The sequence below is a fragment of the Yersinia aleksiciae genome, from assembly GCF_001047675.1.
Lineage (GTDB): Bacteria > Pseudomonadota > Gammaproteobacteria > Enterobacterales > Enterobacteriaceae > Yersinia > Yersinia aleksiciae.
Genome location: NZ_CP011975.1, coordinates 1,322,481 through 1,380,151, shown reverse-complemented (window position 1 = coordinate 1,380,151; position 57,671 = coordinate 1,322,481). Strand labels below are relative to the sequence as shown.

Below are 57,671 nucleotides of genomic sequence, written 5' to 3'. Positions count from 1 at the left end.
CTTTCTAAACCAATCTTAAATTCAGTGCTATTTTTGCTTTTACTCTCAACACGTTGCCCTGAAATAATCGCACCGGTGTTTTGATTTTGGTGAAGCCAGTTAACGGCAATAAAAGGCGTGAATTGGCTATCCTGGCTATTCATGGTTTGCAAGTAAGTTTTTGCACCAATACGGGTGACCATGTGGCCTTTATTGCCATCACTGATTAACTCGCCGTAGGCTGTTTTATGTGATTGAGTCTGGATCCCCTGTAAGGTAACTTGTGCATTAGGCTGAATGAAATAACCCAATTGGTCTGTAGTCGCCATTTTAAAGGTATAGCCACTTTCGATTGAGGTGGTGAAACCGGATGATTTATATTTATCCTCCGCTCGTTCCTGACCATTAACGGTATTGTTGAACCAGCTATATTGCGCCAAGGTATCAATATAGAAACCGGTATTATCTTTCTGTTCAGGTAACCAGCTTGCATATACGCCGAGGTTATAGCCATTAACGGAGCCGTTGGAGTAATAACCGGTGACTTTAGACTTGCTGTGGCTGGTGGCTTTACCTAATCCAGCCAACACACCAATACGTCCGCTTCCCTCTTGAATAACATCCATCCCGAGTTGAACCGAGTAGTATTTCCCGTTGATATCTAATTGATCGACAGCATGACCAAAATTATTTTTACCGCCTTGGGTACGCATCCACATGCTGGAGGTGCGCCATTGGCCACTCACCGCATCTTTATATTGATAGCTTCCGGAGCGATCCTCGAAGCGGGTATTGAACAAGCTTCTTGCCATGACAATATTGGCAATATAGCTACCATTTTCAGGGGCATAAACCTGTGGCTGGCTTGGTGATGATGCCTTGGCAGTCGTAGCGGCCTTGGTTTTACTGGCGCTATCATTTGTTACGGTTTTTGCTGCTGGTGCTGCTGGTGCTGCTGGTGGCGCATCTTCAGCATCATGTTTTTCATCAATATTAACGGGTTTGTTCTTATCAGCATTCTCATCGGGATAATGAGGACCTACAGTGAAATCATCCACATTCGTGGTATGAGCCGTTGGTTTTGTCTCATTTAATTTGCTGCTAACTCGTTTGTTCTCACTAATATCTTCGTCGGGATAATCAGGCAGTATACCGAGTGTATCAGTGTCTTCCTTCGGGGCGAGGGCGGTTGGCTGAGTCGCGCCTTGAGCTAAAGTCGGTTCAGCATCCGTTGGTTTGTTATTATCCACGGTGTAATCAGCTAAGCTACTGTGCAGATACCAATTTTTGTAAAGATCACTTTCTCCTCGGCCTAATTTGTATTCAAAAGCACCGGCTTTAGCACGGCCTAATTGAATAAATTCACCATTAGATTCACCTAGCACTTGGATTAACAGGATGCCGAAATCTGTTTTATCTCCTGTGCCTCCAATATTATTGACTTTAACATTGGTTTCGCCAGAGGTATCCCCTCGAACAATCATGCGGTCAGTTGGGGAGTCATCATTTCCCAATTGAGTATTAAATTCTAAGAGACTTTGGCTATTAGCAGAATAGTTTTCACCAATGGTTAATATATTTCCAAGTCTGCCATTATAACCAAGATTAATACTTCCAAGGGATGATATATTCAAATTGTAAATAGTGGAATTTTCGGTCATATCCCAATGACTATTATTAAGAATAGAAACATGGGTGTTCTGCACGGTTGTTCGCAGATAAGATTTGTTGTCAGAACCCGTTTCACCAATCCAGAGTTCTGTTTTTTCTGCGCCTATACCTGTAATTGGACTGTTATGAAAAGTGGCCTGTTTTATTTGAAGAGTACCATCTATCAAAGATGTTTCCCCTGAGTAATCATAATCAGCATCATCAGGATCGTTGAGATTCCGACCAATTAAGGTTAACTTTAGTTTTTCGGGTCTATCGAAGGCGTCCTTCTGTATTATTATTTGTCCATTACCTTTTATTCCAGACTTTATTTCCATATTGTTTGAGATAATAAGGTTTCCATTATTTGTAAGATAAATTTCTTTATCCCGAGCATCAGCACCAATTTCTAATTTTGAACCAGTGAGGAAGTGAGTCTCCCCTTCCAATTGAACCCCCTCCATAATCCACTCTTGACCCCCACTTAATTGTAATATGCCTCCTATTGTAGTGTCGCGCAGCACTATAGGATCTGATGTGCTTCGCGTTATAGACATTGTTCCTCCGAGATTAACGATAGTAGCATGAGCACTGGCTCCACCAAGAAGTGAAAATAAGCCACCACTTTCGATTTTCGTATTGAAAGCTTTTGGCTTGTAACCATCTAAATGTAGATCGCCTTCGTCGAGAACTGTTGTTCTATAAGCTTCAGCTTCGCCAGACATGTGAAGGAAACCTTCATGAACTAGCATATCATTTACACTTTGAGTGTCGGTGATATATAATTTTTTATGTTTCCCACCTGTACCAATTGTTTCATTCGTATAGGTGTATGTATCTTCAGGCGCAGCCATTGCATGATCACTACCAAAAACAAACAGCGCAGTAGCAATAAAAATAGCAATGGGGCTCTTTTTCCTTAATAGCGAGTTTTCTCGGATATTATTTATATTCATCTGGGTTATTATTTGTGACTTAACTTTGTTTTTCATGATTAATATAACTGTCCATGTAGTTGATTTTAATTAATGATAAGCAATATTTTTATAAAGGTTGCTTTCATTTGAGTTGGATGTAATTGAATGATTGTGGGCTATAAATATGTTGATTTTGAAGTAAGAGTGGTTAAAGGAATTAATTTATTCTATTTTGTCTGAATGGTTCAATTATTTTATCTTATAAATATTTATTTTGCTTATTTTGCTTATTTTGCTTATTTTGCTTATTTTGCTTATTTTGTGGATGATGTTCTGCTATTTATTTATTTATTTAATTACTCATATATTTAGGTGTTAATTAATATTATCGAATGCTATTTTTATCGTGCATTCAACAATGCATATCTATTATTTTGGCGCACAGTGAAAATGAGCTTATTTCACATAGAAGGCTGTATTTTTGGGGGGCTGAATCTGATGTACTGCGGGAGATTACAGGGTGTGTTTTTTGCTACACCCTGTTCCGATTAGCTAACTTAAATTGCTAGCGCTAAGCGAGTCCCTTGATCAATTGCCCGGCGGGCATCTAGCTCGGCAGCGACGTCAGCACCGCCAATCAAATGCACGGTTTTGCCCATATCCAGCAAGGGTTGATACAATTCACGTCGTGGTTCCTGACCCGCGCAGATAATGATGGTATCGACGGGCAAGCAACTGCTCTGTTCAGCGCGGGTAATATGCAAACCTTCATCATCAATGCGTTCGTAACTGACGCTGTTGAGCATCTTCACGCCGCGCATAGCCAAACTGGTGCGGTGTATCCAGCCAGTCGTTCTCCCCAAACCTTCGCCCACTTTGCTGGTTTTTCGCTGTAACAGGAAAATCTGCCGTGGTGAGGGTTCCACTTTGGCCCCTACTGGCGATAAACCGCCGCGATGGGCTAGCTCTTGGTCGATCCCCCATTCACTGCTGAAGGCCGCGCTATCCAAACTACTGGTGTCACCGGATTGGCTGAGATATTCCGCGGTATCAAAACCAATCCCGCCAGCACCGATAATGGCGATCCGCTCCCCAACCGGCTTTTTATCACGCAGTACGTCCAGATAGGTCAGCACTTTGGGATGGTCGATACCCGTGATGGCTGGCAAGCGCGGCTGAATGCCACAGGCGAGGATCACTTCATCAAAATCAGCCAATTGTTGTGGCTGTACCGGGGTATTCAACTGCTGAATTACCCCATGAAGTACCAATTGACGCCGGAAATAGCGCAGGGTTTCGTAGAACTCTTCTTTGCCGGGGATCTGTTTGGCGATATTGAACTGGCCACCGATATCGGCTGCGGCATCAAAGAGTGTCACCTGATGGCCACGGCTGGCGGCGGTGACCGCAAAGGCTAATCCGGCCGGACCAGAGCCCACCACGGCTAACCGCTTTGGTGCCTCCGTTGGCAAAATTAGCATTTCCGTTTCACGGCAGGCTCGCGGGTTGACCAAACATGATGTCAGTTTGCCGTCGAAAATCTGATCTAAACAGGCCTGATTGCAGCCGATACAGGTGTTAATTTCATCCGCCCGATCTTGTGCGGCCTTTTGGACAAAAGCGGCATCAGCTAAGAACGGGCGTGCCATCGAGACCATATCCGCACAGCCATCGACCAGCACTTGTTCAGCCACTGCCGGATCGTTAATGCGATTAGTGGTGATCAATGGAATGCGCACTTTGCCCATCAATTTTCGGGTCACCCAGCTGAATCCGGCCCGTGGCACCATGGTGGCGATGGTGGGGATGCGCGCTTCATGCCAGCCAATACCGGTATTAATCAGGGTAGCTCCAGCTTGTTCGACTGCCAGCGCCAACTGTTCTATCTCGTTCCAACTGGAACCTTCCTCCACCAGATCGAGCATCGACAGGCGGTAAATCAGGATAAAATCAGGTCCCGTGGCTTGGCGAACTGCTCGTACAATTTCGACCGCAAAACGCATCCGGCGAGTGAAGTCGCCACCCCATTCATCATCGCGGTGATTGGTTCTGGCAGCGAGGAATTGATTGATGAGGTAACCCTCGGATCCCATCACCTCGACACCATCGTAACCGGCCTGTTTGGCCAACTGGGCACAGCGGGTGAAGTCAGCGATGGTTTGTAGCACCTCATCATGGCTCAAGGCTTGCGGTGCATAGGGATTAATGGGCGCTTGCAAGGGAGAGGGGGCCACCGGCTGTTTCTGATAGCTGTAACGGCCTGCGTGGAGAATTTGTAGCGCGATTTTGCCGCCCGCCTGATGCACGGCATCAGTCACGATTTGATGGTGGGGGAGTTGTACGGGGTCATTTAGCACTGATGCGCCTTGGTAGACCACCCCTTTTTTGTTGGGCGCGATGCCGCCAGTGACAATCAGGCCAACGCCGCCAGCAGCCCGTTCAGCATAAAATGCCGCCAGACGTTGTGGGCCATCGGGCAGCTCTTCTAGTCCGGTATGCATTGATCCCATTAATACGCGATTTTTCAGGGTGGTAAAGCCCAGATCCAGGGGCGCGAGCAGGTGAGGGTAAGCTAACATTGCAGTCTCCATCGGGTGTACTTCTGGCTCTATCAATCAGCTCAATATAGCCAAACCGTTATTGTTATTTCTCGCCGCCCTGGCCGGATTGGACAAGTGGTCGGATGAGATTTTTTATTCAAATTTAGACGGTGCCGTGCAGCTTGGGAAATTACGATGTGCTGATTGTGATAGCGGTCATGAATATGACGTCGAAGGGGGAGCGGTATCCCAGCTCAGGATACCGCTCAGAAGAGGAGATTTATGAATTTTGTTTATAGAGGCTCGCCACCATAAAGCAGCTAAATGAACTGAATAACATCTCAATCCCAACCAAGGTGGTGACCATGGTAATCGACATCAGCGGCCCGGCGCTGACCAACAGATAGGTGATCACCAGATCCAATACCCCTAACAAGATCTGCAACCATGCGCCCGGCATTTTCCATGTTTTAAAACCAGAGATCAGCCGCATCACCCCACCAAAGGCAAATAGCACGGCCAGTACCACCGCCAGACTTATCATGCCAATCGCTGGATTTGTGATGAATACATAACCCATAACAATGTATGCCACGCCGAGTAAGATCCCAGTCACCATCGGCCAGAGGTCATGGGCGCGGCGGTTGGTCACCATGCCGACAATCAAGGCGATACCACTGAGTAGCAGCAGAATACCAATGATCTTGCTCAGCACGACACTGGAGGCCAATGGATTGATCAAGCAGAATATCCCGCCCAATAGCAGTAGAACGGCAATGATCTGCATGATCAATCGCTGTTTTTTTAATGTGCTTTCATCAAGATTCATGAGGTATTTCCGATCAATATTAAGCATGACTCTAACTCCTGTATGATCTGAATTATGTTATTGATGACTGCAATAAGTATAAGCCTATCATTTGATGCATAAATAAAATTAATGATATCAATGAAGTTCTTATGTGGAATGTTTCCTTTACATACTTAGCCATCCTGCTACCAATAAAAGCGCTGGCGATTCCGCCAATTAATTTATTGAAAAATAGACTTTTTTCCATCATTCGCTCATTCATTGATTTTTATGACCGCCAAAATGTGTCAACACCCTCAATTTATGGGGATTTTTGACGATAAGATTCTGTATATGCTGAATAAAGGCTAAAAATCCCTGATCTGGAGAATCCTTCAGACGTAGGGTGGTTTAATGATGAGCGTGGAACGCAGGCCCTGCTTACCACAAAGCAATGCAAACGGCTCTTGATGAGGCGGGCCTTTCGGGACGACTAGGCAGTGAAGGGGTACTGAATGGGCCTGAATCGCCCTTCGTGGTCAAAAGCCAAAGAAAATAGCCAGCAGTAGTGACTTGCCGCAGCTACCACCAGAAACCAAAAAGCCACTCGTGATAGAGTGGCGAGGTTATTGACAAAGTGCCAGCGGCGGAGAGAACAGGCAGATCGTAAAGACGCTTTTTTGCTTGGTCATCATGCACTCTTCCCTCGTTTACGCTACAGGCTGCTCTGTCTTCGTGTGGTCAGTGCCATCACCGCACTGGCCAGAGTAAACAGGGCGATGATCCAGGCCATGGTCCAGGGCGTGCCATCACTCATGAGTGCGAGCAACAAAGAAGAGATAATGCCGCTACCATACTGTAACGCCCCCATCAGCGCAGACGCAGAACCGGCAACATTGGGTACCGCGTCCAGCGCGGCAGCAGTGGATGTGGCCGCAATGATGCCGTTCATTGAAAAGAAGACAAAAATCGGGGCCACAATCAGGGCTATCCCACCGATTTCCAGTTTTGCCGCTAGAGCAAGAACGAACGCGGCGATGGCTGCGACAGCGACTGCAATTTTCAGCAGCGCTTCAAGCGAATAGCGATATACCAGACGACGATTCACCATACTCATCCCCATGACTCCCACAATATTCAGCGCAAAAAGCCAGCCGTAGTGCTGCGGATCAATGCCAAAGAAAGTGATATAGACAAAGGGTGACCCCGCGACAAACGCGTATACGGCGACATAATAAAATGTCAGGCATAACGTAAAACGCATAAATGTTGTATTCATCAGCAGCACATAATAGTTACGAAAGGCGCTAGGTAAGGAGGCTTTCACCCGTTTCTCTGCGGGTAACGTTTCAGGCAACCATCGTAAAGAGATCAGCATTAATGCACCGATAACGGCTAACAGCCAGAAAATGGCATGCCATGATGTGACTTTTATCATTTGTCCACCGAGCAGCGGCCCGGCAATTGGCGCGATGGCCATAATGATCATCAGTGTAGAGAGCATCTGAGCAGCACGAGTCCGGCTAAACAGGTCACGGATCATGGCTCGCGCTAGCATTGGACCGGTACATGCCCCCAGAGCCTGAAAGACCCGCCAGAAAACGATGTGTGAAATATTAGTAGAAAGAGCACAGCCTATGGAGCCGACAATGAATAATGCCATACCAATAAACAGTGGCATTCGGCGACCAAAGTTGTCACTTAGTGGCCCCCAAATCAGTTGCGCAATGCAAAAGCCGATTAAAAAACCAGTGATGGTCAGTTCCACATTGCCCTGCAAATCCTTCGCCATTTCAGGCATTGCGGGCAAATAGATATCAGTAGATAAGGATGTGAAGGCCATTAATGCACTGAGAATAATAATAAAAGTGAGGCCAGTCGATTTTCCGTTTGCTGTCTGCACGCACGCCTGAGAGTCAATCATAGTCATCTGTTTGGATACAATGGGATAGCTTATATTAGTGATATTTCATCAAATGATAATAGCTTGCAATAGGATAGGCTTTATGAATAACACTCATGAATAATGAGGATAAATACTTAATGGGATTGCAATAGCTTGAGGTATCGGTCGCTATCGCTTGATTGCGGAATTTTCCAAACTGACCCAAAACCCATCTAAATAAAAAGGAGTCAGACGATTTCTCATCTAACTCCTTGTTTTATTTGGTGGCCCCTACTGGACTTGAACCAGTGACCAAGCGATTATGAGTCGCGTGCTCTAACCAACTGAGCTAAGGGGCCAAGCTTGGGCGCTGATTATACGGTAGTTTTTATCCTGCGGTCTAGAGCTGAGAAATCAGGTGGGTGTTTTATGTGCAAAAATAAGGTGTTTTAAGGTGAATGCAGGTAACACAGCGTTGATATTGGCTGTAGAAGATGGTGTTTAAGGCTAAGAAAAGAAAACCCCCGGCATGCCGAGGGTTTTTGTTTGCGGGTTACAGCAACGGACGATTAATCGTCTAGGAAGCTGCGCAGCACTTCAGAACGGCTTGGATGGCGCAATTTACGCAATGCCTTCGCTTCGATCTGACGAATACGCTCACGGGTTACGTCGAACTGCTTACCCACTTCTTCCAAAGTGTGGTCAGTATTCATATCGATACCGAAACGCATACGCAGAACTTTTGCTTCACGTGCGGTCAGGCCAGCTAACACGTCGTGAGTGGCAGAGCGCAGGCTCTCAGAGGTTGCAGAGTCCAGCGGCAGCTCCAGAGTGGTATCTTCAATGAAATCGCCCAGATGTGAATCTTCATCATCACCGATTGGGGTTTCCATTGAGATTGGCTCTTTCGCAATCTTCAGCACTTTGCGGATCTTGTCTTCCGGCATCAGCATGCGTTCAGCCAACTCTTCTGGCGTTGGCTCGCGGCCCATCTCTTGCAGCATCTGGCGTGAGATACGATTGAGTTTGTTAATCGTTTCAATCATATGCACCGGAATACGGATGGTGCGTGCCTGATCTGCGATAGAGCGGGTGATTGCCTGACGAATCCACCAAGTGGCATAAGTTGAGAACTTATAACCGCGACGGTATTCGAACTTATCTACTGCTTTCATCAAGCCGATGTTACCTTCCTGAATCAAATCCAGGAATTGCAGACCACGGTTGGTGTATTTTTTCGCAATAGAGATAACCAGACGCAGGTTAGCCTCAACCATCTCTTTCTTAGCACGACGCGCTTTCGCTTCACCGATAGACATACGGCGGTTGATGTCTTTCACTTGCTCAATCGTCAGACCCGTTTCTTCTTCGATCTGGCGTAATTTCTGCAAGCTACGTTGAACATCGTCCGAGACATCTTTCAGCTTTTCAGACCATGGTTTACCCATAGCCACTGCCGCAGCAAACCAGGTATCGCTGGTTTCATTGCTGGCAAACAGGGTAACGAAGTTTTTCTTCGGCATTTTGCACTGTTCAACACAGAGTTTCATGATGATACGTTCTTGAGTACGAACGCGATCCATCATGGCACGCATGTTATTGACCAGATAGTCGAACTGCTTCGGTACCAGGCGGAACTGTTTGAACACTTCAGAAAGATTCAGAATCTCGGCAGCAGCAATGGCGTGGCTACGGCCATTTTTCTTGATTGCCATGCGTGTGGTTTCATACTGCTCACGCAATTCGTTGAATTTCTGACGTGCCAGCTCTGGGTCGATGCTGTTGTCGTCTTCTTCCTCTTCTTCGTCTTCTTCTTCTTTGTCGTCGTCATCCATCTCTTCAGTGGATAATTCAGAGCCTACGTGAGTTGCCGTCGGTGCAATATCTTCTTCGGCATTTGGATCGACAAAGCCGTTGATCAGGTCGGATAAACGGGCTTCACCCGCTTCGACACGATCATATTGTTCCAACAGGTAAGTAATAGCTTCAGGGTATTCAGCTACAGAGCACTGAACCTGATTAATACCCTCTTCGATACGTTTGGCGATATCAATCTCGCCTTCACGCGTCAATAGCTCAACGGTACCCATTTCGCGCATGTACATACGCACCGGGTCGGTTGTACGCCCGATTTCAGATTCAACACTGGACAACACCTGTGCAGCAGCTTCCGCCGCGTCATCGTCGGTATCAGTGGTGTTCTCGGCCAGCATTAAATCATCGGCATCAGGGGCTTCTTCAAGTACCTGTATGCCCATGTCATTAATCATCTGGATGATGTCTTCGATCTGATCGGAATCGACGATATCTTCCGGCAGATGGTCATTGACCTCAGCATAGGTCAGATAGCCTTGCTCCTTACCACGGGTGACAAGTAGCTTCAGCTGTGACTGCGGGTTTTGCTCCATAAGACGGTATCCACACTTCAGAGTATTTGGGTTGGTGTCGGTCGGCGAAACCGCCAACAATAGCATTTGGGGCCTTTTTTTGTCGCCGCTGCCCGCTATGGCGGCATATTGTGGGGAGTCGCCCCCACATTTATCGGCAATTAAGCCGTTGGGTGATTCATTTTTTTCTGGCTAAAGCCAGATTCAAAGACCAAAGCTCTTTACGTTCTTCGGTGTTTAATCCATGTGTTCGGTCACGTGCTATCAGTGTTTCCTGACGTTGCTCCAAGATGGAGTCATACAGGCTTGCTAGCGTATCGACAAAAGTCGGTTCAACCATATCCTCAACAATCATGTGGTTCCATGTTGCGAGAGTTTCAAGTTGTTGGCTGAATTTATTATCACGGTACAGTTCCAATAACTGCCCGGTTGTCAGTCCCGGCTGGGCCAGACAAGTCTCAACCAACTCAATAAATAGCGGTAAACCGGCTAACTTGGCTTGTTCAACTCCCTGTAGTGAGGGAATGAGTGTCGCCAACTGTGGATTCTGTACCAGTAGCCCTATAAGTATACGCATGGTTGTGCGTTTTAGCTGGGGCGGCTGGTAGGTATTCGTATTTTCAGCCTGTTTTGGCATCAGCTTATCAAGCTGGCTGTCATCGAGCAGACCTAACTTATTGCCTAACTGCTGACGCAGATAAAGACGTAAGGTTTCGCCAGGCACTTGGCTAATTAACGGTAGTGCCAATGTACTTAACTTGGCGCGCCCGTCGGGGCTGCTTAAATCTACCTGTGGCATCAACGTTTCGAACAAGAAGGTTGAGAGTGGCTGCGCCTCCTCCATCCGATGTTCGAATGCGTCTTTCCCTTCCTTACGTACTAATGTGTCTGGGTCTTCGCCATCGGGCAAAAACATAAAGCGTAGCTGACGTCCGTCATTTAGATAGGGCAGTGCCGTTTCTAATGCTCGCCAGGCGGCATCTCTCCCCGCCCGATCGCCGTCATAACAACAAATTACGTTATCGGTCGCGCGGAATAATAGTTGAATATGCTCCGCGGTCGTCGCTGTTCCCAGCGAAGCAACAGCATAATCAATGCCAAATTGCGCTAATGCCACCACATCCATATAGCCTTCCACCACGAGTAATCGTGTTGGATTGGGGTGATTCACTTGCGCTTCATACAAGCCATATAACTGGCGGCCCTTATGAAAAATTTCTGTTTCTGGTGAGTTGAGGTATTTCGGCACTCCGTCACCCAGAATTCGCCCACCAAAAGCGATAACCCGCCCGCGTTTATCACGGATAGGGAACATGACGCGCTCACGAAAACGATCATAAGTTCGCCCTGTATCATTAGTCACCAGCATCCCAGCATCGTTCAGCGCAGTGCGGCTCTCACCATCGCGGCCAAAACGTTTTAAGGCATTGTCCCAACCAGGGGGGGCAAAACCGATAGCAAAGTGTTGGATGATTTCTTCACTCAAACCGCGATGTTTAAGATATTCGCGTGCCTGATTGGCGTTCTGGCCTTTGAGTGACTGTTGATAGAATGCGCTCAGGCTTTCCATCAGTTGATAAAGACTTTGTCGTTGATGACGTTCGATCTGGGTAGTGCCAGTTCCTGCCTCATAAGGCACTTCCAGCCCATGCATGGTGGCCAATTCCTCGATACTTTCGACAAATTCAAGTCGATCGTAATTCATCAAGAAATCTACGGCATTACCATGTGCGCCGCAGCCGAAACAGTGATAAAACTGTTTTTCGCCGTTAACGGTGAATGAGGGTGTTTTCTCATGATGGAACGGACAGCACGCATGGTAATTTTTGCCTTGCTTCTTCAGCTTAACCCGAGCATCGATAAGATCGACGATGTCGGTGCGAGCCAGCAAGTCATTGATAAATACGCGTGGAATTCGTCCAGCCATAAGCCCCTAGTCGTCAGTCCATAAACGAGAACAAGCCGCGCATTCCTTTCGGAAAGCACGGCCTTCGTATGCAACTACTCGATCTGCGCGTTCTTAGAACATAAAAAACTACGCGGTGGGGTTACCCCCGAAGAATTAATACAGACGAGTGCGGCGTGCGTTTTCGCGAGCTAATTTCTTCGCGTGACGTTTCACAGCTGAAGCTTTAGCGCGTTTACGTTCGGTAGTCGGTTTTTCATAGAACTCACGACGACGAACTTCAGCTAAAACACCTGCTTTCTCGCAAGAGCGTTTGAAACGACGAAGAGCTACGTCGAACGGCTCGTTTTCACGTACTTTAATTACCGGCATGTGCCTCTCACCTCAATAGAAATCGGTTTGCTGCTGGCCAATCGCCAGCCTTCTCAAAATGGTGCGGAATTTTACTTCAATGGATGCTGCTTTGTAAAGCACCACAGCAAATTGAAACAGGCACGCCCCTGTGATGTCGCCCCGTTCTTTACAAGAAAGTTGGTGCCTAAGGGTGCGACGGCCGCTGATTATATACTAAACAGGGACATTGATCGAATTTATCAACATTCTTTTCAAATGCGAAAACTATCAACAACATTCCTGTCGCTGGAGACCCAAAAGGGGACTTTTACCACGCAATTTGGGATCAGAAATCATGACGGACGTCACTGTTATGCTAAACTGTCGGCCGCACGTGAATGATGGGAAATGTAATGCGAGTTTTGGGTATAGAGACGTCCTGCGATGAAACCGGAATTGCAGTGTATGACGATGAAACCGGTCTGTTAGCTAACCAACTGTACAGCCAAGTTAAATTGCATGCTGATTATGGCGGCGTAGTCCCTGAACTGGCTTCCCGTGATCATGTGCGCAAAACTGTGCCGCTGATTCAGGCTGCATTGAAAGAAGCCAATCTGAGTGCCAAGGATATTGATGGCGTGGCCTATACCGCCGGTCCGGGCTTGGTTGGCGCATTATTGGTCGGGGCCACCGTTGGCCGTGCATTGGCATTTGCATGGGGTGTCCCTGCGGTACCGGTCCATCATATGGAAGGCCACTTATTGGCACCGATGCTGGAAGAGAATGCCCCCGAATTTCCTTTTGTCGCGTTACTGGTTTCCGGCGGTCACACTCAATTGATTAGCGTCACCGGTATCGGCGAATATTTGTTGCTGGGCGAATCTGTTGACGATGCGGCAGGTGAAGCTTTTGATAAAACAGCCAAATTACTAGGATTGGATTACCCCGGCGGGCCGATGCTGTCACGTATGGCGCAACAAGGCTCTGCGGGGCGATTTACTTTCCCGCGCCCGATGACTGACCGTCCTGGGCTGGATTTCAGTTTTTCCGGTCTGAAAACCTTTGCGGCAAACACGATCCGCGCCAATGGCACTGATGATCAAACTCGCGCCGATATCGCCCGAGCATTTGAAGACGCGGTGGTGGATACCTTGGCGATTAAATCCAAACGTGCGTTGGATCAGACTGGCTTTAAGCGCTTGGTCATCGCTGGTGGTGTCAGTGCTAACCGCACTTTACGCTCAAAACTGGCTGAAATGATGAAAAAGCGCGGCGGTGAGGTGTTCTATGCCCGGCCAGAATTTTGTACCGATAATGGTGCGATGATCGCCTATGCGGGTTTGATTCGGCTGAAAAGTGGTGCGAGCAGTGAGTTGAGTGTGTCGGTCAGGCCGCGTTGGCCTTTGGCTGAATTGCCGAAAGTCTGATTAGAAAATCTGTGCGGGGCTGCGGCCGGGTTGCCGCGTCATTCTGAGTGCTATATATCGAATGCCTGTGCGGGGCTGCGGCGGTGTTGCCGCAGTCATTCAAAATACTCATGGACGAGAGTCCACTCCGTTTTTTCATTCCTTTGCGCCTTGCCTCGCTCCCGCTCAGTCATTCTGGATTTGGTGGGATGGCGAGGTCATTCGGCAAAACTAATCTTCTTTCTCTTCCAACTCTGCGGCTTCTTCGGCGGGGGTTTTCTGTTTTTTCTTTCTGAGCTTGTCCCAGATTTTACTCTCTTTGCCGCGCCATAAACGTTGAATATTATCGTGGTGGCGCATCAGGATCAGGCAGGAGAGCATGGCGACAGGGAAGGTGAATTGCGGTTTGAACCACCATACGTAGAAGGGGGCTATCAGGGCACTGATAATAGCCCCTAATGACGAATAGCCGCTCAGCAATACCGTCAGCAGCCAAGTACCGGTCATCAGGCCAGTCAGATCCCAGCCGATGGGTGCGATAGCACCGAATGCAGTGGCGACACCCTTGCCACCTTTGAAGTGGAAAAATACCGGATAAATGTGACCGAGACAGGCGGCAATGGCGGTCAGGCCAAGATACAGCGGCGAAACATGCAGTAGATAAGCTATCCAAACGGGCAACATACCTTTCAGCACATCAAAAATCAGGACGGTCGCGGCAGCCGTGCGGCCACCAATGCGCAGTACGTTGGTGGCGCCAGGATTTCCAGAACCATGCACACGCGGATCTGGCAGCTTGGCAACCCGGCAGACCAAGATCGCACTGGAAATAGAGCCACACAAATACGCGAAGATAATCATGCCAAGCGCGATAGCACTCATAACACCGCCCTGTTGAATAATGATCGTTTTAATCCCCACATCAGTGGATAATACGCATATTCGGCTGGAAGTGGTATCCGGCGAGCACAAAAACAGAGAATGACGTGATGGACATCGTATTTATTGAAGAACTCAGCGTTATAACCACTATCGGTGTTTATGACTGGGAGCAGACCATTCAGCAAAAGCTGGTGTTCGATATCGAAATGGGCTGGGATAACCGCAAAGCCGCCGCCAGTGATAATGTGAATGATTGCCTGAGTTACGCGGATATCAGTGATAGCGTCATAAAACATGTAGAATCGCAGCGTTTTGCCTTGGTCGAACGGGTGGCAGAAGAGATAGCCGAGCTGCTGCTACAGCGTTTTAATTCGCCTTGGGTGCGGATTAAGGTCAGTAAACCGGGCGCAGTTGCCCAAGCCAGAAATGTCGGCGTGGTGATTGAACGGGGTCAACGTCCTGTCTGAGTGATGGACTATTTTTTGCTGGGATGACATAAAAGTGCAACCCTGCATCAATAATGTGGTCTGATTGCATCGGATGGCGTGATAAGTTTATGAGTATCGAATTTGAACGGCATTGTTTTGTTAACTATCTCGATAGTTTTCAGCATTGCCGTTTTTTTGGTTTTTATCATATGGCATTGGGTATCGTTGATGACGGATATGTATTCGCTGTTTGTGGCTTTTGTTCTGGGTGTCGTAGAAGGACTGACCGAGTTTCTGCCGGTTTCATCTACTGGGCATATGATTATTGTCGGCGAGTTACTGGGTTTTACTGGCGACAAAGCAAAAACTTTTGAAGTCATTATTCAGCTAGGGTCGATTCTGGCGGTGGTGGTGGTGTTCTGGCGGCGCTTGTTTGGCCTGATTGGTATCCATTTTGGTGCGACACCCCATGAGGGTAAAACCAGCGGCCATCTGACATTAGGCCATATTTTACTGGCGATGCTGCCAGCGGTGGGGTTGGGGTTGGTCTTCCACAATGCCATCAAATCGCTCTTTAACCCGCACAGTGTCATGTATGCCTTGGTTGCTGGCGGTTTGCTGTTACTGGCAGCAGAATGGTTCAAACCTAAAAATCCGAAAGCCGTCGGGTTGGATGACATTACCTATCGCCAAGCTTTTGCCATCGGGTGCTTCCAGTGCCTTGCATTGTGGCCGGGATTCTCCCGTGCTGGTGCCACCATTTCTGGCGGGATGCTGGTCGGCGTTAATCGCTATGCTGCCTCTGAATTCTCCTTTATTTTGGCGGTGCCGATGATGATGGGGGCCAGCGCGCTGGATCTGTATAAGAGTCTGCACTTCCTGACATTGGGCGATTTGCCGATGTTTGCTGTTGGATTCATCACTGCATTTATCGTCGCACTGATTGCCATCAAAACCTTCCTGTCACTGATTAAACGTATCTCTTTTGTGCCTTTTGCCATCTATCGTTTCGTGGTTGCCGCCGCGGTGTACTGGGTCTTTATGTAACAGCATGGTGAGGCCGAAGCATAAAAAAAGCCCTGATTAATCAGGACTTTCTGTTTGATGGCATCAAGGGTTTATTCTGGAGCAACTTCCTGAGCTTGCTTCCATTGCGCCAACGCCTGTTGACGGCGACGTTTCAGTTCGTCACGAATAGCCAGCCCTTGCAGCCCGCTGGCGACCACTTCCTGCACCGATACCCCATTCGCAATCTGGAATGCGGCCCGCAGATAATCCCCTTGTGGATATGGATTCTCTTCAAATCCGGTACGGCCACGGGCATCCGCCTCGCTGGTTATAATCATCTGCTCAAGGCGCTCTGGCTTGCGCCAGACATCAATGGCATCAAATAATTTGAGCAGAGTTTCAGGGCGAAGCTTATTCACCGTATGGATGAGATCATGGTACTCCGCCACCAATTTAGCCAAATCACGCACCGGATTAGGCACCCGTAAACGCTGACACAACTGCTCAACCAATTTGATGCCCGCGGGGCCATGGCCATGATGATGAGGCCAAAACTCTTTGGGTGTCAGCCCCTTGCCTAAATCGTGGCAAAGGGCAGCGAAGCGAATATCCACCTCAGGACTGAGTTGAGCAGCGATCGCCAGCGTCATCAGGGTATGAATACCAGTATCAATTTCTGGGTGCCACTTTTCCGGCGCAGGAACACCAAATAAGCGGTCAATTTCAGGGAACAGCACCGCTAATGCACCGCAATCACGCAGCACCTGAAAATAGGTCTGCGGGCTTTGCGTTTTCAGGGCTTTCTCGGTCTCTTTCCAAACGCGCTCTGGTGTCAGCGCGGACAGCTCGCCACTTTGTGCCATTGCTGCCATCAATGATTGAGTTTCGGGCGCGACAGTAAAGCCTAAGTGAGCAAAGCGGGCGGCGAAACGAGCCACTCGCAGGACACGCAGTGGGTCTTCGCCAAATGCATCGGAGACGTGGCGTAACAGCCGGTTTTCTAAATCTTGTCTACCGTGATAGGGGTCGATTAACTCACCGTCATCACTGCGGGCGATAGCATTAATGGTGAGGTCACGGCGCAGTAGATCTTCTTCCAGCGTGACATCAGGGGCGGCGTAGCAGGTAAAGCCAGTGTAACCTTGGCCTGATTTACGTTCGGTACGTGCCAGCGCATACTCTTCATGGCTGACTGGATGAAGGAATACCGGAAAATCTTTGCCGACCTGTTGGTAGCCCTGTGTCAGCAGCTGTTCCGGCGTCGCGCCCACGACCACCCAATCCCGCTCGGTCACGGGTAGGTTCAATAAGTTGTCGCGGACAGCACCGCCGACCAAGTAAACCTTCATTTTAGCCCTTCGTTCTTGACGTTACAGCGGATATCAATTCATCCAACGGTTATTCTTTTTACGGCTAGGGATCAGATGTGGCAGTACCAGACCGAGCAATAAGCCAATCCCCGCAACTCCGCCACCGTACATAAACCACTGTAGGATGATGGTGCGCTGCTTATCATCCAATTGTAGGTTGACCGCGCTGACCTTCTTCTGAGCAACCACTAACTGGTTTTTCAGTGATTCATTCTCTTTTTGCAGCTCGGAGATGACGCTATCGCTGGCCGCGACTTTCTGCTGCATTTCTGCAGTGCGTTGATTCCAGCTATTATCAATATTAGCCAGTTTATCAGTCAGTGTTTTGACCTGCTGTTCAAGGTCTGGCACCCGAATACGCAGGCTGGGGGTTTCACTCAACTGATTCAGCGGGATCCAAGTGGTTTTACCCTTGCTGTCGCGGATTTGGCCATAATTTGTGCCTTCATCAACGCTTATCAGGGTGACTTCATCCCCACCTTTTAGCGTGCCGACAATACGGTATTGATTACCGGGGCCGCTATGAACGTAGGTATCCAGCTCATCAGAGATGTAGCGTTTTTCTTCAGCGTGCGCGCCCCAAGAGAGACTGAGACTTAGCACCGCGAGGCAAATTAGGCGTATTTTCTGCATTAGAGAGTCATTTATGAGTGAATTTATGGAACGATAGTAGTGTGTTCAGTTTGCCGACGCAACGCATAAACCGGAATGAGAACTATCTTACTCTCATAGCCAGCGCGGCTTGGGCCACATTATTGGCTATTTTTACCGCAGTGAAAATTTGTCTTATGAAGCCTTAGGGCAGACCCGTTAAAACAGGTTAAAATAGGCTTTTGACTTGGGGCGTCCGCGCGGTTTTTTTTGTGTAAAACAGGCAAATCACCGTGAAAAAGGCATAATGCCCGTAATCTCGCAACATACCGGTGTGAATGAAATTATGACCGTTGAAATAGAATTGAAATTTATTGCTACACCTGCGGCCATCGCCGCGTTGCCGGAGCGGCTCACGTCCTGGCAAAGCCAGCATTCAGCGCCGCAAACACTGACAAACATCTACTTTGAAACTGCGGATAACCGCCTGCGCCAGCATGATATTGGCCTGCGTATTCGTGGTTATGATGGCCGTTATGAAATGACGGTGAAGACTGGCGGTAAAGTGGTTGGCGGTTTACATCAACGACCTGAATACAATGTCGATATTGATAGCGACAAACTCGATCTGGCACGTTTTCCGGCTGATATCTGGCCAGAAGGCGAGTCGGTTGAGGCGTTGCAAGCTGAGTTACAACCGCTGTTTCGCACTGATTTCACCCGTGAAAAGTGGGTAATCACTTACGGTGAGAGCGAGATAGAGCTTGCTCTTGATCAAGGTTCGATTAGTGCTGGTGAGCTGTCGGAGCCATTGAGCGAAATTGAACTGGAGCTGAAGCAAGGTCATCAGGCTGATTTACTGGCACTGGCGGTTGAATTGGCGCAAATCGGCGGTTTACGTCAGAGCAATCTGAGCAAAGCGGCACGCGGCTATCATTTGGCACAAGGCAATCTTCCGCGCGAATTGCGGCCATTGCTGGTCTTACAGCCAGCACCAAAATCTACCGTCGAGCAAGGGATGGTGGCGGGGTTGGAGATGGCGCTGGATCACTGGCAATACCATGAAGAGCTATGGTTGCGCGGCGAACCCGCAGCTAAGGCAATGATTATTGAGGCAGTGGCGATGGTGCGCCAGACCTTGGCGATTTTCGGCGGATTAGTGCCACGCAAAGCCAGCACCGAACTGCGGGCGTTGTTGATTGCGCTAGAGCCACAGTTAGAACCGAAAAACGTGAAGGCAGACCAGCTCTGTTATAGTGCCGATTACCTGAAATGTAAGTTAGCGCTCACATCGTGGCTAGTAACAGCAGGCTGGCGGCCATTTATGGATGCCAAGGCACAAGCCAAGTTCGATGGCTCATTTAAGCGGTTCTGCGACATCATGCTGAGCCGCAGTGCCGCCGACCTAAAAGAAGCCTTTGGTCACCATATGGATGACGATGGCTATCTGGCGCAACTCCCCCGTCTGAATCGGCAGATCATGACCTTCCAACTGCTCTCTGGCTTCTATCCACAGAGTGAATGGCACCCGTACATTGATGGCTGGTTTGGTTTGCAACTGGCCATTATGGAGCGTCAGGGCCATTGGCGCGATACCGCCCGTAAAGAAGCATTGGCGCAGGCAGCCTTTTGGCTGAACGGTGCTGTCCGTTAGTCGAACATATACCCTAACTTATTGAAGTTGCAGGTGGGCGCTAAGTTAGTCCTCTGCGACTTCAATTTCGACGGGTATACAAGGAATTCGATATGTTGCCACTCCCCTCGGAATTACAGATTCAGGCGCAGAATGTACAGCAGCGCTTTCATGAGTTACCGACGCCGCTGAGCTTAGGTGATGAAGATATCGCCGTATTGGTGTTGAGTGATTTTGTCAGTGACATGCTACAGATTCACCCTGAATGGCTGGCGGAGCTGCATCAGCAGCCCCCGCAACCGCAGGAGTGGCAATTTTATCCGCAGTGGCTCAGTCAGGCGCTGGCTGAGGTGCAAGACGAAGCCGCACTGTTAGCGGCTTTGCGGCTGTTTCGCCGCCGAATTATGGTGCGAATCGCCTGGTCACAGGCGCAGCAAACCAGTGCCACGACTGACACCCTACAGCAACTCAGCTGGCTGGCTGAAACCCTGATTATTGCGGCGCGCGACTGGCTCTATCAGGCCTGTTGTCGTGAGTTCGGCACGCCCTGTAATGGTGACGGGGTACCGCAGCCGCTACTGATTCTCGGCATGGGAAAATTAGGCGGTGGTGAGCTGAATTTCTCCTCTGATATCGATCTGATTTTTGCTTATCCAGAGAATGGCCAAACGCAGGGAGGACGGCGGCAGTTGGACAATGCCCAGTTCTTTACCCGCTTAGGTCAACGGCTGATCAAGGCGCTCGATCAGCAAACCATTGACGGCTTTGTCTATCGGGTGGATATGCGCCTGCGTCCGTTTGGCGATAGCGGCCCCTTGGTATTGAGCTTTGCCGCGCTGGAAGATTACTACCAAGAGCAGGGCCGTGACTGGGAGCGCTATGCGATGGTTAAGGCGCGCCTGATGGGCGGTGCTGAGGATAACTACAGCAAGGAGCTGCGCCAGACTCTGCGGCCTTTCGTCTTCCGTCGCTATATTGATTTCAGCGTGATTCAATCACTGCGCAACATGAAGGGCATGATTGCCCGTGAAGTGCGCCGACGCGGCCTGAAAGACAATATTAAGCTGGGTGCGGGTGGCATTCGTGAAATCGAATTTATCACGCAGGTATTTCAGCTGATTCGTGGTGGCCGCGAGCCGCGCCTGCAAGAGCGGGCTTTACTGCCCACGTTGCAGGCGGTCGCGGAGTTGGGCTTATTGCCAGAGCCGCAAGTGGCAGATCTCAGTGGCAGCTATCTGTTTTTGCGCCGTTTAGAGAATCTGCTGCAAGCCATTGCTGATGAGCAAACCCAGACCTTACCCAGCGATACCCTCAATCAGGCCCGATTGGCTTGGGGCATGGGGTATGCGGACTGGTCCGCCATGAGCGCGGCGCTGGAACAGCATATGCAAGCGGTGCGTGGGGTGTTTGATGACCTGATTGGCGACGATACCCCCGATATTGGCGAAGATCCCAGTCATGGTTTGTACAAAAGTTTGTGGCAGGATGCGTTGGAAGAGTGTGATTTAGCCCCACTGACGCCGCATTTGGACGAAGCCGCTCGCCGCCAATTGCTGAGCACCATCAATGACTTCCGCCATGACATGGATAAACGCACCATTGGCCCCCGTGGCCGTGAGGTGCTGGACCAACTAATGCCGCGCCTGTTTGCGGAAGTTTGCCCACGTCCCGACGCCAATGTGGCGCTGAGCCGCCTGATTCAACTGTTGCTGAGCATCGTGACCCGCACCACTTATTTGGAATTGCTGGTGGAGTATCATGCGGCGCTAAAACACGTTATCCGCCTCTGCTCGGCCTCGCCAATGGTAGCCAGCCAGTTAGCTCGCTACCCCTTGTTATTGGATGAGTTGCTCGATCCACAATCCTTCTATCAGCCGTTAGAACCCGGTGCTTACCGTGATGAGCTACGCCAATATTTGCTGCGGGTACCGGAAGATGACGAAGAGCAGCAGTTGGAGGCGTTGCGCCAGTTTAAGCAGGCGCAACAATTACGTATTGCCGCTGGTGATATCACCGAGGCGCTGCCAGTAATGAAAGTGAGCGATCACTTAACCTATCTGGCAGAGGCCATCATTGAGGCGGTTATCCAGCAAGCCTGGAACCAGATGGTGGTTCGCTATGGTCAGCCGAGCCATTTACAGCAGCGCGAAGGCCGTGGTTTCGCGGTGATTGGCTATGGCAAACTGGGGGGATGGGAGTTGGGTTACAGCTCGGATCTGGATCTGGTGTTCTTGCTCGACTGCCCATTAGAGGTCATGACTGACGGCGAGCGCAGCATTGATGGCCGCCAGTTCTATCTGCGTTTGGCCCAGCGGATAATGCACCTATTCAGCACCCGCACTTCGTCAGGTATTTTGTACGAGGTCGATGTCCGGCTGCGGCCATCCGGTGAAGCTGGCATGTTGGTCAGCACGGTCGAGGCTTTCGCTGATTATCAGCAAAATGAGGCTTGGACTTGGGAGCATCAGGCACTGGTCCGTGCTCGTATTGTGCATGGCGATCCGGCGCTACATCAGCAGTTTGACGTCATTCGCCAGCAAATTTTGTGCCGCCATCGTGACAGTTCGCAATTGCAGCAGGAAGTGCGCGAAATGCGCGAGAAAATGCGTAATCATTTGGGCAGCAAACAGCGCGATATCTTTGATATCAAAGCGGACGAAGGTGGGATCACTGACATTGAGTTTATCGCGCAATATCTGGTGCTGTGCTATGCCGCCAGTGAACCGCGCTTGACCCGTTGGTCAGATAATGTGCGCATTTTTGAGCTGATGGCTAATGACGATATTATGCCGCCGGATGAAGCTGCTGCGCTGACCCATGCTTATGTCACCATGCGCGATGAGATCCATCATCTGGCGTTGCAGGAGCAATCCAGCAAGGTTGAAGCCGACAGTTTTATCGCCGAGAGAGCACAGGTAGCCGCCAGTTGGCATAAATGGCTGGTATCAACACCTGCTAACGTATAGGTTGCGGTTATGAATGGTAAACAAGGTGTCTGTGATATTATCTGGCACCCTATAACGAACAGAATATTGGAGCGAAGGATGCGTGTTTTCGGGGTTAATAACAGCTCACAGTGGGGGGCAAACGTATGAAAGTCACGCTGCCTGATTTTCGTCGCGCTGGGGTATTAGTCGTTGGTGATGTCATGTTAGACCGCTACTGGTATGGGCCGACCAGCCGGATCTCACCGGAAGCACCGGTTCCTGTCGTCAAAGTTGATACTATCGAAGAACGCCCTGGTGGTGCTGCGAACGTCGCGATGAACATCGCCTCCCTTGGCGCAATCTCCCGCTTGGTGGGCTTGACCGGTATCGACGATGCCGCGCGCGCCCTGACCAGCAAGTTGAATGAAGTTCAGGTGCGCTGTGATTTTGTCTCGGTCCCCACTCACCCGACCATCACCAAATTACGGGTACTCTCCCGCAACCAGCAACTGATCCGTCTGGACTTTGAAGAGGGTTTTGACGGCATTGATCCGCAGCCTATCTTTGAGCGCATTCAACAGGCGTTGCCACAGATTGGCGCGCTGGTGCTGTCCGATTACGCCAAAGGCGCATTGAACAGCGTTCAGCCGATGATCCAATTGGCCCGCAAAGCGAAAGTTCCGGTGCTTATCGATCCTAAAGGCAGCGATTTTGAACGTTATCGCGGCGCAACACTGCTGACACCTAATTTATCTGAATTTGAAGCGGTGGTGGGTCACTGCAAAAACGAAGAAGAGTTGGTCAGCCGCGGCATGAAACTGGTGGCCGACTTTGAACTTTCCGCTCTGCTGGTGACGCGCTCTGAGCAAGGAATGACCTTGCTGCAACTGGGTAAACCGCCATTACATCTGCCGACACAAGCGCAGGAAGTGTTCGATGTGACCGGTGCCGGTGATACGGTGATTGGCGTGTTGGCGGCGGCACTGGCGGCTGGAAACACCCTCGAAGAGTCATGCTTCCTCGCGAATGCTGCTGCTGGCGTGGTGGTTGGCAAATTGGGGACCTCAACGGTTTCTCCCATTGAGCTGGAAAATGCTATTCGTGGCCGTGCTGAAACCGGTTTTGGTGTGATGGATGAGCAGCAACTGAAAAAAGCCGTGGCGCAGGCTCGCCAGCGTGGCGAAAAAGTGGTGATGACCAACGGCATTTTCGACATCCTCCATGCGGGTCATGTTTCGTATCTGGCCAATGCCCGTAAGCTGGGTGATCGCCTGATTGTTGCGGTGAACAGCGATGCCTCGACCAAACGATTGAAAGGTGAAAAACGCCCGGTTAACCCACTGGATCAGCGCATGATTGTATTAGGCGCGTTGGAAGCGGTGGACTGGGTGGTGCCGTTTGAAGAGGACACGCCGCAGCGCTTAATCGCTGATATTTTGCCGGATCTACTGGTGAAGGGCGGGGATTATAAGCCGGACGAAATTGCGGGCAGTGCCGAAGTCTGGGCCGCCGGTGGTGAAGTTAAAGTGCTGAATTTTGAGGATGGTGTTTCTACCACCAATATTATCCAATCCATCAAAAACGGTCGTGGTTAGGTTAGCGCTGATAATATTAGCTGCATAGGATATGGGTCGTGAGTGGACTAAAACAGGAGCTAAGTCTCGCACAGGGAGTCGGGTTGTTGTCCACTTCACTGCTGGGTACCGGTGTCTTTGCCGTGCCAGCACTGGCGGCCATGCTGGCGGGTGATAACAGCTTGTGGGCCTGGCCGATTTTGATTGTGCTGGTTTTCCCGATCGCCATCGCCTTTGCTGCTTTAGGCCGCCACTTCCCCAGCGCTGGCGGTGCTGCTCACTTCGTCACTATGGCTTTCGGGCCGAAGTTGGGTAAAGTCACTGGCTGGCTATTTCTGTCCGTCATTCCCGTAGGGCTTCCCGCCGCCTTACAAATTGCTGCCGGCTTCTGGCAGGCGGCCTTTGGTTGGCGTGATAGCGAACTGCTGATGGTGCAGTTGGTGACTTTACTGGTCATTTGGCTGCTTGGAACGCGCAGTGCGGGTTCCAGCGCCAATGTGCAAACCTTGATTGCGCTGCTGGTCATCGCGCTGGTGGTGGCTATTTGGTGGCAGGGGGATATTCGCCTATCACAGATACCTTGGCCATCGCCGCAAGATATTTCTCCACCTAATATGTTCAGTGCGCTTGCCGTGATGTTCTGGTGCTTTGTCGGGCTGGAGGCCTTCGCGCATCTGGCGACAGAATTTCGCCATCCCGAACGTGATTTCCCCCGAGCATTGATGGTTGGGCTATTGGTCGCAGGGGCGGTTTACTGGGGATGTACGGTCGCGGTGCTGCACTTCCATGCCTATGGCGAACAGCAGGCCGCGGCGGCCTCGCTACCTCAAATCGTGGTGCAACTGTTTGGCGAACATGCGCTGTGGATCGCGTGCATTATTGGCTATCTGGCCTGCTTTGCCAGCGTCAATATCTACACCCAGAGCTTTGCCCGCATGGTGTGGTCACAAGCTCAAGTGCGGCCACAAAGTCAGTTGGCGCAGCTTTCAGCTGGGCAAACCCCGGTTTATGCGCTGACAGCGGTGGTGGGCAGTTGCCTGGCATTTGCTCTGTTGATCTACTGGCTGTCACTACCATTGGATTTACTGATTGTTTATGCCAACGGTATTTTCGTGCTGATCTATTTGCTGTGCATGTTGGCGGGAATTCGCTTATTGAGCGGTCGCTCGCGGGTGATGTCGGTGATTGGCAGTATGCTCTGTTGCATATTGCTGGTGATGATTGGCTGGAAGAGTTTATACGCGCTACTGATGTTTGCTCTGCTATGGATATGGATGTCCCGAATGCCGAGAGCGGTCATCCCATCATAAAATTAGGGTGCTACATGAGCACCCTAATTATCAACGATAATGCTTAGCCTCTAATGATGTCATCCATCATTACTCGCCAGTCTGGTCATCGCTTTTTTTATCTTCAATTGCAGCGGGTGCGCTGTTGAATTTAGCTTCCAATTCACCCATGCGTTGTTCCAGTAGCGCCAGCTTCTCTCTGGTACGCAGTAGCACTTGAGTCTGCACGTCGAACTCTTCACGATTAACCAAATCCAGTCGGGTTAACTGCGATTGCAGCACCAGCCGAATTTTCTTTTCGACGTCGTCCCCGAATTCGCGAATACCTTTCGGCATAGACTCATGCACCTGGCGGGCGATTTGTTCAATTTTTTTCGGGTCAATCATGATATTTCCCTAATGAGATGTGTAGTGACTTACTCTAGTGTAATGCCAGATGACGATTGTATAAACCTCCGCATATCTACATTTTGGTAATTGCTCAGGCGAATCAATAGCGCTATAGTCATAAACTTATTCTCAGGGCGGGGTGTAAGTCCCCACCGGCGGTAAATTGTGTCGCGGCGTATCAACGTCGTGGAGCAAAAGCCCGCGAGCGCTCACCTTGTTTCTCTTCTCAAAGAAAACAGGGTAGAGGTCAGCAGATCCGGTGTAATTCCGGGGCCGACGGTTATAGTCCGGATGGGAGAGATTAACGGTATCTGCTGAGTTTATGCACGTTGTAGATTTCAAGATGTAGCCAACACACATGCAACTTGAAAGCTGTCGGGTATGACTCGCCTGCGTTATTTCGGCTATTTCTATATATGTAAAAATTTATAGATAAAAGAATGGCCAGTTACTCCTCAAGACCGCCCTGATTCTGGTAATCCATAATTTAATGAGGTTTTTTTTACCATGAATCAGACTCTTCTATCAGATTTTGGCACGCCTGTTGAGCGTGTAGAACGTGCTATTGACGCTCTGCGTCATGGCCGTGGCGTTATGGTGTTGGATGACGAAAACCGTGAAAACGAAGGCGATATTGTTTTTGCTGCTGAAGCAATGACAGTTGAGCAAATGGCACTGACCATTCGTCACGGTAGCGGCATTGTGTGTCTGTGTATCACAGACGATCACCGCCAGCAGCTTGAGTTACCGATGATGGTAACCAACAACACCAGCCAGTTCCAGACTGGGTTTACCGTAACTATCGAAGCAGCTGAAGGCGTCACCACTGGCGTATCTGCGGCAGATCGCTTGACCACTATCCGCGCGGCCATTGCGGATAACGCAAAACCTAGCGACCTTAATCGCCCTGGGCATGTATTCCCACTGCGCGGCCAGTCAGGCGGCGTCTTATCCCGCCGTGGTCACACCGAAGCCTCTATCGATTTGGCAATATTGGCAGGTTACAAACCCGCGGCGGTATTGTGTGAACTGACCAATGACGATGGCAGCATGGCACATGCGCCAGAAGTGATTGAGTTCGCCAAGTTGCACAATATGCCGGTTGTAACGATTGAAGATCTGGTTGCCTATCGTCTGTCTCACTAACAGAGAGCCAATATTGTTAAATATTGGCTGATAGTTCTGAGTGTTAAACGCCGGGTAGCCTCTAGTTTCCTGAATAGATCGCGGCCCGGTTTTTCCCCGTCACCCTAGCGTGTCATAGCGGCTCCTCCCCTCTGATTTTTCCGTTCAAAATTATTGAATATCTTCATCACTGTTATCCGGCTGTGTAATGAAAAAAAAGCGCGTAATCTGTTGTTTATGGTTTAAGCGCAGATGATTTTCAGCGCCACTCTTCTTCTTAACAGTAAGGATTTTCTATGAATACGCCTCGTATGCCTGCACTGTTTCTCGGCCACGGTAGCCCGATGAACGTGCTGGAAGAAAACAGTCACACTCAAGCATGGCGTACGTTAGGTGAGACATTGCCGCGTCCTAAGGCGATTCTGGCGATTTCCGCCCACTGGTATACCCGTGGGACTGCGGTAACGGCAATGGCGAAACCTCGCACTATCCATGATTTTGGCGGCTTCCCGCAGGCGCTGTTTGATACCGAATATCCAGCACCGGGCTCTCCAGAACTGGCCGCACAAATTCAAGCATTGCTGGCACCTATCGCCGTGCGGGCAGATACCAGTGAATGGGGGTTGGACCACGGCAGCTGGGGGGTGTTGATTAAAATGTATTCTGAGGCTGATATCCCGGTGGTGCAACTGAGTATTGATGGCACCCAACCAGCAGAGTATCACTATGAATTAGGCCGCAAATTATCGGTGCTGCGTGAGCAGGGCGTGATGATTGTCGCCAGCGGTAACGTGGTACACAACTTGCGTATGGTGAGATGGCAAGGGGATAGCAGTCCGTATCCATGGGCTGAATCCTTCAATCAGTTCGTGCGGGATAATCTGAGTTATCAGGGCGATAACCACCCATTGGTTAACTTTATGCAGCATGAAGGGGCGGCGTTGTCTAACCCATCACCTGAGCACTATCTACCACTGTTGTATGTGTTGGGGGGCTGGGATGGTAAAGCACCAATTTCGATTCCAACTGATGGGATTGAAATGGGGTCGTTGAGTATGCTGTCGGTAGTCATTGAATAGTTTGGTGTGATAAAAAAGAGAGGCTTGGACTCTGAGAGCCAGCGAGCCAAGGGTTGACCACTCCTACGGGCGCTCAGACGGCTTACGCCGTTATGACCCCAACAGAGTGTTTCCCCTTGGTTCAGCTTTATCAATAATTTTAAGGTGTTAGCCTTTCGACTTATTCTGCCGCAGCCTTAGCCCAAAATAATATGTGGGTAGAAACGCGACAGATCTTGGGTGATCAGTTCGCGATCTTCACGCAAACCAATACCACATGGTTGATCATTCACCAGCCAACTACCAATCAGCGTGTAGCTATCACCGAATTTAGGCAACGGATGGAATTGCTGAACAATCATGCCTTCTTCACCATATGGCCCATCAACCCGCGCCACTTCTTTACCATTTTCCACGATCTGAATATTGGCACCTTCCCGCGAGAATAGCGGCTTGGTGACATAGTGATCCATCGCAGGATGGTCATCTTCAGCAAAGTAAGCAGGCAACAGATTTGGGTGATCCGGGAACATCTCCCACAGCAATGGCAGCAAGGCTTTATTGGAGATAATGCTCTTCCAGGCGGGTTCCAGCCAGCGCACGCCAGCATCTTCCAGTTTGGTGGAGAACATTTCGCGGAACATAAATTCCCACGGATAGAGCTTGAACAAATTACTGATCACTTGGTTATCGAGGTCAGTAAATTGCCCTTTTTCCCCTAAGCCGATCTCTTCCATAAACATGAATTCAGTCGGTAGACCCGCTTCTAGTGCGCAATCTTGCAGATATTGCACCGTGCCACGATCTTCCTCACTGTCCTGACAGCAGGCCAGATGCAGCAAGCTAAAGCCATGGTTATCACGCAGATCGACAAAGCGCTCGATCAGCTTCTCTTGCATGCTGTTGTATTGGTCAGAATCCTGACTCAAATTGCCTGCATTGATCTGATCTTCCAACCATAACCATTGGAAAAAGGCGGCTTCATACAGTGAGGTTGGGGTATCCGCATTGTTTTCCAGCAGTTTTGCTGGATTGACGCCGTCATAGGCCAGATCAAGACGAGAGTAGAGTGAAGGCTGATGGGTTCGCCAAGAACTGCGGACAAAATCCCAGCAATGTTTTGGAATGCGGAATTTCGCCATCAGTTGATCGCTATTGACCACTTTCTCGACCACTTGCAGGCACATTTGATGTAACTCTGCAGTGGTCTCTTCCAGCTCTTCAATTTGCGCTAACGTGAATTCGTAATAAGCATCTTCACACCAGTACGGCTCGCCATACATGGTGTGGAAACGGAAACCGAATTCGGTGGCTTTTTCGCGCCAGTCGGGGCGTTCGCTAATCGCTAAACGTTTCATTAATCAGACCTTAGCCACCCATGCTGCGCGTGCTGGTTTTGGATGATGTCGCGGCGCTACGTTGCATAGTGGACTGCTTAGCTACAGACTCGCCAAAACCGCCACGGGTGATGGTATTGGTTACGGCTGGCTTCGGTGCCATTGCGGTGCGCGGTACTGTCATGGTGCGGCCAGTGGTGGCAGAACCAAAGTTTTTACCGGTGGCATCAACAAATTTGCCGTTAGCGGGGCTATTGGGTGCTTTAGAGGTGAATAGTGGCTGGCTTGCGCCGCCGCCCATCATCCGGCCCATCATATAACCGGCCATCAATGGCATCCACATACCGCCGCTCTGTTGCGGTGCGGCAGCGGCCGTCTGCTCAGTCGAGGATGAGGACGTTGGCACCATACCCGCTTGCGCAGGGGCTTGAGTACACTGAGTCTCACCAAATTCTGCTATGCAGTCTTCGCGGGTCGCATACTTCGGTGCTGTTTTAGCCGCTTCCTGCAAGGCAGTGTTGTAAGCGGTGGTACATTCAGCGCTCTTGGACGGATTCGCCTGAGAGCAATCATCAGCATTTTGGTACAAAGAGACGGTTTCGTCGGTTTTTTCGCAGCCGGCCAGCATAAATACAGCACTGACAGCTAAAGCTACGGGCGCAAGGCGATAACTGCGCCAGGATTTACGGAAAGTCTCTTGATTGATGTTTTGAGTCCGTTTCATCATTATTTGTCTCATTTCCGGGCGTTCAATGCCCTTTCCCAGTAAGAGCCCTAAGGATAGGGGAAACGTGTATAAAATTAAAGCGTGAGGGTCGGTCAGCGGCAGACTTTACAAAGCTATACGAACTGTTGCGAGTTGCTTCGCTTTTTTCATTAACGAAAAATGCTTGGTCCCTAAAAGGGAGAGGCTGGAAATAAGCCGGGCGCAGCCTGATGCTGCGCCCGGAGAGTCCGAACTTGGTAACGATTAATTACGGAATGGATTACCGTTACGTGCTGGTGTTGCGGTAGTCGGCTGACTTACTGGCGTAACACGCGGTGCTGCTTGGGTGTTAGTGCCATCAGCATAAGCATTCTGGTTAGTATTATCCGGCGCCAAAGCGGTCGCTGAGGTTGGGACTGGCTTATCCAGAACCCCGTTCAACTCCATCAGGTCATTCATGTTCAATGTACCCAGTGCTGACTGGATATTTAACTGATTGATCAGATAGTTATAACGTGCATCAGCAAGCTGTTGTTTGGACTGATACAAGTTAGTTGTTGCAGTCAACACGTCCAGAATCGTACGTGTACCGACCTGGTAGCCCGCTTCCATTGCATCCAATGAGCTTTGGTTAGAAATAACCACTTGCTCATAAGCCTTAATACTGCTGATGGAGGCGGAAATATTGTTGAATGAGGAGCGTACAGTTTGTACCACACTACGGTGGGCGCTCTCTAACTGCTCACTGGCTCCCACGAAATTGTACTGCGCTTGTTTCACCGCAGAATTGGTGGCCCCACCGCTATACAGTGGCAAGCTCAGTTGCACGCCAATTTGGTTCTGGCCTGCATCGTTATTTTTTTGCTGAGTAGTTGGCGTGCCGCCGCTGTAACGGGTATTGGTTACAGACGATGAGGCTGTTAAATCGATGGTTGGCATATAGCCGGTTTCCGCCGATTTAATTTGTTCACGGGCCAAATCCTGGCTCAAACGGGCAGAAAGCAGAGAAAGGTTACGTTTCTCAGCATCTTTCAACAGGTTAGCAACGGCCTCTGGACGTTTTGTCTTCAAGCGATCAACATTCAGTGAGGCCAATTCAGGGTAATAAACCCCAGTAATCTGACGCAGGTTTTCCAGCGCATTATCCAGATTATTACGTGCCGTCACTTCATCCGCTAATACGGTATCATAGCTGGCACGGGCGTTCTGGACATCGGTGATTGCCACTAAACCCACATTAAAACGTTGGGTGGTTTGATCTAATTGACGATAGACCGATTGTTTCTGCGCTTCGGTATAAGACAGGCTATCAATGGCTCTAAGCACGTTGAAATAAGCTGTTGCTGTGTTCAGGATCAATGCTTGTTCGTTAGTCTGGAACGTTACATCCTGAATACCCGCCGCTTTTTCCTGCAAGGTCAGCGCACGCCATTTAGACATATCAAAAATGGTTTGAGTGAGTTGCAGAGAACCTGAAGTGGCGTTGCTATCCGGGTTATCCGATGCATCGCGAAAACCATTGGTATGGCTGTAACCCGCACCCAAACCGAGTTGTGGTAACAGTGGGCTGCGAGCTTCATTAATTTTTTCATATGCAGCATCACGGTCAGCAGCCGATTTGCGTAAATCCGGGTTACTATCCCTGGCTTGCTTATAAACTTGCAGCAAGTTCTCTGCCTGGCTCATGGTACTGAAACCAGCCAGACTCAGCCCGATAAGAAGGGGGAGCAGTTTCTTCATTTGCAGTCCTTGTTGTGCAGCAGTTATGCAGCAATATTACTATGGTAGCTGTCGATAGACGAATTGTTGCCGATTCTATCAGAGTCTGCCAATGGAATAAGGTGGCTGATTGTGCCATCTCGCCTTAATTTACTTAAATCTATCACAAAGCTAAATGTGTGTTCAGACAACTAATCTGTATCGAGCCATCTTTGTCAAATAATCTTTATCAAACTGTCTTTTTAAACCGCTAATCTCAGTAAGGAAATAAGTCTATGTCATCAGCACAACCCTCACCGGTGACCTTCGACAAGAGCGATGTGGAAATTATTGCACGTGAAACCCTGTACAGTGGTTTTTTTTCATTGAATTTATACCGTTTTCGCCACCGCCTGTTTAATGGTGAGATGAGTGGCGAAGTTAAACGTGAAATTTTTGAGCGCGGTCATGCTGCCGTGTTATTGCCTTATGATCCGGTGCGCGATGAAGTGGTGCTGGTGGAGCAATTACGGATTGCGGCCATTGACAGTAGCCCATCGCCTTGGTTATTAGAGATGGTCGCCGGCATGATTGAAGAGGGCGAAACCGTCGAGGAAGTGGCGCGTCGCGAAGCTGAGGAAGAGGCGGGAATTCACATTGGTCGCTGTAAACCGGTGCTCAGTTATTTAGCCAGCCCAGGCGGCACCAGTGAGCGTTTGTCGATTATGGTCGGTGAAGTTGATGCGACGACGGCGAGCGGTATCCATGGATTAGCCGACGAAAATGAAGATATCCGGGTGCATGTTGTCAGCCGTGAACAGGCTTGTCGTTGGGTTGAAGAAGGTGCTATTGATAACGCAGCCTCAATCATTGCATTACAATGGCTGGCGTTGCACCACTTATCGCTGAGAGCAGAATGGCAGTCGTAAAGAGAAAGCGAGCATAATAATGATAAAACGCTATACACCTGATTTCCCTGAAATGATGCGGCTATGCGAAACCAACTTCGCACAATTGCGTCGTTTGATTCCACGGGTCGATGAAGTGGGCGAAAATATCGCTTATCAGGTTAATAGTGTCAGTTATCGGCTGACAATTATTGAATCAACCCGCTACACTTCGGTGGTAGAGATTGTGCAAACTGAGCCTGCTGTTAGCCAATGGGGCCTGCCATCAATGGTGGTCAGGCTTTATCATGATGCGCAGGTCGCGGAAGTGTGTGCCAGTCAGCAGATCTCCCGCTTCAAAGCAAGTTATGATTATCCGAATAAAAAGTTGCATCAGCGAGACGAAAAGCATCAAATTAACCAGTTTCTTGCCGACTGGTTGCGCTACTGTTTAGCGCATGGAGCGGTGGCAGTTCCGGTTTGTTAGACAGACTTACAGCCTTGCCCACCGAGGGTGAAAATCGGGTTGGGAAGGGCGCAAAAACAAGGACACCATTTGGAAAGCCTGTTTAAACTGCCTATGGCGAGTGGGGCCAAGGTCAGAATTTTACAAATAACAGATACCCACCTCTTCGCCGGTGAACATGAGACCTTGCTGGGTGTCAATACTTCCCACAGTTATCGCGCTGTGTTGGATGCGATTATTGCTGAGCAGCACCCCTTTGATCTTATTGTTGCCACGGGTGATTTGGCTCAAGACCACTCTGTTGCTGCCTATCAAAACTTTGCGAAGGGCATCGCCCGTTTGCCTGCGCCTTGCTTATGGCTGCCCGGTAACCATGATTTTCAACCGGCGATGGTTGATGCACTGGCTGATGCAGGTATTGCACCTTCCAAGCAAGTTCTGGTGGGGGATAACTGGCAAATTCTCTTATTGGATAGCCAAGTCTTTGGCGTTCCTTATGGTGAACTGAGTGACTATCAGTTGGCGTGGATGGAGCGCTGCCTGGTGGCACATCCAGAGCGCTATACACTGATTTTATTGCACCATCACCCGATGCCATCGGGCTGTACCTGGCTTGATCAGCACAGTTTGCGTAATGCGCATATGTTGGCGGCGATTCTTATTCGCTATCCGCGAGTGACCACCTTATTATGCGGCCATATCCATCAGGATTTGGATCTCGATTGGTATGGTAAGCGCCTGCTAGCCAGCCCTTCGACCTGTGTGCAGTTCAAACCGCACTGTACTAATTTCACCCTTGATACTGTGGCCCCGGGATGGCGCTACCTCGATTTACTGCCTAACGGAATACTCGAGACTGAGGTTCGTCGGTTAGCCAGTGATGAGTTCTGCCCGGACATGGACGCGGACGGTTATTGATGAGCACGCTTCTATATATTCATGGCTTTAATAGCTCCCCCAGTTCGGCGAAAGCAACGACCTTTAAAAGCTGGTTGCAGCAATACCATCCCCATATTGAAATGCTAACACCACAACTGCCCCCCTATCCGGCGGAAGCCGCAGAGATGCTAGAAAGCATTGTGATGGATAAAGCTGGGCAGCCTATTGGTATCGTTGGGTCTTCCCTTGGCGGCTATTTTGCGACCTGGCTCTCCCAGCGTTTTAGCATTCCTGCCGTGGTGGTTAACCCCGCAGTGCGGCCATTTGAGCTGCTCAGTGATTACTTGGGTGAAAATGAGAACCCCTACACTGGGCAACAATATGTGTTAGAGTCTCGGCATATTTATGACCTTAAGGCCATGCAGATCGAAACGTTGGAATCGCCAGATTTGCTCTGGTTATTGCAACAAACCGGGGACGAAATCCTCGATTACCGTCAGGCGGTGGCCTATTACACTCCTTGTCGGCAAACAGTAGAATCCGGTGGGAATCATGCCTTTATTGGTTTTGATCACTTTTTCTCCCCGATTGTCACGTTTTTAGGGCTAGCGACTGCCTAAAGCCTTTCATCCATTAGCCGAATATTAATCAAACCATGACTGAATCCAGCTATAACGCTGATGCCATTGAAGTACTCAGCGGTTTAGAACCAGTGCGTCGTCGTCCGGGAATGTACACGGATACCACGCGGCCAAACCACCTTGGTCAAGAGGTGATTGATAACAGCGTCGATGAAGCGCTGGCGGGTCATGCCCGTCGCATTGATGTTATTCTGCACGCTGACCAATCATTGGAAGTTATTGATGATGGCCGTGGGATGCCCGTCGATATCCATCCTGAAGAGGGTGTCCCTGCTGTTGAGCTGATTTTGTGTCGTTTACATGCGGGCGGTAAATTCTCCAATAAAAACTATCAGTTCTCTGGTGGTTTGCATGGTGTAGGTATTTCCGTTGTGAATGCCTTATCCAAGCGAGTGGAAGTGACTGTGCGCCGTGATGGGCAAATCTACAGCATCGCCTTCGAAAATGGCGACAAAGTGCAGGATTTGCAGGTCATCGGTACCTGCGGTAAACGCAATACCGGTACTAGCGTGCATTTCTGGCCGGATGTCTCATTCTTCGATAGCCCCCGTTTCTCGGTTTCTCGCCTATCCCATTTGCTGAAAGCAAAAGCCGTGTTGTGCCCCGGTGTGGAGATCGTCTTTAAAGATCTGGTGAATAATACTGAGCAGCGCTGGTGCTACGCTGATGGTTTGACTGACTATCTGATGGAAGCGGTTGATGGCCTGATTACCCTGCCAGAAGCGGCGTTTGTTGGCTCTTTTGCTGGCGATACCGAAGCGATTGATTGGGCGCTGTTGTGGCTACCAGAAGGCGGCGAACTGCTGACCGAAAGCTATGTCAACCTGATACCAACAATGCAAGGCGGTACTCACGTCAATGGGTTGCGTCAGGGTTTGCTCGATGCCATGCGTGATTTCTGCGAATACCGCAATATTCTGCCGCGCGGCGTCAAACTCTCGGCAGACGACATCTGGGAACGCTGCGCTTACGTGTTGTCAGTGAAAATGCAGGACCCACAATTTGCTGGTCAGACGAAAGAGCGACTCTCCTCACGTCAGTGTGCAGCCTTTGTGTCCGGCGTCGTCAAAGATGCGTTCAGTTTGTGGCTGAATCAAAACGTGCAGGCGGCAGAACAGCTGGCTGAACTGGCGATCTCCAGCGCTCAGCGCCGTATGCGCGCGGCGAAAAAAGTGGTGCGCAAGAAACTCACCAGCGGCCCGGCCTTACCCGGCAAGCTGGCAGACTGTACTTCGCAGGACTTGAGCATGACCGAGCTGTTTTTGGTGGAAGGGGATTCCGCAGGCGGCTCAGCCAAACAGGCCCGTGATCGTGAGTATCAGGCAATTATGCCGCTAAAAGGCAAGATCCTGAATACTTGGGAAGTGTCGTCGGATGAAGTGCTGGCTTCGCAGGAAGTGCACGATATCTCAGTGGCGATCGGTATTGATCCCGACAGCGAAGACTTGAGCCAACTCCGTTACGGTAAAATTTGTATCCTCGCGGATGCGGACTCCGATGGTTTGCATATCGCCACCTTGCTTTGTGCGCTGTTTGTACGCCACTTCCGGGCATTGGTGCGCAATGGCCACGTTTATGTGGCGATGCCGCCGCTCTATCGCATCGATTTGGGTAAAGAAGTGTTCTACGCATTGGATGAAGAAGAGAAAGCCGGTGTACTGGAACAACTAAAACGTAAACGGGGCAAACCTAACGTTCAGCGTTTCAAAGGCTTGGGTGAAATGAACCCGTTGCAGTTACGTGAAACCACCCTCGATCCCAATACCCGTCGTTTGGTCCAATTGACCATTGGCGATGATGATATTGATAAGACGATGGCAATGATGGATATGTTGCTGGCGAAGAAGCGTTCCGAAGATCGCCGCAATTGGCTGCAAGAGAAAGGGGATACCGCTGAAATCGAGGTATGATCGATGAAAGTGACGTTAGAAGAGTTGCAGGCGTTTACCTCGGTAGTCGACTGCGGCTCGATTACGGCAGCCGCAGAGCAGCGTAGCCAAACCACCTCCGGTATCAGTCGGGCCTTGAGTCGGCTGGAGAAAAAGCTGGCGACTACGCTACTGCGCCGCACCACTCGGCGGCTGGAACTGACCGAAGAGGGCGAGCTGTTTCTTAGTCATGCGCGGCAAATTATCGGCGCGGTCGATGATGCTGAAGAGCAGATTGCCCTGCGGCGGTTGAAACCGGCGGGGCGGTTACGGGTGAATGCGGCAGCCCCTTTTATGCAGCATGTCATTGTGCCAATGATCACCGATTTCCGGGCGCTCTATCCGCAAATTATCCTCGAACTGAATACCGACGATCTTAATATCGACTTACTTGAACAGCGCACTGATATTGCGATCCGCATCGGCGCGCTGCGCGACTCTACGATCCATGCGCGTTTATTGGGTGCCAGCCGAGTGCGCATCCTTGCCAGCCCAGATTATCTTCAGCGCCACGGCACCCCACAGAGCATTGATGAGTTGGCAAATCACAGTCTGCTGGGCTTTACTCAGCCAGAATCTCTGAATCAGTGGTCATTGCCCCATTTGCCCGCAGGGCGTGGATCAATCATTCCCAATTTGGCCGCATCCAGTGGCGAAACCTTGCGTTTACTGGCCTTACAGGGCGAAGGGATCGTGGAATTATCTGATTTCATGACCCGAGAGGATCAACTGGCGGGGCGTTTAGTTGAGGTAATGGCCGACCAAATTCTGGAAACCTGGCAGCCGATCAACGCCGTTTATTACCGCAATACGCAACTTGCCGCGCGGATAACCTGTTTTCTGGATTACGTCAGTGAGCAGATTAAGTTGCGGGGGAGTCGTTGGTTGCGGGATCCTCTTCGTCCTTGACGCCGCCGCGTTGTTAGCGGTAGCGCCAATGACTTTGGGAATGGCGGCATTAAGCGTTATCGAGGATGTGAATATTTACATCTAACACATCATCTTTGATGATTTCACGATGCCGCTGCATATGTTCTATCTGCAAATGTAATTCCAAATAGTGAACGCTCTGCCACTTTTCCAGCATAAAGATGGAGTCCGGCGATTTTTTCTGCCAGTCGAGTTGAGTTGGCACATCAACCATCGGTCGGTATTCACTGCAACCCTCTTCAGCCAACACCGCAGGTAACAGTTTTTCAATTGCCTGCAATACCGCCTCACGGCGTCCCGGTTTAACTTTTATTTCTGCAAAAACAGTAATCATTGCTGCCCCAAATTGCGTTACGGTGTGAAATTAAGCGGTCTGACCGTTAAAATGCACGGCTAAATGATGACGATAGCGGCTAATATCACCTTCGATATCAGGCTGCTTCATCACGTCATTACACATAAATGTTGGCAATGGCTCCATGCCAAGGAATTGGTTTGCCTTATGGAAATGCAGATAAACACCATCAACACCCACCCCCTCGAAGAACTGCGCGGGATCAGTAAAGGCTTCAATCGGTGCATTCCAGGTTACTGAAAGCATGTAAGTTTTACCCTGAATTAAGCCACCAGAACCGTAACCTTTAGTGACATCGGAGCGGGTACGGCCATCACTTTGATACAAACGACCATGACCAAAGGTAAAGACTTCATCAATATATTTTTTCAAAATCCAAGGTTCGCCCATCCACCAGGCTGGCATTTGGTAAATAACGGTATCGGCCCACAGATAATTCTCAATTTCACTTTCAATATCATAGCCTTGGTCAACTGTGGTAATTTTAACCTGATGACCACTTTCTTGCAGAAATTCAGCCGCTACGTTAGTGAGAGTGAGATTAAGCGCGCCTTTGGAGTGCGCAAATTCTTTCATCGCGTTAATAATTAATATGTTACTCATTGATATAATCCTTGTGAAGCGGGGAACTGATAGCATCTTGCTAATAGCACAAGAGAACAGCCAACCCGGAATACTGAGTATGCTAATGGTTACGACGCCAGAGAAAAATGCGCAATAATGCACAACACTCTTGCTTAATAAGCAACAAAAGGGATGGATTAAGGATAATTGGTACCTCTTATGTTTTTACCAAAGCCGAAATTTGTCCTGCTCAGGGGGAAAGATCGAGATTCTCTGTGGGTTGTGACAGTCACCCCGCAGATGAGGTACTATCGCGGGCAGAAATCGACAATAAACTTGCGGTGCCGATCCGCTGACGCCCAGTGATCGCCATTCCAGAGTCTGAGGATATTTGAGTAATGAGTGATTTGACTCATGACGGTGCAGAGCGCTTACCGCTGCACACCTTTACTGAAAACGCCTATCTGAACTATTCCATGTACGTCATCATGGATCGGGCGTTGCCATTTATCGGCGATGGTTTGAAACCAGTACAACGGCGTATCGTCTACGCGATGTCCGAGCTGGGGCTGAGCAATAACGCTAAATTCAAGAAATCCGCCCGTACCGTGGGTGACGTATTGGGTAAATATCATCCTCATGGCGACAGCGCTTGCTATGAAGCGATGGTACTGATGGCGCAGCCATTTTCTTACCGCTATCCGCTGGTGGATGGGCAAGGGAACTGGGGGGCACCGGATGATCCTAAGTCTTTTGCGGCGATGCGTTACACCGAATCCCGCTTGTCCAAATACGCCGAAGTGCTGCTGGGTGAGTTAGCCCAAGGCACGGTTGACTGGGTACCAAACTTCGATGGCACCATGCAGGAGCCGAAAATGCTACCTGCGCGCCTGCCGAATATTCTGCTCAACGGCACCACCGGGATCGCCGTGGGGATGGCAACCGATATTCCGCCCCATAATGTGCGCGAAATTGCTCAGGCAGTGATTGCCCTGATCGATAAACCAGCGACCTCACTCGAAGAGTTGCTGGAATTTGTGCAAGGGCCTGATTTCCCGACTGAAGCCGAGATCATTACCCCGCGTAATGAAATTCGTAAAATTTACGAAAATGGCCGTGGTTCTGTTCGTATGCGGGCATTGTGGAAGAAAGAGGATGGCAGCGCGGTGATTACCGCGTTACCGCATCAGGTCTCCGGTGCCAAGGTGCTGGAACAGATTGCCAGCCAGATGCGCGCCAAGAAATTGCCGATGGTTGAAGATTTACGTGATGAATCTGATCACGAAAACCCTACTCGGTTGGTGATTGTTCCCCGAACCAATCGTGTCGATCTGGATCAAGTGATGAACCATCTGTTCGCCACCACGGATCTGGAAAGAAGCTATCGCATCAACATGAATATGATCGGTCTGGATCATCGCCCGACAGTGAAAGGGCTGCTGGAGATCCTCACCGAGTGGTTGGTATTCCGCCGTCAAACGGTACGTAACCGCTTGAATTACCGACTGGAAAAGGTCCTGAAACGGCTGCATATTTTGGAAGGTTTATTGATTGCCTTCCTGAATATCGATGAAGTTATTCATATCATCCGCACCGAAGATGAGCCAAAACCGCTGCTGATGCAGCACTTTGCCATTTCTGAAACGCAGGCTGAAGCGATCCTCGAACTGAAACTTCGCCATTTAGCCAAACTGGAAGAGGTAAAGATTCGCGGTGAGCAAGATGAGTTAGCCAAAGAGCGCGATCAGTTACAGGCATTGCTGGCATCAGAACGCAAACTTAACACCATGATCAAAAAAGAGATTCAGGCAGATGCCGTAGCTTATGGTGACGACCGCCGTTCACCGCTGACTGAGCGCGCTGAAGCTAAAGCCATGAGTGATCATGACATTGTGCCTTCTGAGCCAGTGACCATTGTGCTGTCTGAAATGGGGTGGGTGCGCAGTGCGAAAGGCCATGATATCGACCCGAGTGGATTAAGCTATAAAGCGGGTGATAGCTTCCGTGCGGCAGCACGTGGCATGAGTAACCAACCGGTGGTGTTTATTGACTCCACTGGCCGCAGTTATGCATTAGATCCACTGACGCTGCCATCTGCACGTGGTCAAGGGGAGCCGCTGACTGGCAAACTGACGCCGCCACCGGGCGCGACCATCGAACAGGTATTGATGGCGTCGGACGAACAGAAATTCTTAATGGCATCGGATGCGGGCTACGGCTTCGTCTGTACTTTCAATGATTTGGTTGCTAAGAATCGTGCTGGCAAAGCGATGATTACGCTGCCAGAAAATGCCAAGGCTCTGCCGCCACTAGAGATTTATGGGCCGGATGACATGCTGTTATCCATCACGTCCGCTGGACGCATGTTGATGTTCCCAGTTGCAGATTTACCTGAGTTATCAAAAGGTAAGGGTAATAAAATCGTCTCAATCCCTGGCGCGCAAGCTGCAGCGGGTGAAGATCGTTTGGCATGGCTGTTTGTCTTACCGCCTCAAACATCTGTGACGCTTCACTTTGGTAAACGTAAGTTAACCTTGCGACCAGAAGATTTGCAGAAATTCCGCGCTGAACGTGGCCGGAAAGGCTCACCACTGCCTCGCGGGTTGCAACGCATTGATCGGGTTGAGATTGATGCACCAGCACGAGTGATACCAACAGATAACGAAGCTTAATATCCAGCATCGTTAGCGTTTTAGGTAGGCATCCGCCGTAAATGTAACGAATGGCGCGCGCATTTTGCGCGCGTTGTCGCGTAACATAATTATGGCAAGGAATCAGCGCGGTTTTTTGTGGTTAAGCCGTTATACTAGCGTCGATTAGGTGTCTAAGAGTCAGTGTTTAAGAGGGTGTTATGCTATTAATTTTGCGCACGGTACTGGCCGTTTTCTATTGTGTTCTGGTGTGTGTGTTTGGTTCGATTTATTGCCTATTCAGGCCGCGAAACCCGCGTAATCTCGCGACCTTCGCCCATCTGTTTGGTCGGATGTCAGTGCTGTTTGGCATTACGGTTGAGCAACGCATTCCTAAAGAAGCAGCAAACTACGGCACCTGCATTTATATTGCCAACCATCAAAATAACTACGATATGGTCACCATGTCGAACGTGGTTCAGTCCGGTACGGTCACTGTGGGTAAAAAGAGCCTGCTATGGGTGCCACTATTTGGCCCGCTATACTGGCTGACCGGTAACCTGCTGATTGATCGCGATAACCGCGCCAAAGCGCACGGCACTATTGCTCAAGTCGTCGAACAGGTGAAAAAAAGAAACGTCTCTATCTGGATGTTCCCAGAAGGCACTCGTAGCCGTGGCCGTGGTTTGCTGCCATTTAAGACTGGGGCTTTTCATGCCGCTATTGCTGCGGGTGTGCCGATTGTGCCAATTTGTGTTTCCAGCACCAATAACATCAACTTAAATCGTTGGTCAAATGGCAAAGTCATCGTCGAAATCATGCCGCCTGTGGATACCAAGGGTTATGGCAAAGAGCGTGTGCGCGAGTTGTCCGAACATTGCCGCAATCTGATGTTAGCTAAAATTGAGCAACTCGACGCAGAAATTGCCCAAGAAGCGCAACAGACCGCGACCGAAAAGTAATCTATTACTGCTGCGGCAAGCTATTGTGCGTCGGTTGTGGTGATTGATGTCAGTTTTGATTGAAGCGAATTTTGGTTGAAGCGGCTTGCAGTTGAAGCGGCTTGCAGTTGAAGCAGATTGCAGTTGAAGCCGATTGTAGCTGAATTTAAGTTTTGGATTTTCATTTAAACGACTCTGGTCGTGAGCGTTTTGCCGTCCTTCAGCGTTATTCGCAGTCAGGCAAAATTTTGCAGTAGATTTGATTGTGGTTTTCACGGAGAAGATATGTCACTCAGTCGTCGCCAGTTCATTCAGGCTACGGGCTTAGCGCTAGGTGCTGGTTCGTTGCCATTGAGGGCACAGGCTAATAGTACCCAACAACCCACGCTACCTGTTCCACCCTTACTGGAGTCCCGTCGCGGCCAACCGCTGTTTTTGACCTTACAGCGGGCGCACTGGGCATTCAGTGGTGGTCAGAAAGCCGCAGTTTGGGGGGTTAACGGTATGTACCTGGGGCCGACAGTCAGGGTCTTCAGCGGCGATGACGTTAAGCTCATCTACAGCAACCGTTTAACTGAACCGGTATCCATGACGATCAGCGGCTTGCAAGTTCCGGGGACATTGATGGGGGGCGCGGCACGCATGATTTCGCCTGGTGCTGATTGGTCTCCGGTATTGCCAGTACGCCAAGCAGCGGCGACCTGTTGGTATCATGCTAATACTCCTAATCGCATGGCACCACACGTGTATAACGGGTTGGCCGGCATGTGGCTGGTGGAAGATGAAATCAGCAAAGCAATGCCTTTGCCGAGCCATTACGGCGTTGATGATTTCCCGATCATTATTCAGGATAAGCGGCTGGATAACTTTGGCGTACCGGAATATGACCCACCGGCAAAGGGTGGTTTTGTCGGTGATACACTGCTGGTTAACGGGGTGCAAAGTCCGTTTGTTGAAGTTTCCCGTGGTTGGGTGCGGTTACGTTTACTTAACGCCTCTAACTCTCGTCGCTATACCTTGCAGCTGAGTGATGGTCGCCCGCTGCATGTTGTCGCCAGTGACCAGGGGTTCCTGCCCGCACCTGTGGCGGTACAGCAACTTTCGCTCGCCCCCGGTGAACGGCGTGAAGTGGTCATTGATATGTCGCAGGGCAGTGAAGTCTCTATCACGGCGGGGGATTCTGCCGGGATTATGGATCGTCTACGTGGCTTATTCGAGCCATCAAGTATTTTGATTTCCACATTGGTTCTGACCTTAAAGCCCACTGGTTTGCTGCCGTTAGTCACCGATAATCTGCCAATGCGTTTGCTGGCGGATCAAATTCTGGATGGCAATGTGATCCGTTCCCGTGAGTTTCGTTTGGGGGATGATCTGCCAGGAATCAATGGTGCAATTTGGGATATGGGCCGGGTGGATGCTCAGGCGCAGCAAGGCACTTGGGAGCGTTGGATGTTACATGCAGATATGCCGCAAGCATTTCATATTCAAGGCGTCTCTTTCCTGGTGAAGAGTGTCAATGGCGCTCCGGCGATGGCCGAGGATCGCGGTTGGAAGGATACCGTTTGGGTTGATGGTGATGTGGAGTTGCTGGTCTATTTCAACCAAGTTTCCTCGGAGCACTTCCCGTTCTTGTTCCACAGCCAAACGTTAGAAATGGCGGATCGCGGGTCGGCAGGGCAGTTGGTGACGGTGGCGGCCCCAACAGTTGGCTAGGTGCTGATCGGATCTGGTTTTTGTTGTGGATTGGTGATCCGGTTCAGTTGTTAAAGCTTTACGGCTCAACTTACCTCTGATGCCCCAACCGCCAATGGGTCACAAGCGCGTGACCCATTGGAACCCTAGGCTAGCGCACGTATCGCTTGTCCACTGCGTGGATACCCTCACTCATCGTTTCGGCTGACGGACGGCTTTATTATTGCCTCTTCGAGGCTACCCTTCGGGCCAACGCAGCGTTGTTCAAAACTGCTTCGCAGTGTTGTCGCGTCCCTGCTCATGACGCCTAAAACGGGCGTCCTGCCCGTTTTCCTTGCCTTCTCTCTTCACTCAGCAGCTCAAATGTGCTTTCAAACATGAAAATCAAAGCCATGGCTTGTGGCCTTGAGCGCAATCAGAAAAATTGCCGACAAAGACTGCAGGCCGAATATCCCGCGAAAGTGGCTGTCGAGCTGGGAGCGAGTCAGCACCGATTCGATAAGCTGGCAAGCTGTAGGAGGGGATAGCGCAGCCACACTATTTCGTGCAAGGCGCGGGTGTTGGGCCGCCGCCCTGCGGCCCGACTCGGTTGAGGCAACGGAGGTAAAGTGATCACCGAACGAACATCAACCGAAACCAGATCCGATCCAGAGGTCAAGTGAGCGCCGATCTCATGTCAACCGAACCCATCATCAACTCAACTTAATCCCTAAAACCACCAATATCCTTCCTCTTCTCATGGATAAATGCGTATAATCGCCGCCCGGTGATGATTTCTTAACCCGAACCACCTCCACTTTCCCCAATTCAAAGAGTGTTGCCATGAGTACCAGCTTGATCCAACCAGAGCGTGACCTGTTTTCCTATCAGCCATATTGGGCTGAATGCTATGGCACTGCGCCATTCTTGCCGATGTCACGGGAGGAGATGGACATATTGGGCTGGGACAGCTGCGATATCATTGTCATCACTGGCGATGCCTATGTTGACCATCCAAGCTTTGGTATGGCGATCATTGGCCGCATGTTGGAAGCCCAGGGCTTCCGCGTAGGGATTATTGCTCAGCCGGATTGGACCAATAAAGACGACTTTATGCGCCTTGGCGAGCCGAATCTGTTTTTCGGTGTGACTGCCGGGAATATGGACTCGATGATCAACCGCTATACCGCTGACCGGAAATTGCGTCACGACGATGCCTATACCCCCGATAACCAAAGCGGTAAGCGGCCCGATCGCGCTACGTTGGTGTATAGCCAGCGCTGCAAAGAGGCATACAGCCATGTGCCGGTATTACTCGGCGGTATCGAGGCCAGCCTACGGCGTATTGCTCACTACGACTATTGGTCAGATACGGTACGCCGTTCGGTTATCGTGGATGCTAAAGCGGATATGTTGGTCTACGGCAATGGCGAGCGGCCACTGGTTGAAGTTGCACATCGTCTGGCGGCGGGGGAGAAAATTGCCGATATTCAGGATGTGCGTAATACGGTAGTGATGCGAAAAACGGCGTTACCGGGCTGGAGTGGGGTGGATTCTACCCGTCTGGATAGCCCTGGGCGCATTGAAGCCATCCCTAATCCTTATGGCGAAGATCTGCCTTGTGCGACCAATGATATCCCTGAACCCGAAGCTAAACCTATTACGGTGCGTGCAGCGAAACCCAAGCCATGGGAAAAAACCTATGTCTTGCTGCCTTCTTACGAAAAAGTGAAGGCAGACAAAGTGTTATATGCCCACACCTCGCGGATTTTGCATCATGAAACCAACCCCGGCTGTGCGCGGGCTTTGATGCAGAAACATGGCGACCGCTACATCTGGATTAACCCGCCAGCGATTCCGCTCAGCACGGAAGAGATGGACAGCGTTTTTGCGCTACCTTACCAGCGCGTGCCGCACCCCGTTTATGGTAAATCGCCGATCCCAGCCTATGACATGATTCGCTTCTCGATCAATATCATGCGCGGTTGCTACGGCGGCTGTTCATTCTGCTCTATCACCGAGCATGAAGGGCGCATCATTCAGAGCCGTTCAGAAGATTCCATTATTCGTGAAATCGAAGAGATTCGCGACAAAGTCCCCGGCTTTACCGGCATTATTTCCGATCTTGGTGGCCCAACAGCGAATATGTACATGCTGCGCTGCCAATCACCGCGCGCTGAGCAAACATGCCGCCGTGCGTCTTGCGTCTATCCTGAAATCTGCCAGCACATGGATACCAACCATGAGCCGACCATCTCTCTGTACCGTCGGGCGCGTGATTTGAAGGGGATTAAAAAGATCTTGATCGCCTCTGGAGTGCGTTACGATCTGGCGGTCGAAGATCCGCGTTATATCAAAGAATTAGCCAGCCACCATGTGGGCGGCTACTTGAAAATTGCCCCGGAACACACTGAGGAAGGGCCACTTTCCAAAATGATGAAACCGGGAATGGGTAGCTATCAGCGCTTCAAAGAGCTATTTGATACCTACTCTAAGCAAGCGGGTAAAGAGCAGTATTTGATCCCTTATTTCATCTCTGCTCATCCAGGGACTGAGGATAAGGATATGGTCAATCTGGCGTTGTGGCTGAAGAAAAACCGCTTCCGTTTGGATCAGGTGCAGAACTTCTATCCCTCGCCGTTGGCGAACTCCACCACTATGTATTACACCGGTAAGAATCCGCTGTCGAAAGTCGATTATAAAAGTGAGGATGTGGTGGTGCCGAAAGGCGATCGTCAGCGGCGGCTGCATAAAGCATTGCTACGCTATCATGATCCGGCTAACTGGCCGATGATTCGCGACGCATTAGCCGATATGGGGTTACAGCATCTGATTGGTAGCCGTCGTGAATGTTTGGTTCCGGCACCGACAATAGAAGAGCAGCGTGTAGCACGTCGTGCATTGCGCCATCATACGCCAGCCTTGACCAAGCACACTTCAATCACCCGTCAGCGCCAGCCGGGTAGCCGAACTCAGGCTGTACCTGCGGACAAGAAACCGCAATCCGCCAATAGCACGTCTGCGTCTAAGTCATCATCAGGCAGCAAAACCGGCGCAAACAGAGCGCCGGTGAATAAGCCTTCGGGCATGAGCAAAGGTAAAGGCAAGCCCCATTAAGCTGAAAAAGTCTGGCTGAAATCAGCTGTCAGACCCGAAAGCATCCGGGTCTGGCCCTAATCGTTTACCACTGTCCAGCTTTGAAATTGCCGTCAATTCATCTTTGTGCAGCTTAAAATCAAACACCTCAAAATTCTCTTTGATACGCGTTGGTGTTACCGATTTTGGGATAACAATCAGCCCGCAATCAAGGTGCCAACGGATCACGACCTGTGCGGGTGTTTTGTTGTATTTTTGCGCAAGCTGGCGGATAACAGTTTGATCGAAAACACCTTCGCCACCTTGTGCCAAGGGGCTCCAGGATTCGGTCGCAATATGATGGGTGGCATTCCAGGCATGTAGCTGGCGCTGCTGTAGCAGTGGATGCAGTTCAATCTGATTGAGGGTCGGGGCAACACCGGTTTCATCAATCAGCCGCTGTAGATGAGGGATGTGGAAGTTACAGACGCCAATACTGCGGACCAAACCTTGCTCTTTCAATGTAATCAGCTCACGCCAAGCACGGACATAATGATCCTGCGCAGGAACGGGCCAATGAATCAAATAGAGGTCCACATAATCGAGCTGGAGTTTCTCCAGGCTCTCCTCCAACCCCTGCTTCGGATTGAGCTGGCTGTCATTCCACAGTTTGGTGGTGATAAATAGCTCATCGCGGGCGACGCCTGCCGTTTTTAGCGCCTTGCCGACACCTTCTTCATTTTTATAAATTGCTGCGGTATCGACTGACCGATAGCCCACCTCTAACGCCTTACTGACAGCGCGTTGCGTCTCTTCAATGCTTGCCCGCCAAACGCCGAGGCCAAGCTGTGGCATCAGGTTTCCATCGTGCAATTTGATAATGGGTTGCGTCGCCATGTTTATCTCCTTAGCTTACAAACTGAGCTGTTCCAGCCCTGTGACCGATAGTGTAAGTTTAGTCGTGATCATTATATTTATTAGCTTGGCTGGTATTTTATCGCGTGTGGGAAATCATCAAATGTGAACAGTTCTATCGTTGGCGCTGACCTGCTACTGGATAGGGGGAGCGTAATGTGTGGCAATAACCCAAAGCCTAGCAGTAAATAAATATAACGCCCACCATGATAGGTGAAAATGATGAATCATCGGCTGACTGAAGGCACACCATCAGGATAATGCCCTCAGCCATGAGAGAATCTGCTATCGCTGATCCTGTTACATCTTATTGTTAGACCGCAGCTTCGTAGATACGTTTACTCTCGGTTAATGTGATATCACCGTGTTCGCCAAGTTGGGTCATGCCGTGCTCTTCCAACTTTTTGATTAAATCGGGAATCGAACTGCCATCGAGTTTGTAGGCGGACAGACGTGTCGCGACACCCATGCTTTCAAAGAAATGACGGGTTGCTTCAATGGCTGCATCGATGCGTTGTTCTTCACTCCCTTCACGCAGGCCCCAGACACGCTCAGCATATTGCAGCAGTTTGGCGCGTTTTTGTTCTTTCTTGGCAACCAGCAGTGCAGGCAGTACCACCGCCAGGGTTTGTGCATGGTCAAGACCATGGCGTGCGGTTAATTCGTGGCCCAGCATATGCGTTGCCCAGTCTTGCGGTACACCCGCCCCAATCAGGCCATTTAATGCCATAGTGGCGCTCCACATAATATTGGCGCGCACGTCGTAATTTTCTGGGTCGGTCAATGCTTTCGGACCATCTTCAATCAGGGTTAACAGCAGCCCTTCTGCGAAGCGATCTTGCACTTTTGCATCCACCGGGTAAGTCAGGTATTGCTCGATGGTATGCACAAAGGCATCGACAACACCATTGGCAACCTGACGTGGCGGCAGACTGTAAGTCACAACCGGGTCCAGCACAGCAAACAGCGGTTGGACATGAGGTGAGAAGAAGTGTTGCTTATCGCCAGTACTGCGACGGCTGATTACCGCGCCACTGTTGGTTTCAGAACCGGTAGCAGGCAAGGTTAGCACTGAGCCCATTGGCAATGCTTCAGTGATATCACTACCTGTGGTTTCCAGAATGTGCCATGGATCTTGTGGATAGTTAACGGCGGCAGCAATGAACTTGGTGCCATCCAATACCGAACCACCGCCCACCGCCAGCAGGAAGTTGATTTTTTCTACCCGAATCAGTTCGACGGCTTTCATCAGGGTTTCATAGGTTGGGTTAGGTTCAATCCCGCCAAACTCTAGGAAATCAAAGCCTTTCAGTGCGTCATGGACTTGGTCCAACACGCCATTTTGCTTAATACTGCCGCCACCGTAGGTAATTAAAATGCGGGCATCAGCAGGAATCTCTTTACTCAGTTGCGCTATCTGGCCAGTACCGAACAGCACTTTAGTCGGGGTGTGGAGAGTGAAGTTTTGCATTATTTATCTTCCAACGTTGTCGATTTTATTGTCAGCCATTGTCGGCAACTTAGCGCCATATCTCAATGCACATTCCTGCCTTGCTCTTGCCTATTTCTCCAAAGCGCTGTAGAAAACTCGATAAATACAGCACAATTTATGTCAGATAGTTTCCGATGATAGATTACCCCAGATAACAGAAGCAGGTGAGAACACAATGGTTGAGGTGAATGATATTCAGGCACAGATGGCTAAAAAGATTACCCATCTGGCTCAGGGCAATGGTTTAACCCCGTCAGCCGTGCCACGGGTGAAAATTCTGTACTCCACCGTTCATCAGCCACGAACACCGGTAATGTACACCCCCAGTGTGGTGATTATATTTCAGGGGCATAAAGTCGGTTATTTGGGCAGTAAGGTATTTCGCTACGACCCAAAAAACTACCTGATTCTAACGGTGCCACTGCCGTTTGAATGTGAAACCTTCGCCAGCCCAGAGACACCGCTGGCAGGGATTTCGATTCATATCGATAGCCAGATGCTACAGGATTTGCTTATTGATATCGGTGATGATGAGCTGGATAAACCCTTCGGTAATACTTCGGGTGTTAATTCGTCTATGCTGACGGATGAGATGCTGTGTGCCACCGAGCGGTTGCTGGATGTGATGTCCAAACCCCGCGATGCCAGAGTACTAGGCCCACAAATTGTGCGTGAAATCCTCTACTATGTGCTCTGCGGTCAGTGTGGTGGAGCATTGCAGGCGTTGGTCAATCGCCATGGGCACTTCAATCAGATCACCAAAACACTTCGGCGGATTGAGCATCAGTTTGCCGATAACCTGAATGTCGAGCAGTTGGCGGCCGATGTGAACATGAGTGTTTCGGCGTTTCATCACAACTTTAAAGCAGTGACCAACACCTCTCCGCTGCAATACCTGAAATCTTACCGGCTGCATCGGGCACGGATGATGATGTTGCACGACGGCCTAAAGGCCAGTACCGCCGCGAACAAAGTGGGATATGAGAGCGCTTCACAGTTCAGCCGTGAATTTAAGCGCTATTTCGGCCATACCCCTAGCGAAGAGGTTGCCAAACTGCGGGCGAGCTGATGTGACTGCTTGCCTATTCAGTCACATTTTTACGTTTACACCACACCAGAACCAGTGTGCCGATCAAACCGACCAGCAGCAGAACAATGGGTAAAATCATCAGTGCAGTCATCACTTGGTTTTCATAATGTTTAACCAAGGGAATATGGCTAAGCGCGAAACCCAGCCCTACGACACTGCCAACCCAAAGCAGCCCACTGAGCCAGTTAAAGAACTGAAAACGAGCGCTGTTCAGGCCAGAAATACCGGCCAGTGTGGGCAACAAGGTACGCACAAAGGCGAGAAAACGACCAATAATCAGCGCGGCCAGACCATGGCGCACAAATAGCGTGTGGGCACGCTGACGATAATGGATCGGTAGCTGTAACAGCCACCTTTTTACCACTTTGGTATCGCCTAACCACAACCCTTGCAGGTAGCTCAGCCAACAACCGAGGCTGGCGGCAATGGTTAAAATTATCATTGTAGGCATAAAGCCCATAACGCCCTTGGCAATTAATGCACCCGCCAATAGCAACAGGCTATCACCGGGAAGGAAAGACGCCGGTAACAGACCGTTTTCTAAAAATAGAGTGGTAAAGAGTATGCCGTAAATAACCCAAATCACATTCGGGTCGGCAAGTTTACTAAAATCCTGCTGCCATAAGGCATGAAGGATTTCGCGTAATACATCCATTTCTGTTCCTGTTTGCCTATCGTGTGAGGATATTGTCTGTAACGACGAATGTTTGTAACGACGAATAGTTGTGTGGACCGACCTAGTGTATCTGCATTGGCGCTGATCCACATTGATCTTATCCTCAATAACTGAATTTTTGCGGGGATATATACATGCCGTTGATACTATTTTTGTAAGAGAGGATTAATGCGCGGAGATTGTCACCGCGCATTAACAAGTCATTCCGATAAAAACAAGTCATTCCGATAAAAACAAGTCATTCCGATAAAAACAAGTTATGCCGATAAAAATAAGTCATGTTGTTCAGAACCCGTTACTGCACGGTTTTAATGCGCTCAAACCCTGCTGTCAAATCGTCTTGCAAATCCTGAACATTCTCTAGACCAATATGCAGACGGAATAATGTGCCTTTAATTCCTTCGCCCTCATAGCGGCGAATGGCGCGGATATCCTTGGGCTGATAACCCAGAATCAAGGACTCAAACCCACCCCATGAGAAAGCCATACTGAAATGAGTGAAGTGGTCGAGATAGGCTTCCAACTGCTGCTGCGTTAACTCCTCTTTCAGCTCAAAGGAGAACAAGCCGTTACAGCCAGTGAAGTCGCGCAAGTAGAATTCATGACCTTTGCAGTCAGGCAGTGCGGGGTGATAGACCGCCGCAACTTCTGGGCGCTGAGCCAACCAGTGGGCGATCTCGATACTGTTTTTCTCATGCTGTTTTAGGCGAACACTTAGCGTGCGCAACCCACGGCTGGCAAGGTAAGCAGTGTCTGCATCGACCATTTGCCCCATCAGATAAGAGTCTTCTCGCAGTTGCTCCCAACAGCGAGCGTTGGCAACCGCAATGCCCAGCATGGCATCAGAGTGACCAATAATGTATTTCGTCCCTGATTGGATGGAGATATCAATATCAAAATCCAATGCTTTAAACAGCACACCGGCCGCCCAAGTATTGTCCATCATAATGACCATCTCAGGAGCGACAGCACGGATCGCTTTCACCATCGCCGGAATATCTTGTATTTCCATGGTGATAGAGCCGGGGGACTCAAGGAAAACGACTTTGGTTTCTGGGGTAATCAGGGCGGCAATTCCCGCGCCAATCATTGGGTCAAAATAGGTGGTGGTGATATTCATGCGCGACAAAATTTTATCGCAAAAACTTTGCGCTGGTTCATAGGCCGAACCGGTCATGAGCACATTATCGCCCGCTGAAACAAATGACAAAATTGCATTGCTGATGGCGGCAGCACCGCAAGGATAAAGGACGCACCCTGCGCCACCTTCCAGCTCAGTCATCGCTTCCTGCAAAGAGAAATGGGTTAGGGTGCCGCGGCGGCCATAGAAAAGCTCGCCATTTCCCCGATTAATGGTGGCATGTTTTTTCGCTTTAACCGAGTCGAAAACCAGAGAGGAAGCCCGCTGAATCACGGTATTGACTGAGCCTTGGGTGAACTTCTTACTCCTGCCCGCGCTGACCAGGAGTGTTTCCAGCTTTTCGGTGGTGGGTTTATTAGCAGACATGATTTCGTTGTTACCTTCTTATCAGCGATGCCCAGGTTTCATTGGTAGCATTTATAGGGGAAATTATTTCTTACGTTAACATGATGATTGTTAGGTGGGCGTAGCTTTTAACATGAAAAAAACTCAATAGGGTGACCCGCTGTTTTCTATGGGTTAATCATGGGAAAATACTGCGGAAGTGGCAAAATGAGACATTTATTAATGAGTCATAAGTGGGAGGAATTACATCCTGCAACGGTGTTATGGCGTCCAATCAATCAATTTCCCATATTTACAGTTAATGTCACTCTCGCTGTACAGCTAATTCTTCAATCCTGTTAGCCAAGCGGCGTACTCCCTGATATCAGACGATTTCTCATTTTTTCTCAAAAAATCGGCGTAAACACTAATGATAATTACTATCAATCCCCCATTTGTTTGATATGATCGGCACCTGATTTCGTCCTTAAATTGATATGCATATTGGGTGGAGGCACAGCGTGAAAACAGCTGGCAAAGAGATTAAAGATAAATCATGGGTGCAAGGTCAGGTGATGACAGGTGTCATGGCATTATTGCTGGTGGCAGGCTTAGCGGGTCATGCGCAAGCGGCACCAGGTAACGGCAGTGCTGTCGCTTCATCCGTTACACCAACAACTGCAACGTCGACCCCGCTACCTGCACCGGAAATCGCCACCGTGGCGGCAACAGCAGCAAACGGCGAAGCCAATCCAGCACCGATGGTTCAGCCATTAACGGCACCCGTCCCACAAGGGCTGGCGATGGACCTATCTGTCTGGGGCATGTATCAACATGCCGACGTGGTGGTGAAAGGCGTGATGATTGGCCTGGTATTGGCATCAATCGTCACTTGGACCATTTTGTTCTCCAAAGGCACTGAACTCTTCCGCGCACGCCGCCGCTTACTGCGAGAACATGAAGTTATTGGTGCAGTAACCGATCTGGATACCGCATCCGAGCGGGCAGAGGTGTTTGCCTCCGACAGCATTAGCAGCCTGTTGCTGCGTGAAGCGCAGAACGAACGTTTGTTGTCGGCAGAATCGAATGATCACAACGGCATTAAAGAGCGGACTGCTTTCCGTTTAGAGCGTCGGGTTGCTGCAATTGGCCGCCAAATGGGTAAAGGTAATGGTTTCCTCGCCACGATCGGTGCAATCTCCCCCTTTGTCGGGTTGTTTGGTACGGTTTGGGGCATCATGAACAGCTTTATCGGCATTGCCCATTCGCAGACCACTAATCTGGCAGTTGTTGCGCCGGGTATCGCTGAAGCTTTATTGGCAACGGCGTTAGGCTTGGTCGCGGCAATTCCTGCGGTGGTTATCTACAATATTTTTGCTCGCTTGATTGGTTCTTATCGTGCACAAGTGGGTGATGTTGCCGCGCAGGTGTTACTGCTGTTAAGTCGTGACCTTGATCTGAATAGCAGCGCTGAAGCAAAGTCATCTAAGCAACCTCACCAATTGCGTGCGGGGTGATTTATGGCAATGCGGATGAATGATAACCTCGATGAAAGTGGTGAATTACACGAAATTAACGTGACACCCTTTATCGATGTGATGTTGGTATTACTGATTATCTTTATGGTGGCGGCACCATTGGCCACAGTTGATATCAAAGTGGATCTACCGGCCTCCTCTGCGGTGCCACAACCAAGGCCAGAGAAACCGGTATTCCTGACGGTTAAAGCGGATAACCAGTTATATGTCGGTGACCAGCAGGTTGATCGCGACACACTGGCGGCGGCACTGGATAAAATGACCCAATCCAACAAAGAGACCACTATTTTCTTCCAGGCAGATAAAGTGGTGGATTATGAAACCTTGATGAGCGTGATGGATGCGCTGCGTAAATCGGGTTACCTCAAGGTTGGATTAGTCGGTATGGAAGCCGGCGGCGCTAAGTAGCCTGTAACAGGCGCGGTGGTGAATGAATACGACCGCGCCTGATCATATTAATGTTTAGGTGTATTACGTCCCACCTCACTGGAGGTTTTAGCCCCTAATACCTCTCTGAGCTCGGCTTCTAATTCGTGGGCATTATGTGCTTCGTAGAAATTATCTTCGCCGACGCATTTTTTCCAGTCAATATAATTATGTGCCTTTGCTTTTTCAGGGGCATATCCAATAGCAATAAACGCCATGGTAATTTTATTAGCAGCAATGGCTTCACACATCCCTTTGCCAATAAGCTTTTGGGTGATGTGAAAAGCAGCTCTATCTTTGAATTTACCCGGTGGATTTTCGTCATTTGAGTCTTCACCGTCAGACAGAATGACCATTAATTTTTTCCTATTATTATTCGTATTGTTGAATTCTTCATTAGCAGCTAATATGCCAGAACTTACCAATGTACCTCCGGAGGGTCTTGCTGAAAGAGTATTTTTTATATTCTTAATATTGGAAATATCTAGTGAGCTTATATTGGCTCCCTTTAAACAAATAGCAGTATTAAGTATCTCATCTAGAGAGGTGTTTATTTTAGCAAACCCTTTAGATATTGAATTGATTGTTTTATCATAATCAATGTTATCTTCTATAATATCCATTATATTAACGGGTTTTGATATATTATAGGTTCTATCCAGAAATTCTAAAGCTGAAGTGGATTTTCTATTTTCTATTTCAGCCAATATTTTAAGGTAAATGTCATGGTATTGGTCAAGATGTAATCGCCCATATGCAATATCTTTGACATCATTAAAGCTTTTCGGCGTCAAAAACGGTTTTAAGTTAGATGGAGAGTATTTTCTAAGGTAATCCCCATTTTGCATGTTTTTTTTAGGTACAAAAGGGAAATGACAATTATATTTATCTTTCGGTCCCCGCCCTACAATAGTTTTAGTTCCCCATGAGAATGGTATAAACCCAATAGTATTGATCTTCTTATTTTCAAATATAGTACTATTTAAACTTTGAAATATGTCTCTTAAAATATCAATTTTTTGCCTTTTATCATCAGTTCTATTAAAAGGCCAATTCATTGAGGTTGAATAATCTAAAACAAATACTACATCCGTTGATTCAGAGGGTTGGGCTGTAATATCCTTCTTGGCTGCACCATTGTCTTCTGTGCTTACCATCGCGATTTGGGTCTTGTCTAAAAATTTAGCTGAGTAACTCATGGTGGTTTTAGAGTTATATTCAAGGTGATCACTGTTTTTAATGATATCAATCACGGGTACTGAAAAGCTTTCAGATGGTAAATATGCTCTGGCATAATCGTTAACTAAGTGGCTATTCTTCGCTGTTTGAGCTACATCTGGCACATCGTTATTCTCAACGGTTAATGCAAGTGTTGCTTGTTCAATAGCATCAGAAAGTTTGGCTTTTTTCTGCAAAAAAAGTGAGATTTCAAAAGATAAGAATAATAACCCAATAAAAAGAGGTAGGAGTACAAGAAAAGGCAATAAAATGGTACCTTGTTCATTTTTCATAAATAGTGAAAGTAAATTATTTTTACGAAAAGTAGGTCTATTCGTTAGCATAAATATCCTTTTAATTTCATGATAATATCCCGATAAGCTAGGTATCATCTTTCAATAGTCACTGCGGATGATTTTATCGGAGTGGCTGTTCCACCCCCATTAAATAAGGTGTTATACCAAGGTGCTGTAGGTAGACATAATGTCACCTGATAAAGGGGTATCCAGCGGCCTGTTGTATTAGCATAGGGCGACAAGTCCTGCATATCATTTAATTGTCTGGTTGGTTGACAGACTCCGATGCTAAATGACCCGGTTTTCTGATTATCAATATTCTTTGTTCCAGATGCGGAAGGAATAAAATGTAATGTCTCTATCCTCATCGCAAGATTATTACTATCCACTCCTGAATCTAACAGCATTTTTTCAGCGAGTTGTTTTAACTCTGCCACTTGTGCCTGAGTCAGATCATGATCATCGCTATATAACTTATTTCGCTCCCTGACTATTCCAGCAAGAGAATATGAAAGTCGGTCCAATTTACCTACAGTTGATTGATATGCTGTAACAGTAATGAGTATTTTTATAAGTAGTGTCAGAATGAAAAGAATAAAAACGAATTCGATAATGACGGCCCCGTTGCGGCTACTAATAAAACGGTTATAGCTAATTTTCTTGTACAAAAATCACCTCGCGAGATAATAAAGTAGCAGCCCAGATGGAGGAGATAGGGAAAAAAATAGGATGATAAGTGTATTTTACTGTATAGCGAGCCAGTTTTTGATTGGCATATATGGCACTCATGTTATCCGCAATAATATCTGATATGTTTTTACTAAACTTTACATCAACAGTAACATGATTATTTTGGTTAATAAATTTCCCCAACATACCTTGTTGAGCATTTAGTTTCTCAAAGAATTTTGATTGATAGGTTGCGTTATCACCATTTTCTTTATTTTTAGCTGACTTCGCAGCTTCAGATACTGCCAGATCCAGGCTGGCAGATATATAAAATAAGCGGGCGGCTTCAGATGAGAACAGTAGTGTCAATACAAATAGAACGAATACTATTGAAAACTCAATAGCAACGGAACCCTTATTTGAGCGAAAAAAAAGCCATCTTCTCTCACGCATTATGCACCTTCATCACTTGATTTTTGTTGACGAAGATTACTGACTTGACTCAACGCTAATATCAACTCATCAGGGTCGGTCGCCATTTTATCAGCAATAATTATCTTTTTAGCATACTGGGTGTCGCCTAATTGAATAAGTGAGAATACCAAATTATGTAACATTAGCGGATTTTTATTGCCCGCCAGATAGTCAGGTAAAAGTATTCTGACCGCATCAGTATAACGGTCATCGAGCATTGCCACGACCGCGAGATTATTCATTGCTGTTTCATCAGAAATGAACAAGGATCGAGATTGCTCAAAGGCTGTTTCCGCTTTATGTGTTTCACCATTATTTGCAAGGACAATCCCGTTCAAGTTATGTGTTTCGGCATTACTTGGTGAAATGGCAATGAGCTTATTTACAGCAGTCTGAGCAGCATCGATATCATTGATATTGATTAGATTCTTGGCTTGCAGGATATAAAATGATTCATTCTCCTTATTAACTATCGGCTGTAAATAATATAGAGATGACTTGCTGTCACCTGCAAGATAGTAGGCATTGGCTAATTTTAGCCTAATCGAATCATCTTCTTTTGATTTTAATTTCTCTCGGTATAAGCTAATGAGTCCACCATAATTATTGGCTTTGAGTAAGATGCTTTCTCGATAA

General features: G+C 49.1%; 46 protein-coding genes, 1 tRNA gene and 1 riboswitch (2 of these 48 cut by a window edge). Of the genes, 22 read left to right on the top strand and 25 right to left on the bottom strand.

Annotated elements, in window-relative coordinates; genetic code table 11:
* From ACZ76_RS06340 to rpsU, 8 genes are all read right to left on the bottom strand, one after another.
* A protein-coding gene (locus ACZ76_RS06340; RefSeq protein WP_082146897.1) for an autotransporter outer membrane beta-barrel domain-containing protein crosses the window boundary here: on the bottom strand, positions 1 to 2,621 show its 5' portion. 106 nt of this gene lie to the left of the window's left edge; only the first 2,621 of its 2,727 coding nucleotides appear in the window; the start codon lies at positions 2,619 to 2,621; its stop codon lies off the left edge, out of view.
* A 482-nt stretch (positions 2,622 to 3,103) separates the two neighbouring features.
* Positions 3,104 to 5,125 (bottom strand): NADPH-dependent 2,4-dienoyl-CoA reductase, encoded by a 2,022-nt coding sequence (locus ACZ76_RS06335; protein ID WP_048617820.1) that lies wholly within the window; start codon positions 5,123 to 5,125, stop codon positions 3,104 to 3,106.
* Positions 5,126 to 5,366: 241 nt separating this feature from the next.
* On the bottom strand, positions 5,367 to 5,942 hold the full coding sequence (locus ACZ76_RS06330; protein ID WP_048617818.1) for an HdeD family acid-resistance protein: 576 nt from the start codon (positions 5,940 to 5,942) through the stop codon (positions 5,367 to 5,369).
* Positions 5,943 to 6,591: 649 nt separating this feature from the next.
* Entirely contained in the window at positions 6,592 to 7,800 is a 1,209-nt protein-coding gene (locus ACZ76_RS06325) for a multidrug effflux MFS transporter (RefSeq protein WP_048617815.1), read from the bottom strand.
* Between the two features lie 243 nt (positions 7,801 to 8,043).
* Positions 8,044 to 8,120: transfer RNA gene (locus tag ACZ76_RS06320), tRNA-Ile, on the bottom strand.
* Between the two features lie 210 nt (positions 8,121 to 8,330).
* Complete coding sequence (rpoD, locus tag ACZ76_RS06315; protein ID WP_048617813.1) at positions 8,331 to 10,169, bottom strand: RNA polymerase sigma factor RpoD; 1,839 nt, start codon at positions 10,167 to 10,169, stop codon at positions 8,331 to 8,333.
* 157 nt (positions 10,170 to 10,326) lie between these two features.
* Complete coding sequence (gene dnaG / locus ACZ76_RS06310) at positions 10,327 to 12,075, bottom strand: DNA primase (RefSeq protein ID WP_048617811.1); 1,749 nt, start codon at positions 12,073 to 12,075, stop codon at positions 10,327 to 10,329.
* Between the two features lie 135 nt (positions 12,076 to 12,210).
* Positions 12,211 to 12,426, bottom strand: a complete 216-nt coding sequence (rpsU, locus tag ACZ76_RS06305) for a 30S ribosomal protein S21 (protein WP_001144069.1) — start codon at positions 12,424 to 12,426, stop codon at positions 12,211 to 12,213.
* Between the two features lie 374 nt (positions 12,427 to 12,800).
* Between rpsU and tsaD the strand changes: the two genes are divergently transcribed.
* A complete protein-coding gene (gene tsaD / locus ACZ76_RS06300; protein WP_048617809.1) occupies positions 12,801 to 13,814 on the top strand; it encodes a tRNA (adenosine(37)-N6)-threonylcarbamoyltransferase complex transferase subunit TsaD in 1,014 nt (337 codons plus the stop codon).
* Between the two features lie 210 nt (positions 13,815 to 14,024).
* Here the strand turns inward: tsaD and plsY are convergent, their stop codons facing one another.
* Positions 14,025 to 14,675 carry a glycerol-3-phosphate 1-O-acyltransferase PlsY gene (gene plsY, locus ACZ76_RS06295; protein ID WP_048617807.1) on the bottom strand — a complete coding sequence of 217 codons (651 nt, stop codon included), beginning with the start codon at positions 14,673 to 14,675 and terminating at the stop codon, positions 14,025 to 14,027.
* A 107-nt stretch (positions 14,676 to 14,782) separates the two neighbouring features.
* Here plsY and folB point away from each other — a divergent pair, with 107 nt between their 5' ends.
* Complete coding sequence (folB, locus tag ACZ76_RS06290; RefSeq protein WP_048617805.1) at positions 14,783 to 15,142, top strand: bifunctional dihydroneopterin aldolase/7,8-dihydroneopterin epimerase; 360 nt, start codon at positions 14,783 to 14,785, stop codon at positions 15,140 to 15,142.
* A 189-nt stretch (positions 15,143 to 15,331) separates the two neighbouring features.
* Entirely contained in the window at positions 15,332 to 16,150 is an 819-nt protein-coding gene (bacA, locus tag ACZ76_RS06285; RefSeq protein WP_048620213.1) for an undecaprenyl-diphosphate phosphatase, read from the top strand.
* A 71-nt stretch (positions 16,151 to 16,221) separates the two neighbouring features.
* Here the strand turns inward: bacA and ACZ76_RS06280 are convergent, their stop codons facing one another.
* On the bottom strand, positions 16,222 to 17,460 hold the full coding sequence (locus ACZ76_RS06280) for a multifunctional CCA addition/repair protein (RefSeq protein ID WP_048617803.1): 1,239 nt from the start codon (positions 17,458 to 17,460) through the stop codon (positions 16,222 to 16,224).
* A gap of 33 nt (positions 17,461 to 17,493) precedes the next feature.
* The gene (locus tag ACZ76_RS06275) at positions 17,494 to 18,114 is read right to left on the bottom strand and encodes a TIGR04211 family SH3 domain-containing protein (protein ID WP_048617801.1); all 621 of its coding nucleotides are present in this window, start codon (positions 18,112 to 18,114) and stop codon (positions 17,494 to 17,496) included.
* Positions 18,115 to 18,418: 304 nt separating this feature from the next.
* Here ACZ76_RS06275 and ACZ76_RS06270 point away from each other — a divergent pair, with 304 nt between their 5' ends.
* From ACZ76_RS06270 to yjeH, 4 genes are all read left to right on the top strand, one after another.
* Complete coding sequence (locus ACZ76_RS06270; RefSeq protein ID WP_048620212.1) at positions 18,419 to 19,726, top strand: CYTH domain-containing protein; 1,308 nt, start codon at positions 18,419 to 18,421, stop codon at positions 19,724 to 19,726.
* A gap of 92 nt (positions 19,727 to 19,818) precedes the next feature.
* Positions 19,819 to 22,671 (top strand): bifunctional [glutamate--ammonia ligase]-adenylyl-L-tyrosine phosphorylase/[glutamate--ammonia-ligase] adenylyltransferase, encoded by a 2,853-nt coding sequence (glnE, locus tag ACZ76_RS06265; RefSeq protein ID WP_048617799.1) that lies wholly within the window; start codon positions 19,819 to 19,821, stop codon positions 22,669 to 22,671.
* A 125-nt stretch (positions 22,672 to 22,796) separates the two neighbouring features.
* Positions 22,797 to 24,227, top strand: coding sequence for a bifunctional D-glycero-beta-D-manno-heptose-7-phosphate kinase/D-glycero-beta-D-manno-heptose 1-phosphate adenylyltransferase HldE (gene hldE / locus ACZ76_RS06260; protein WP_048617797.1), 1,431 nt, complete (start codon positions 22,797 to 22,799; stop codon positions 24,225 to 24,227).
* A 38-nt stretch (positions 24,228 to 24,265) separates the two neighbouring features.
* A complete protein-coding gene (gene yjeH, locus ACZ76_RS06255; RefSeq protein WP_071840480.1) occupies positions 24,266 to 25,516 on the top strand; it encodes an L-methionine/branched-chain amino acid transporter in 1,251 nt (416 codons plus the stop codon).
* 69 nt (positions 25,517 to 25,585) lie between these two features.
* Here yjeH and ubiK read toward each other — a convergent pair whose 3' ends face one another.
* Positions 25,586 to 25,882, bottom strand: a complete 297-nt coding sequence (gene ubiK, locus ACZ76_RS06250; RefSeq protein WP_048617795.1) for a ubiquinone biosynthesis accessory factor UbiK — start codon at positions 25,880 to 25,882, stop codon at positions 25,586 to 25,588.
* A gap of 124 nt (positions 25,883 to 26,006) precedes the next feature.
* Positions 26,007 to 26,192: riboswitch (FMN riboswitch) on the top strand.
* A 200-nt stretch (positions 26,193 to 26,392) separates the two neighbouring features.
* On the opposite strand from ubiK, the gene ribB reads away from it, so the two are divergent.
* Positions 26,393 to 27,031, top strand: a complete 639-nt coding sequence (gene ribB / locus ACZ76_RS06245) for a 3,4-dihydroxy-2-butanone-4-phosphate synthase (RefSeq protein WP_048617793.1) — start codon at positions 26,393 to 26,395, stop codon at positions 27,029 to 27,031.
* Positions 27,032 to 27,306: 275 nt separating this feature from the next.
* Entirely contained in the window at positions 27,307 to 28,089 is a 783-nt protein-coding gene (ygiD, locus tag ACZ76_RS06240) for a 4,5-DOPA-extradiol-dioxygenase (RefSeq protein ID WP_048617791.1), read from the top strand.
* Positions 28,090 to 28,265: 176 nt separating this feature from the next.
* On the opposite strand, the gene ACZ76_RS06235 is transcribed toward ygiD, so the two are convergent.
* From ACZ76_RS06235 to tolC, 3 genes are all read right to left on the bottom strand, one after another.
* Entirely contained in the window at positions 28,266 to 29,426 is a 1,161-nt protein-coding gene (locus ACZ76_RS06235; protein ID WP_048617790.1) for a glutathionylspermidine synthase family protein, read from the bottom strand.
* 10 nt (positions 29,427 to 29,436) lie between these two features.
* Entirely contained in the window at positions 29,437 to 30,129 is a 693-nt protein-coding gene (locus tag ACZ76_RS06230) for a DUF1190 family protein (RefSeq protein WP_048620210.1), read from the bottom strand.
* 246 nt (positions 30,130 to 30,375) lie between these two features.
* On the bottom strand, positions 30,376 to 31,851 hold the full coding sequence (gene tolC, locus ACZ76_RS06225; RefSeq protein WP_048617788.1) for an outer membrane channel protein TolC: 1,476 nt from the start codon (positions 31,849 to 31,851) through the stop codon (positions 30,376 to 30,378).
* Between the two features lie 254 nt (positions 31,852 to 32,105).
* Here tolC and nudF point away from each other — a divergent pair, with 254 nt between their 5' ends.
* The 6 genes from nudF (at position 32,106) to ACZ76_RS06195 (ending at position 37,519) form a co-directional block, all read left to right on the top strand.
* A complete protein-coding gene (gene nudF, locus ACZ76_RS06220; protein ID WP_048617786.1) occupies positions 32,106 to 32,738 on the top strand; it encodes an ADP-ribose diphosphatase in 633 nt (210 codons plus the stop codon).
* A gap of 19 nt (positions 32,739 to 32,757) precedes the next feature.
* A complete protein-coding gene (locus ACZ76_RS06215) occupies positions 32,758 to 33,183 on the top strand; it encodes a DUF1249 family protein (protein ID WP_048617784.1) in 426 nt (141 codons plus the stop codon).
* A 69-nt stretch (positions 33,184 to 33,252) separates the two neighbouring features.
* Complete coding sequence (gene cpdA / locus ACZ76_RS06210; RefSeq protein ID WP_048617782.1) at positions 33,253 to 34,080, top strand: 3',5'-cyclic-AMP phosphodiesterase; 828 nt, start codon at positions 33,253 to 33,255, stop codon at positions 34,078 to 34,080.
* The gene (gene yqiA, locus ACZ76_RS06205) at positions 34,080 to 34,661 is read left to right on the top strand and encodes an esterase YqiA (RefSeq protein WP_048617780.1); all 582 of its coding nucleotides are present in this window, start codon (positions 34,080 to 34,082) and stop codon (positions 34,659 to 34,661) included. Before cpdA ends, yqiA begins: the two co-directional genes overlap by 1 nt.
* 35 nt (positions 34,662 to 34,696) lie before the next feature.
* Positions 34,697 to 36,592 (top strand): DNA topoisomerase IV subunit B, encoded by a 1,896-nt coding sequence (gene parE, locus ACZ76_RS06200; RefSeq protein ID WP_048617778.1) that lies wholly within the window; start codon positions 34,697 to 34,699, stop codon positions 36,590 to 36,592.
* A 3-nt stretch (positions 36,593 to 36,595) separates the two neighbouring features.
* Positions 36,596 to 37,519 (top strand): LysR family transcriptional regulator, encoded by a 924-nt coding sequence (locus ACZ76_RS06195; RefSeq protein WP_048617776.1) that lies wholly within the window; start codon positions 36,596 to 36,598, stop codon positions 37,517 to 37,519.
* A 49-nt stretch (positions 37,520 to 37,568) separates the two neighbouring features.
* Here ACZ76_RS06195 and ACZ76_RS06190 read toward each other — a convergent pair whose 3' ends face one another.
* Positions 37,569 to 37,874, bottom strand: a complete 306-nt coding sequence (locus tag ACZ76_RS06190) for a putative quinol monooxygenase (RefSeq protein ID WP_048617774.1) — start codon at positions 37,872 to 37,874, stop codon at positions 37,569 to 37,571.
* Between the two features lie 30 nt (positions 37,875 to 37,904).
* Positions 37,905 to 38,498 (bottom strand): NAD(P)H-dependent oxidoreductase, encoded by a 594-nt coding sequence (locus tag ACZ76_RS06185; RefSeq protein ID WP_048617772.1) that lies wholly within the window; start codon positions 38,496 to 38,498, stop codon positions 37,905 to 37,907.
* A gap of 359 nt (positions 38,499 to 38,857) precedes the next feature.
* Between ACZ76_RS06185 and parC the strand changes: the two genes are divergently transcribed.
* The 4 genes from parC to ACZ76_RS06165 all read left to right on the top strand — a co-directional run bounded on the left by parC (position 38,858) and on the right by ACZ76_RS06165 (position 46,818).
* On the top strand, positions 38,858 to 41,131 hold the full coding sequence (parC, locus tag ACZ76_RS06180) for a DNA topoisomerase IV subunit A (RefSeq protein WP_048617770.1): 2,274 nt from the start codon (positions 38,858 to 38,860) through the stop codon (positions 41,129 to 41,131).
* A 179-nt stretch (positions 41,132 to 41,310) separates the two neighbouring features.
* On the top strand, positions 41,311 to 42,051 hold the full coding sequence (locus ACZ76_RS06175) for a 1-acylglycerol-3-phosphate O-acyltransferase (protein ID WP_048617768.1): 741 nt from the start codon (positions 41,311 to 41,313) through the stop codon (positions 42,049 to 42,051).
* Positions 42,052 to 42,315: 264 nt separating this feature from the next.
* Positions 42,316 to 43,743 (top strand): cell division protein FtsP, encoded by a 1,428-nt coding sequence (gene ftsP / locus ACZ76_RS06170; RefSeq protein ID WP_048617766.1) that lies wholly within the window; start codon positions 42,316 to 42,318, stop codon positions 43,741 to 43,743.
* A gap of 801 nt (positions 43,744 to 44,544) precedes the next feature.
* Positions 44,545 to 46,818 carry a YgiQ family radical SAM protein gene (locus ACZ76_RS06165; RefSeq protein ID WP_048617764.1) on the top strand — a complete coding sequence of 758 codons (2,274 nt, stop codon included), beginning with the start codon at positions 44,545 to 44,547 and terminating at the stop codon, positions 46,816 to 46,818.
* Between the two features lie 21 nt (positions 46,819 to 46,839).
* Here ACZ76_RS06165 and dkgA read toward each other — a convergent pair whose 3' ends face one another.
* Together dkgA and yqhD are read right to left on the bottom strand one after the other, a co-directional pair.
* Positions 46,840 to 47,673: a 2,5-didehydrogluconate reductase DkgA gene (dkgA, locus tag ACZ76_RS06160; RefSeq protein WP_048617762.1), complete on the bottom strand. Its 834-nt coding sequence runs from the start codon at positions 47,671 to 47,673 to the stop codon at positions 46,840 to 46,842.
* 331 nt (positions 47,674 to 48,004) lie between these two features.
* Positions 48,005 to 49,162: an alcohol dehydrogenase gene (yqhD, locus tag ACZ76_RS06155; protein ID WP_048617761.1), complete on the bottom strand. Its 1,158-nt coding sequence runs from the start codon at positions 49,160 to 49,162 to the stop codon at positions 48,005 to 48,007.
* Between the two features lie 196 nt (positions 49,163 to 49,358).
* On the opposite strand from yqhD, the gene ACZ76_RS06150 reads away from it, so the two are divergent.
* Positions 49,359 to 50,252, top strand: coding sequence for an AraC family transcriptional regulator (locus tag ACZ76_RS06150; RefSeq protein ID WP_048617759.1), 894 nt, complete (start codon positions 49,359 to 49,361; stop codon positions 50,250 to 50,252).
* A gap of 13 nt (positions 50,253 to 50,265) precedes the next feature.
* Here the strand turns inward: ACZ76_RS06150 and ACZ76_RS06145 are convergent, their stop codons facing one another.
* Together ACZ76_RS06145 and metC are read right to left on the bottom strand one after the other, a co-directional pair.
* The gene (locus ACZ76_RS06145; RefSeq protein ID WP_048617758.1) at positions 50,266 to 50,928 is read right to left on the bottom strand and encodes a DedA family protein; all 663 of its coding nucleotides are present in this window, start codon (positions 50,926 to 50,928) and stop codon (positions 50,266 to 50,268) included.
* A 316-nt stretch (positions 50,929 to 51,244) separates the two neighbouring features.
* Complete coding sequence (metC, locus tag ACZ76_RS06140; protein WP_048617756.1) at positions 51,245 to 52,456, bottom strand: cystathionine beta-lyase; 1,212 nt, start codon at positions 52,454 to 52,456, stop codon at positions 51,245 to 51,247.
* A gap of 479 nt (positions 52,457 to 52,935) precedes the next feature.
* On the opposite strand from metC, the gene exbB reads away from it, so the two are divergent.
* Both exbB and exbD read left to right on the top strand, forming a co-directional pair.
* Positions 52,936 to 53,931 (top strand): tol-pal system-associated acyl-CoA thioesterase, encoded by a 996-nt coding sequence (gene exbB, locus ACZ76_RS06135; protein ID WP_074007636.1) that lies wholly within the window; start codon positions 52,936 to 52,938, stop codon positions 53,929 to 53,931.
* Between the two features lie 3 nt (positions 53,932 to 53,934).
* On the top strand, positions 53,935 to 54,360 hold the full coding sequence (exbD, locus tag ACZ76_RS06130; protein WP_048617754.1) for a TonB system transport protein ExbD: 426 nt from the start codon (positions 53,935 to 53,937) through the stop codon (positions 54,358 to 54,360).
* 47 nt (positions 54,361 to 54,407) lie between these two features.
* Here exbD and ACZ76_RS17935 read toward each other — a convergent pair whose 3' ends face one another.
* The 4 genes in view from ACZ76_RS17935 to ACZ76_RS06105 are tightly spaced (at most 44 nt apart) and all read right to left on the bottom strand, a layout consistent with a single transcriptional unit that may run on beyond the window.
* Positions 54,408 to 55,940, bottom strand: a complete 1,533-nt coding sequence (locus ACZ76_RS17935) for a vWA domain-containing protein (RefSeq protein ID WP_053082170.1) — start codon at positions 55,938 to 55,940, stop codon at positions 54,408 to 54,410.
* 44 nt (positions 55,941 to 55,984) lie between these two features.
* Positions 55,985 to 56,560 (bottom strand): tight adherence pilus pseudopilin TadF, encoded by a 576-nt coding sequence (gene tadF / locus ACZ76_RS06115; RefSeq protein WP_048617753.1) that lies wholly within the window; start codon positions 56,558 to 56,560, stop codon positions 55,985 to 55,987.
* Positions 56,544 to 57,014 (bottom strand): TadE/TadG family type IV pilus assembly protein, encoded by a 471-nt coding sequence (locus ACZ76_RS06110; RefSeq protein ID WP_048617751.1) that lies wholly within the window; start codon positions 57,012 to 57,014, stop codon positions 56,544 to 56,546. Before ACZ76_RS06110 ends, tadF begins: the two co-directional genes overlap by 17 nt.
* A protein-coding gene (locus ACZ76_RS06105; RefSeq protein WP_048617750.1) for a tetratricopeptide repeat protein crosses the window boundary here: on the bottom strand, positions 57,014 to 57,671 show its 3' portion. Its footprint extends 95 nt past the window's final position; the window shows 658 of its 753 coding nt (coding positions 96-753); its start codon lies beyond the right edge, outside the window — the gene reads right to left on this strand; it ends in the stop codon at positions 57,014 to 57,016. The genes ACZ76_RS06110 and ACZ76_RS06105 overlap by 1 nt, the downstream gene beginning before the upstream one ends.

Bases quoted from the DNA above. Each gene is read 5' to 3' on its own strand.
- ACZ76_RS06185 (WP_048617772.1), bottom strand. From the start codon at position 38,498: ATGAGTAACATATTAATTATTAACGCGATGAAAGAATTTGCGCACTCC.
- ftsP (WP_048617766.1), top strand. From the start codon at position 42,316: ATGTCACTCAGTCGTCGCCAGTTCATTCAGGCTACGGGCTTAGCGCTA.
- tolC (WP_048617788.1), bottom strand. From the start codon at position 31,851: ATGAAGAAACTGCTCCCCCTTCTTATCGGGCTGAGTCTGGCTGGTTTC.
- nudF (WP_048617786.1), top strand. From the start codon at position 32,106: ATGTCATCAGCACAACCCTCACCGGTGACCTTCGACAAGAGCGATGTG.
- dnaG (WP_048617811.1), bottom strand. From the start codon at position 12,075: ATGGCTGGACGAATTCCACGCGTATTTATCAATGACTTGCTGGCTCGC.
- rpoD (WP_048617813.1), bottom strand. From the start codon at position 10,169: ATGGAGCAAAACCCGCAGTCACAGCTGAAGCTACTTGTCACCCGTGGT.
- folB (WP_048617805.1), top strand. From the start codon at position 14,783: ATGGACATCGTATTTATTGAAGAACTCAGCGTTATAACCACTATCGGT.
- ribB (WP_048617793.1), top strand. From the start codon at position 26,393: ATGAATCAGACTCTTCTATCAGATTTTGGCACGCCTGTTGAGCGTGTA.
- ACZ76_RS06335 (WP_048617820.1), bottom strand. From the start codon at position 5,125: ATGTTAGCTTACCCTCACCTGCTCGCGCCCCTGGATCTGGGCTTTACC.
- ACZ76_RS06150 (WP_048617759.1), top strand. From the start codon at position 49,359: ATGGTTGAGGTGAATGATATTCAGGCACAGATGGCTAAAAAGATTACC.
- exbD (WP_048617754.1), top strand. From the start codon at position 53,935: ATGGCAATGCGGATGAATGATAACCTCGATGAAAGTGGTGAATTACAC.
- ACZ76_RS06175 (WP_048617768.1), top strand. From the start codon at position 41,311: ATGCTATTAATTTTGCGCACGGTACTGGCCGTTTTCTATTGTGTTCTG.
- parC (WP_048617770.1), top strand. From the start codon at position 38,858: ATGAGTGATTTGACTCATGACGGTGCAGAGCGCTTACCGCTGCACACC.
- glnE (WP_048617799.1), top strand. From the start codon at position 19,819: ATGTTGCCACTCCCCTCGGAATTACAGATTCAGGCGCAGAATGTACAG.
- ACZ76_RS06275 (WP_048617801.1), bottom strand. From the start codon at position 18,114: ATGCAGAAAATACGCCTAATTTGCCTCGCGGTGCTAAGTCTCAGTCTC.
- ACZ76_RS06165 (WP_048617764.1), top strand. From the start codon at position 44,545: ATGAGTACCAGCTTGATCCAACCAGAGCGTGACCTGTTTTCCTATCAG.
- parE (WP_048617778.1), top strand. From the start codon at position 34,697: ATGACTGAATCCAGCTATAACGCTGATGCCATTGAAGTACTCAGCGGT.
- ACZ76_RS06195 (WP_048617776.1), top strand. From the start codon at position 36,596: ATGAAAGTGACGTTAGAAGAGTTGCAGGCGTTTACCTCGGTAGTCGAC.
- ygiD (WP_048617791.1), top strand. From the start codon at position 27,307: ATGAATACGCCTCGTATGCCTGCACTGTTTCTCGGCCACGGTAGCCCG.
- tsaD (WP_048617809.1), top strand. From the start codon at position 12,801: ATGCGAGTTTTGGGTATAGAGACGTCCTGCGATGAAACCGGAATTGCA.
- ACZ76_RS06230 (WP_048620210.1), bottom strand. From the start codon at position 30,129: ATGAAACGGACTCAAAACATCAATCAAGAGACTTTCCGTAAATCCTGG.
- ACZ76_RS17935 (WP_053082170.1), bottom strand. From the start codon at position 55,940: ATGCTAACGAATAGACCTACTTTTCGTAAAAATAATTTACTTTCACTA.
- ubiK (WP_048617795.1), bottom strand. From the start codon at position 25,882: ATGATTGACCCGAAAAAAATTGAACAAATCGCCCGCCAGGTGCATGAG.
- plsY (WP_048617807.1), bottom strand. From the start codon at position 14,675: ATGAGTGCTATCGCGCTTGGCATGATTATCTTCGCGTATTTGTGTGGC.
- ACZ76_RS06325 (WP_048617815.1), bottom strand. From the start codon at position 7,800: ATGATTGACTCTCAGGCGTGCGTGCAGACAGCAAACGGAAAATCGACT.
- ACZ76_RS06235 (WP_048617790.1), bottom strand. From the start codon at position 29,426: ATGAAACGTTTAGCGATTAGCGAACGCCCCGACTGGCGCGAAAAAGCC.
- dkgA (WP_048617762.1), bottom strand. From the start codon at position 47,673: ATGGCGACGCAACCCATTATCAAATTGCACGATGGAAACCTGATGCCA.
- rpsU (WP_001144069.1), bottom strand. From the start codon at position 12,426: ATGCCGGTAATTAAAGTACGTGAAAACGAGCCGTTCGACGTAGCTCTT.
- metC (WP_048617756.1), bottom strand. From the start codon at position 52,456: ATGTCTGCTAATAAACCCACCACCGAAAAGCTGGAAACACTCCTGGTC.
- hldE (WP_048617797.1), top strand. From the start codon at position 22,797: ATGAAAGTCACGCTGCCTGATTTTCGTCGCGCTGGGGTATTAGTCGTT.
- ACZ76_RS06145 (WP_048617758.1), bottom strand. From the start codon at position 50,928: ATGGATGTATTACGCGAAATCCTTCATGCCTTATGGCAGCAGGATTTT.
- yqiA (WP_048617780.1), top strand. From the start codon at position 34,080: ATGAGCACGCTTCTATATATTCATGGCTTTAATAGCTCCCCCAGTTCG.
- ACZ76_RS06110 (WP_048617751.1), bottom strand. From the start codon at position 57,014: ATGCGTGAGAGAAGATGGCTTTTTTTTCGCTCAAATAAGGGTTCCGTT.
- ACZ76_RS06270 (WP_048620212.1), top strand. From the start codon at position 18,419: ATGACCGTTGAAATAGAATTGAAATTTATTGCTACACCTGCGGCCATC.
- yqhD (WP_048617761.1), bottom strand. From the start codon at position 49,162: ATGCAAAACTTCACTCTCCACACCCCGACTAAAGTGCTGTTCGGTACT.
- ACZ76_RS06215 (WP_048617784.1), top strand. From the start codon at position 32,758: ATGATAAAACGCTATACACCTGATTTCCCTGAAATGATGCGGCTATGC.
- ACZ76_RS06330 (WP_048617818.1), bottom strand. From the start codon at position 5,942: ATGCTTAATATTGATCGGAAATACCTCATGAATCTTGATGAAAGCACA.
- ACZ76_RS06190 (WP_048617774.1), bottom strand. From the start codon at position 37,874: ATGATTACTGTTTTTGCAGAAATAAAAGTTAAACCGGGACGCCGTGAG.
- ACZ76_RS06280 (WP_048617803.1), bottom strand. From the start codon at position 17,460: ATGAAGGTTTACTTGGTCGGCGGTGCTGTCCGCGACAACTTATTGAAC.
- bacA (WP_048620213.1), top strand. From the start codon at position 15,332: ATGACGGATATGTATTCGCTGTTTGTGGCTTTTGTTCTGGGTGTCGTA.